We start from the raw sequence: 57,437 nt of genomic DNA, 5'->3' as shown, positions 1-57,437 counted from the left end.
TAGATTCCATTAAATCCAAGAAGCTCCGCACTATATTCTCGGTCAATCGGGAATGTTGTCCCAGCTAACGCTCCTGCTCCTAATGGTGAAATGTTAATACGCTTTAACGAATCTTCATAACGATTCACATCGCGCTCTAACATCCAAAAGTAAGCAAGAATATGATGTGCAAATGAAATTGGCTGAGCACGCTGTAAGTGCGTATAACCAGGCATAATCGTTTCAATATTATTTTCTGCTTGATGAACAAGAACCGTTTGCAATTGTTTTGTAGCTTTTATAATATGCTCTACTTTTTCTTTTAAATATAAGTGCATATCTGTTGCTACTTGATCATTACGACTTCGGCCAGTATGAAGTTTTCCTCCTACTTCACCGATTTTTTCAATTAACATCTTTTCGATATTTAAATGAATGTCTTCCGCTTCAACGGAAAAATGCAATTTATTTTGTTTCGCTTCTTCTAATAAATATTGAAGACCTATCTTTATTTTCTCTGCTTCTTCTTTCGTAACGATGCCTTGCTTTGCTAGCATCGTTACGTGTGCAATACTTCCGTTTATATCTTGATTTACTAATTGTTGATCGAAGGAGATGGATGCTCCGAACTCTTCAACCCATGCTTCCGCTTCTTCTGTAAAACGTCCGCCCCAAAGTTTGCTCACGCTTCCACCTTCTTTTGATTCACTTGGCTGTATACTTTCGTCGGTAAACCGAATAATGAAATGAATCCAACTGCTGCATCATGATTAAATTCATCCTGAGCAGTATATGTTGCTAATTTTTCATCGTATAAAGAGTACTCAGATTTACGTCCTTCTACAATTGCATGACCTTTAAATAATTTCACACGCACCATGCCTGTTACATTCTTTTGCGTTTCTTGTAAGAAAGCATTCAGCGCTTGTTTTAAAGGCGAGAACCATAAACCGTTATAAATAAGCTCTGTTATTTTTTGCTCAATCATCGGTTTAAAATGTGCTACTTCTTTTACGAGTGTTAAATCTTCAAGTTCTTTATGCGCCGTAATTAATGTCATTGCTGCTGGGCATTCGTATACTTCACGCGATTTAATACCGACAAGGCGATTTTCTACGTGATCGATACGTCCAACGCCATGTTTTCCAGCAAGTGCATTTAACGTTTTAATTAATTCTGAAAGTGGATAGGCAGTGCCATTTAAAGTAGTCGGTACGCCTGCTTCAAAGCCAATTTCTACAAATTCTGGTTTATTCGGTGTATCTTCTAATGCCAATGTCATCTCATATGCATCTTCTGGCGGCGCTGCCCATGGATCTTCTAAAATGCCACATTCATTGCTTCGTCCCCATAAATTTTGATCGATTGAAAACGGGCTATCTAAATTAATTGGAATCGGTACGTCGTTTTCTTTTGCATAGGCAATTTCTTCTTCACGTGACCATTTCCATTCACGTACAGGCGCAATCACTTCTAAGTAAGGATTTAACGCTTGAATAGAAACTTCAAAACGAACTTGATCATTTCCTTTCCCTGTACATCCGTGTGCAACTGCAGTCGCTCCTTCTTGTTCTGCAATTTCTACTAATTTCTTTGCAATAAGTGGACGAGATAACGCCGAAACAAGAGGATATTTCCCTTCGTATAACGTGTGTGCTTGCATCGCCATCAATGCATATTCGTTTGCAAATTCTTCTTGAACATCAATCATGTATGATTTAATTGCACCTACTGAAAGTGCCTTTTCTTTTACAAATGCTAAGTCTTTGCCTTCCCCTAAGTCTAAACAAAGCGCGATAATATCATAATTCTTCTCTTGTAACCATTTAATTGCAACGGAAGTATCAAGACCTCCGGAATATGCTAATACAACTTTTTTCTTCTCCATTTTGCATCCCCCTAAAGAATAAATATTCATTTTCTTTTATAATAATTCACACTTTAACACCTTTTACAAAATGTATCAAGAGCCATTTTCAAATTTTTTCAAACAATTTCGTCGAACTTCTTTCTGTTTTTTTGTACAATATAAGCAGGAAAACGGGGGTGAACTTATGGAAAAGTATTTCTTATACGATGAACATCTCGGAATTGAAATTCCGCATTTACAAGAAGACTGGGAAGATATCCCCGAAAAAATGCAGCATGCAATTTTATTAAAATGGGAACAAGTTCGCGGAAAGATTCCTGATCGTATAAAAGAACTGGAACATTATATTAATGCAAAACAGCATCATTTAAATAACGAAGAAGACTTCGAAATTTCTTGCAAACTGAATTCAGAAATTGCCGATCTCGCTTCCATCATTAATGACCTTTGGCTTTGGTATCGACTCACTCAAAATGTATCTGAGGGGAAAGCACACCAATAAAAAAAGCATGCCCCTCAATTACTTTGGGTCATGCTTTTTTGTCGTAACACGATTTACAATATATTTCTTGTGCTGTTTTTGCCAAACACACATCAAATGGACCAACTAATATACTTCTTTCTTTCGGCAACTTTACAAAAGCAACAAGCTCTTCTTCATATTGAATCTTTTTCTGACATATAACACATGTTAATTCTTTTCTTTTGAACATGTCTTTTAGCATATCTTCACTTCCCCTTTCATCTATCTATATTAATATACTCTCATAATAGTTAAGACTTGTAAAAAAATGACACATTCTGAATTGAATCATTCATATACTATGTACAAAAGGAGGCCTTAAAAACTTATGCGCGCTTTCGTTATTATCGCTTTAACTTTTTTAAGTGTGATTAGCTGGGATGCGTTTTTTAAAGATAAAAAGGATACAACTGAATAAAGCCCATTTTTTCTTACTTATTGGACAAACCGTTAAAAACTGTCCAATTCTCCAAAATAACTTAGGCTTTTCTACAAAAATATTTAAACATAACAATTTTTGTAGATTTCCTCCGTTTATTGTCGGTTTCCATCCGCATACATTTTTTGAAAGTATGATATAATAATATAAATCTTGAAGGAAGGGATTTTGATATCATGATCGCTCGAAGGAGCATGTGGCATCGTATTGACGAATCATACACGTAGCGTATTTTCCAGCTCAGATACTTTAGTCTAGCGAAAAAAATACGAGAGTGGGGAAATTATGATTGCCCGAAGGATAATTTGGCAAAAAAAAGACTCTTCTTACACATAGCGTTTTGTTTAGGACTTAATTGTTACTAGCTAAACAAAACAAAGAAGAGCAGGATTGCTAAATGAAGAATCCTACTCCACGTTTTGTTTAGTCGTTTTAAGACTTAAACTAAAACGAAAGTAGGGAGAATTGATGGACGAGAGGATTATTCGTTATTTCTTCAGCGACATATAGCGTAGTTAGTTTTTTCGTAAACTAACTGAAAGCTACATGTGAGCTCGTAGTTAGTTTACAACACAAAAAGGACTACTAACTACGGAAAGAAGGAATAACGATGAGGAACATCCAAAGTCGACAAATTATTAAAGAAGTTTTTATGGTTTTAATCGGTTCATTTATTTTAGCAGCAGCGCTATATCACATTCACTTCCAAAACCACTTAACAGAAGGTGGCTTTGTAGGTATCGCACTATTCATCCAAAATTTTTATGATATTTCACCATCTATTTCAACTGTAATGATGGATATCCCAATTATTCTACTATGCGCTTCATTGTTAGGTAGAAAAATGGTTGGCTATTCATTCTTAGGTTCAATTTCATTCGGAGTATTTTATTCTCTTATGGAAAATTATTCTCCATTTACGGTCGATTTATCAAACAATTTATTTATAGCTGCAGTAGTTGGCGGTGCGTTAGCTGGTATTGGACTCGGTTTTATATTGCGATTTGGCGGTGCAACCGGTGGAGACGATATTTTAACAATTGTATTAAGTAAAAAAACACGTTTTACAATTGGGCAAATTTTCTTCGTCTTTGACGCGATTGTTCTTGCGCTTTCATTATATTATTTAAATTGGACAGAAATTGCTTTTACTATTCTTTCGATTGCCGTACAGGCAAAAACATTGGATTTAATTTATTATCCAAAAACAGAAAAAGCAGAAGAAAAGCAGCCAGTATCTATTCCAATGTCCAAAAAGCATGCAACAAATTAAAAAAGCGAAAGGCTTCGGCCTCTCGCTTTTTTTATGCTCTTTTTTCCTTCTCGACTATGTGGCGCACTTGATAAAATCTATTTGCAAATTCAGTAACGTTTCTTGTTAAACGATAATTCACTGTAGACCCGATTGCCATTCCAATTACCGGAATACCTTGGAATAATTTACGACGAAGAGCATAAATCGAAAATGTTTTCAAAATTTGTTTTAAAATAATTTCAGTCGAAGCTGGTTGTAACACCGCTTCATCTCCTTCGTAGAAGAAGGAATCTTCTTGTTCTAGCTCTTGCAGTAAATTGTACCATGCGTATTGCTGAAGTCTTCCTGGTAGTAATGACGCATGAAATACCTTTAACGCAAGCATCATTTCATAAGGCTTGTTCACATCATGCCCAAATGACGTTGCAATAAGTTGGACAGCCTTCACATTTAACGCAATCATAACCGGAAAATCAGCTGTTAATAATAATAAACCTCCAGCACCCGTTGCTCCGCCTTGTACGAATGAATATAGGCGATGGCGTGCTGTTTGCTGCTCTGCTATGTATGTTAATTGATCAATAGATAATGCTTTTAAATCCTCTAGTTGCTCAATCGATTCATCAAATAATCTCGATGTTCCTAAAATACGATTACGCGCCTCTAACTGTGATTGTGAACTTTGAATCAATGCATGCAAATGAAAGAGCCATCCATCTGCTTTCGTAAAGAAATCTTTTCGTTTTTTCTCAGGTAGTTTCGCAATTGTATTATGTACCCATTTATCAAACAGTTTTTGAAAATCAGTCGCTTCTTGCTCAACTAATTGCGATTCCCATTCTTTTATATTGTCTAAAATGGCTTGTTCTCGCTTCGATCGCATCGTAACAACCACCTCGTTCGATTTTTTTCTATTGTAACATATTTCTGCTTATTCTTTGCAAATATGCTTGTCTATCTTTATTCACATACCATTTTTGAGTAGCATAAAATATTAACAAAAAGGATGAGATAAATCACATGAATCTATCCGATATAAAAAAAGAATATCATGCAGTATTCAGTTTAGGACAAAACTGCTGGCCTGCTTGGGCGTTATATCAATTCAAATTATCGCCATTTTTTGGCGTTATTGATTTTATGCTAAGCCCATCATTAGAAAAGGTGAATATATTATTACAAAATCGATTCGACCGTTTTTTACAGTTAGAAAACCTATCCTTCATCTCATTTTGGGATGATGATGCGAAATTAAGACTACGGGACAATCTATATGAAATCGACTCCTGCCACGACTTTAAAACAGATGTAAACACACCAACTTCTTGGCCTTCTTATACAGAAATTAAGTTAAATTATGAGCACCGAATTAATCGTTTTCTAACAACAATTGACACAGCACAATCCATATTATTTATTCGAACTGGAGGAACATACGAAGAAGCACGTTCCTTGGAACACATTTTATCTCAAATCGTTACACATACATTCTCCGTCCTATTACTCATTCCTGAAGATGTACCAACTGTTACGGAAGAAGATTGGGGATTACAAAATATTTGCGTTATAAAATGTCCTATTATGGATGTATTTCAGTACAATGAAGCATTTTGGAATGACTTATTTAATGGCATCGTAATTTGACCACATTCTTAAATACACGACACTTTTATTACGCAATACATTATAATCATCCTTATACAAAATAAAGTGACACTTTAATCAGTGAGGTTTTTGTTCATCCCCCACTGATTATCAGCCCTCACCAATCGGACTTTTACGGACAGCCCGACCCCCACCTAACTTCTTTGCTTCCGCTGAATTTTGAGGTGGGGGTCTTACTGCCCGTTAAAGCGGGATAAATAAGGAGTGATTGTATATGTATCCACGTGCAAAAGCTTTCGGTCTTGCTTTACATCACGAGCGGCTTCTCGTACAAGAATATCATACAGACGATGAAACATATTACCGGCCTCTTGGCGGTTCAATTGAAATTGGTGAAAAATCAGCACATACCGTTATTCGTGAATTTCAAGAAGAGCTTCATACAGAAGTGGAAATCACTGCTTATTTAGGTTGCTTAGAAAACATCTTTCATCTTGATGGAGAAATTGCTCATGAAATCATTCAGTTATATTCTTTACGCTTATTAGACACGTCACTATATGGAATGGAAGTACTGAATATACAAGATGAACAAACAGTATCGTATGCGAAGTGGATTCCCATTACAGCTTTTATTCAGAAGGAAAAAGTACTATATCCAGATGGAATTTTAAACTATATCCAAAAGAAAAAAGACGAAATCCTATAGGATCTCGTCTTTCTTTTCATATATTAACCGATGTTTCCAAGACGTAGTACGTCACGAGCGATCATAACTTCTTCGTCAGTTGGAATTACAATAATTTTTACTGGAGAATGTGGGAAGTTGATGAATGCTTCCTCACCGAATACGTTATTGCGTTTTGCATCGAAGTATACGCCCATGTACTCAAGGCCTTCTAATACGCGTTCACGAATAATCGCACTGTTTTCACCTACACCAGCTGTGAAGATGATTGCGTCTACACCTTTCATACGAGCAGTGTAAGAACCGATGTATTTGTGGATACGGCTTACGAATACATCAAGTGCTACTTTCGCACGGTGATCGCCTTCTTCTTCTTTCGCAATGATGTCACGTAGGTCACTAGAGTAACCAGTAAGACCTAACATACCACTCTTCTTGTTTAATACGTTAACTACTTCTTCTACTGTTTGGCCTGTTTTTTCCATGATGTATGGAATTAACGCAGGGTCAATGTTACCAGAACGTGTACCCATTGTTACACCAGCAAGTGGAGTGAAGCCCATAGAAGTATCGATAGATTTACCGCCTTCTACTGCTGCGATACTTGCACCGTTACCTAAGTGACAAGAAAGTAAGCTTAAGCTTTCAAGTGGACGACCTAATAGTTCAGCCGCACGCTCAGTTACATATTTATGAGAAGTTCCGTGGAAACCGTATTTACGGATACCGAATTTTTCATAGTACTCATATGGTAAGCTGTATAGGAATGCAGATTCCGGCATTGTTTGGTGGAATGCTGTATCGAATACTGCTACTGCTGGTACGTTTGGTAATACTTCTTGGAATGCTTTAATACCAACAACGTTTGCTGGGTTGTGAAGTGGTGCTAAATCGCTTAATTCTTCGATATCAGCTAATACTTCATCAGTAATTAGAACAGAGTCAGCAAATTTTTCGCCGCCGTGAACAACACGGTGACCGATACCGCCAATCTCATCTAGAGATTTAACGATTCCGTTTTCAGTTAATTTTTTAAGAAGCATATTAACTGCTACTGCGTGATCTGGAATGTTTGTAATTTCTTTTTGTTTTTCGCCATCTACAGTAATAGTGAAGATACTATCTTCTAAACCGATACGTTCTACTAAACCTTTTGTTAATACTGTTTCACTTGGCATTTCAAATAATTGGAATTTTAAGGAAGAGCTTCCTGCGTTAATCGCGATGATTTTTGACATCTAGTCTTTCGCCCCTTTTTCTCTTGGTAGTTGTGTGGATGTTTCCACAAACCGCTCGATTTTATCTGATCAAATTTACTAAATATGAAAACGTTTCATCATTAGTAAATTTTATACTCACGATTTTAATTTAAACATCGTACGACATATATTTCAAGTGAAAAAATTGTAACACCAAGAAAAAAAATATATTACAGATTTCAAAAAAATTCAGTTAAATCTTGTATATATTTAAAAATATGACATATCATATAAAACTGTACTACATGAATTACTAGCCCTGTTACATATACCTAGCCTTATTTATGCGTTGCAAACCAAGTATTTAATTGGTCCATAATGTCCTCCATCGCCTTCATGTTGGAGAATTTAGGTAACTCCACTAATAACGCCTGTTTTGGCATCGTTACACTAGGACCTTTCTTTTGGAGAACAAATATACTTTTTGCATTTTTCTCGTTTTTAAACATGGAAACAGGTAGCTGTAATAACCCCTGAATAAAGCATGTTTCTTTAATAAATGCATGCAATTTCGGTGCTTGATCACTTTCAAAAATGAAGTTCGGTACTAGGAAGAATAAGTATCCGCCTTCTTTCGTATGCTTCACACTTTGTTCAATAAATAGGTGGTGGGCATATGACATTCCTTCATCTGCTTTTAACTTATATTCACTTGCACCGATTTCATTTGGATAGTAACCAACCGGTAAGTCTGAAATAACTGCATCAACTGGATCGATATAAAGCGGTGCTAGTCCATCTTGATGGAAGAATTCGATTGCATGCTTTTGTAAATTCGCATTTACTAAAGCAAGTTTAATTAGCACTTCGTCCACTTCTACACCAAATCCACTCATCGTAACGTTTTCTTGAGCACTATTGAAAACTGTCGTCATCAAGTTACCTGTTCCAATTGCAGGGTCTAACACAGTAATTTCATTTTGACCCTTCATAAATTTATGGAATAAGTAGCTCATGAACATACCAACTGCATCAGGCGTCATTTCGTGATTCGCTTGTACGCCTTCCTTCATTCCTTTTAAGATGGCTAACTGAAATGCTTTACGAATTTCTTCACCTTTATATGTTTCTTCATTAAACGTACTATATTCACGATTCAGCCTTTCAATTGCTGATTCTGATAATTCCTCTTGTAAAATCGCTCCTTCAAACAAGTTATCCCCTGTTTCTACAAGCGCCTCTAAATATGTTACATCTAATTCTTTACGTAAAACTACCGCAGAAGAATCAAAAATAGAAAATAAAGTTTCTACTGTCTGACTCACGTACATTCCTCCTTCTCTCTTTTACACATAACTTATATCATACCATAATCTGATTTTTTCCCAAAAGAAAAAGCGACCTCTTTTTAAGAGCTCCCTTTTTGGTGATGTATGATGTAACGTCTTCTCTCGTATATCGATTCCATATAGCAATATATGAGAGAAGACGACCTCTTACAAAGAGGTCATCTTCGTTCACATTATTTTGCAGCTTTTGCTGCTTCTAATGCTGCTTCATAGTTTGGATGGCTTGTACCTTCGCTTACGTATTCTACGTAAACTACTTTGTCATTGCTATCTACTACGAATACTGCACGAGCAAGTAAACGAAGCTCTTTCATTACTAAGCCGTAAGCTTCACCGAATGAAAGGTCACGGTGGTCAGAAAGTGTAACAACATTTTCTAAACCGTTTGCTGCACACCAGCGTTTTTGAGCGAATGGTAAGTCAGCGCTAATCGTTAATACTTTCGCGTTTTCAATACCTGCTGCATCTTGGTTAAAACGACGTGTTTGTGCATCACATACACCTGTGTCGATTGAAGGTACAACACTAATTAATTTCACTTCACCTTTGTATGTTTCTAAACTTACTGGAGATAAGTCATTTGCTAACACTTGGAAGTTTGGCGCTTGATCGCCAACTTTAACTTCTGTTCCAACTAAAGTCATTGGGTTACCTTTAAAAGTTACGTTTGCCACTTGAAAATCCTCCCTTATTTAAACAAAATATGTACAATGTAAATGATAGTTTGTCCCTATCGATAATGCAAATAAAATCGCTTTATTTACAAAAAAATTAAAGAAGCTAATCTATTGATCAGCTTCTTTATTCGTTAAATTTGAAATTCAGGATCGTCTTCTTTTCGTTTATCCATCATTTCTTTCACTTTATCAACAGCTTGTGGCGCTAATTCAATTATTTTATCGATGACGTGTGTTTGCTTATCTAAGTGCAACACTTTTACGCCTTCTCCATTTATAACAAGAAAAGCAACAGGATTAATAGAAACTCCTCCACCGCTTCCCCCGCCAAATGGATGACGGCCTGAATGTTCTACTTTACCAAATTCACTTCCACCAGCAGCAAATCCGAAGCTAACTTTCGATACGGTAAGAATTACACTTCCATCTGCCGCTTTAATTGGATCGCCGACAATTGTATTTACATCAGTCATTTGTTTTAAATGCTGCATTGCAGTTGTCATTAAACCTTGAATTGGATGGTCCATTCTATATCCCCCCTATGCTTGAACAGATTTTTCTGTCGTACCAGATCTTTGCCTTCTCATAAACACGAGTAATTTTACCGCTGTTTTTATAGTACGGAATATACGAAAAGATGCTGTTAACTCACATCTTGATGCAAATCCTTTCCCTTGAAAAACAGGAGTAATTTCAAATTCTGGTACGTCGACAATATGCATATATTGTCCTACAACTCCAGCAGCCATTCCTTTTGTCCCCCATGCATATCCTGTGACAATTCCAGTACTAGCTGCGTCGCCTGCTCCAATTTGTGTATGCCATTTCCAACCATTGATTTTCACTCGTTTGAGAAAATCTTTAACGATAGTATGAACTTCTTGAAGCTTTTTTATCAGTTCCCCCATACTATCAAGTTGTGCCATAATTTTATTGTCTAGTCCGCCGTCCTCTTCAGCCTTTTCAATTTTTTGTCCTGTTTTCTTCTGCTGTTTCTCAATTCTTTCCAACACATCAAATGTATATCGAATCATCCATATTCTCACTTGAAGCAAACATTGCTTTTCCATTTCTGAATATAAAAATGTCACTTTAAGCTTTATTTTCGACAATAGTATAAACAAAATAAAAAGGAGAAGAATTATTATTCCAATTACGAACCACTTCATACGTATCATCCTTTCACTCCGTACCCATTATCGACAACTTTATTCATCATTAAACAGCGTTCCATAAGATTGAATATAAAAATTTTTCTAAAAATAAAAAGGTATTTTGACAATTTATATCGAAATATATTATTTGAACATATCGTCAGAGAACGGACTCTAATGATATGTAGCACGAAGCATAGAAAATTTAACTGCAGTGGAGGGATACATAATGGCAGATCGTCGCAATTTATTTTTCTTTTATGGTGATGACAAAGCAAAGCTCGTTGAAAAAATGAAACCAATCTATCGTATTTTAGAAGAGAATGGATTCACCATATTAGATCATCCAAAAAATGCAAACGCTATCGTCAGTGTTGGAGATGATGCAACTTTCTTACAAGCCGTTCGTAAAACTGGTTTTAGGGAAGATTGCTTATACGCAGGGATTTCTACGAAAGACGAAATTTCATTCTACTGCGATTTCCATATTGATCACGTTGATACAGCCCTTCAAGAAATTACAAAAAATGAAATTGAAGTGCGAAAATATCCAACAATTGAGGTAGATGTAGATGGTAGCACATCTTTCCATTGTTTAAATGAGTTCTCATTACGTTCTAGCATTATTAAAACGTTCGTTGTAGATGTTCACGTTGATGATTTATATTTCGAAACTTTTAGAGGTGACGGTTTAGTTGTTTCTACCCCAACAGGAAGTACAGCTTACAATAAATCGTTACGTGGTGCAGTTGTTGACCCGCTTATCCCTTGCTTCCAAGTAAGTGAATTGGCATCTTTAAATAACAACACATATCGTACACTTGGTTCACCGTTCATTTTAAATCACGAACGTACATTAACTTTAAAACTAAGACCAGACGGTAACGATTATCCTGTTATCGGCATGGATAACGAAGCGCTTAGCATTAAACAAGTGGAAAAAGCTGTTGTACGCTTAAGCGATAAACAAATTAAAACAGTTAAATTAAAAAACAACTCTTTCTGGGAAAAAGTACAGAGAACGTTTTTATAGTATTAAAATAACCGCAGAATTATGGTAGTACATAATTCTGCGGTTATTTATTTACCCCGATTGACGCGAGCAACAATCTCTTGCTATCCGGCCGATATTCTTGTTAGTTTTTGTCGGTAAGTCGATATATTCTAATAATCGCTGATATATTTGGAGTTACGGTCGATATATTCCGATAATCGCTCATATATTTTTACGCACCTTTTCTATAGACGACTTTGCCATCTATTACGGTCATCTCTACTTGTACTTCTTTTATTTCCTCTGCCTCTATTTCAAAAATATCGCGGTCTAATATTGTAAAGTCTGCCTCATATCCTTTTGTAATTTGCCCGCGCTTCGCTTCTTTTCCGATTGCATAAGCACTTCCTGTCGTAAATAACGAGACAGCCTCATATACCGTTAATCTTTCCTCTGGCATATAGCATACACCGTCAATAAAACTTCTACGTGTGACAGCACTATATATGCCTAGAAACGGATTTACTTGCTCGATCGGAGCATCAGATCCCCCGTTACAGTGTAATCCCGCTTCCAGTAACGTCTTCCAAGCATACGCATAACGAAGACGGTGCTCGCCTAGTTTTTCAATGACTGATGGAAAATCTGATGAAACAAAGACTGGTTGTATATCAATAATGGCTTGCAAGTTTTTCATTCTTTCAATCAACTCTTCACGAGCTAGCTGACAATGAATAATACGGTCGCGTAATCCTTTTGCTGGCGGATACAATTCAAGCGCATCAATGACATATTCAAGCGATAAGTCACCGATAGTATGAATCGCAACTGGCATATGTAAGTCTCGTGCTTTCTTCACTAATTCCGCAAGTTCTTCACGTGAGAAAATGGCAACTCCATTTGTTTCTCTCGCATCTTCATACGGTTCACTTAATAAAGCTGTTCTTCCGCCAAAAGAACCGTCAGAAAAAATTTTCATTGCCCCAAACTCAATATAATGCTCATTTTCATATTCTTTTCGTTCATGTGCTACTTCATGGTGAACGAGTAAATGTGCTTTAAATGGCATTTCTTTTATAACATGAGAAAACGCATTATGCGTTTTTCTAAATCCACCGTAATAATTTAAATCTTCCGTATGCCCGCCAACGAGTCCATATTGCCAGCAGTCTTTAATTGCTGTTTGCAAAGCTCTTTGTAAGTAGGCTTCATCAATTTCAGGCTGGACATGTTTGATTAACTCTTGGCCTTGTTCATATAAAAGTCCTGTTAATTTATTGAACGAGTCCCGTCCAACTTTCCCGCCTTTTGGATCTTCTGCCTTTTCTGTTATGTTCGCTTCTTGCAGTATGTATGAATTCACCCATGTAACATGGCGACAAACGCGCTTTAATAAAATGGGATATTCTCTTGAAATTGCATCTAAATCTTTTGCGTGAACATCTTTCATATCTTTAAAGTTATTTTCATTCCAGCCCTCTCCGATAATCCAAGAACCTTTCGGCGCTTCTTCTACTCGCTTCCGAACGAGAGTCAGCACTTCGCTATAAGATGTGCAATTTGATAAATCTAAACGAAGTAATCTCTCCCCGTGACCAATAAGATGCATATGGCTATCAACGAGGCCTGGAATCATCGTTTTGCCTTTTAAATCGTGCAATGTAACCACAGCATATCGGTTTTCTAACTCTTCTTTACTTCCACCATCAACAATCGTACCGTTTTCAACGTACACAGCGTCCACTTTTTCCTTTTCTTCCCTCATCGTGTAAATGTTGCCGCCATACCAAATTTCCCCCATATATTTCATCTCCTTTATTTTTTATTGTATAAAAAAAAGCACCATTTCAAAACATGGTGCTTTTCTAAACATTACTTTTGTTCAGTAGTAGACGTTGTAACTTGCCATTCAATATTAAATTTATCTTTTACTTGTCCGTATGCTGGGCTCCAGAACGTTTCTTGAAGGGGCATAATAACTTCTCCACCTTCTTGTAACTTATCGAATACTTCTTTCGCTTTTTCTGCGTTACTAATTTGAATTGCGATTGTTACTTGAGATCCAATTGCATGCCCTTGACCTGGGAATGTATCGGAAATCATAAGATCCGTACTACCAACCTTTAAAGTAGCGTGTAAAACGCGCTCTTTCGCTTCAGCTGGAACCGGGTATTCTGGATTTTCAGGCATATCACCAAAAGTTTGCATGACTTCCACTTTTGCATCTAACGCCTCTTTATAAAACTGTACAGCTTCTTGCCCACTACCATCTAAAACTAAGTACGGATTAATACCTAAAATCATACGGACACCTCTTTTTTTAATTTATAAAATCGAACTTGTGTTCGTTTTTATATTATCATTGTTTGCCATTTCATTCAACTATTTCCTTCACTGTTTTCAAATTTATTTTGACGGAATCTCCATCTCTTGTTTTCTAAGTTCAATACGGCGGATTTTTCCAGAAATCGTTTTTGGTAGTTCATCTACAAATTCAATTTTGCGAGGGTATTTATATGGTGCAGTAAGTTCTTTGACGTGTTGTTGGAGTATTGGAATTAATGTTTCTTCGTTCTTTTCTATATTCTCTCTTAATACGATAAATGCCTTCACGACACTTCCGCGAATTTCATCAGGACTTGCGACAACCGCACATTCTCTTACGTAAGGGTGCTTTACGAGCGCATCTTCTACTTCAAACGGCCCGATTGTATAACCAGAGCTAATAATAATATCATCACCACGCCCTTCAAACCAGAAATAGCCGTCTTCATCTTTTTTCGCTTTATCACCTGTAATATAATAATCACCGCGGAATTGCATCGCTGTACGCTCATCGTCTTTGTAATATTGTTTAAAGAGGGCCGGCGTTTCAATGTGAACTGCAATATCACCAACCTCTCCTACCTGTACCGGAACGCCTTCTTCATCTACAATATCAACGTGGTTACCTGGCGTCGGTTTCCCCATTGATCCTGGTCTAATATCCATTCCTTTCATTACACCAACAAGCAATGTATTTTCCGTTTGCCCATAGCCGTCTCTTACTGTAATATGAAAGTGCTTTTGGAACGTTTCAATGACTTCTCTATTTAACGGCTCACCTGCGGATACAGCGCTATGTAACGCCTCTAAATTGTACTGTCTTAAATCTTCTACCTTTGCCATTAATCTATACTCAGTCGGTGTACAACAGAGCACATTCACCTTATTATCGTCTAATAAGTTCAGGTACGTTTTCGGTTCAAACTTACCGTGGTATACAAATCCTGTTGCTCCCGAGCCTAGAGTTGCTAAAAACGGGCTCCAAATCCACTTCTGCCAGCCTGGACTAGCCGTTGCCCACACCACATCGTTCTCTTCAATTCCGAGCCAATTTGGAGCGCTCGTACGTAAATGAGCGTATGCCCACGCATGTGTATGAACAACACCTTTTGGATTGCCTGTCGTTCCTGACGTGTAAGATAAAAAGACCATATCTTCTTTATCTGTCTTCGCCATTTCTAACATGTCACTCTCTGTTTCTAACGCTGTTTTTAAATTAATCCATCCATCTACTGACTGCTCGCTCAGAACGAATTTTTGAAGAGATTCCATCGCTTCTATATCATCAAACTGTCCAATGTACGGCTCATAACTTACGATTGCTTTTACTTCCCCGTGCCCAATGCGGTATTCAATATCCTTTTTGCGCAACATTTCCGAACTCGGAATTACGACAAATCCTGCTTTAATCGCAGCGATATACGTCATGTACGCTTCAATTAAACGCGGCATCATAATGAGGAGCTTGTCCCCTTTTTGTAGACCACTCTTTATAAAAGCGTTTCCAATTTTATTTGCACCTTTCATTAACTCAGCGTATGTAACTTCTCGTCGATTCCCTTTATCATCTTGCCAAATTAAAGCAAGTTTCTCTTTATCACCTGTATATTTCTCTATTTCAGAAACTAAATTATAAGACGGCGGTGCCAACAATTCCTCTCTCTTCATAAACATCCTCCTTTTTCTTTATGCCTCCCTTATATAATAAAGAATTTTCTGTTAATTTTGAACCCTCATCTTTTGACAAATTTTTCAGTTCTGTCGAATATATCGAACACAACTTAGAATATATTAACAAAAAAATTAAATATATCAATTTGCCGACAAATGGCGCCACAACATAAAAAAGAAAGAGCGGGAGAGCCCACTCTTTCTAAGCCATCTTATATGAGATTATTTTTGGAAACCGCCTAATTGTTGCTCAGCTAGTGAAACTAGACGTTTAGTGATTTCACCACCAACAGAACCGTTAGCGCGAGCTGTTGCATCAGCTCCAAGTTGAACACCAAACTCTTGAGCGATTTCGTATTTCATTTGGTCTAATGCTGATTCAGCACCAGGAACCGCTAATTTATTTGTGCTACGTGACATGTTATATCACCTCCTTGTGAGTATAGAGTGTGATAAATAACATGACTTCATACACGGTTTATATATGGTAATTTATGGTTTTAGAAAAGTTCTTCAAACTTTTCTTCTTCCGCCACTACTTCAACTGTTTGTAATACCATTGTTTCTTTGTTCGCTACAGCTTCTTCGATTAATGGTGTGAAATCGTATTTCGCCTCAAAACGATTCGCTTTTTCACGCTTCGGCTTCGTCGCTGGGCTTGCTGGTGTGAATACTGTACAGCAGTCTTCGTATGGACGAATTGAAATATCATATGTGCCAATTTCTTCAGCGATTTTAATAATTTCTAATTTGTCCATCGTAATAAGCGGACGAATAACCGGATAGTTTGTCACTTCGTTAATCGTATGCATACTATCTAACGTTTGGCTTGCTACTTGTCCAAGACTTTCACCAGTCGTGATCGCAAGTGCGTTACGCTCCTCTGCGATACGCTCTGTAATACGCATCATCATACGGCGCATAACTGTCATTGAATAGCTAGATGGGATTTCTTTATTAATCGTTTTTTGCACTTCTGTAAATGGAACAAGGTGAAGTGTTACACGTTTACAGTATTTCGTTAACTCTTGTGCTAAATCGATTACTTTTTGTTTTGCGCGCTCACTTGTGAAAGGTGGGCTATGGAAGTGAACTGCTTCCACAGATACGCCGCGTTTCATCGTTAAGTACGCTGCTACTGGGCTATCGATACCACCAGAAAGAAGTACCATTACTTTTCCGCCAACACCAACTGGTAAACCGCCAGCTCCCATACGCTCATCGCACATAATATAGCTATAACCACTGCGAATTTCTACACGTACATTTACATCTGGATTATGAACATCTACAGTAATATCTTCTGTATTTTCTAGAATGTGTCCACCAATCTCAGGTAATAATTCCATCGTTCTCATTGGGAAATGCTTATAAGAACGGTGTACAGTAATTTTAAATGTTTTCACATCGCCTTTTACTTGTAAGAAAGCTGCTAATGCACCTTTTTTAATGTCTTCTAATTCTGATGGTACTTTCATCGCTAAGTTAAACTTATGAATACCAAATACATCTTTTAATCTTTCAGATACCGCTTCATGATCTTCGCCATTTAATTGGATGTACATACGGTCATGCGTTGCATCGATTTTAATATTTGGGAATTTTTTCAGTTTGAACTTCACGTTATCTTTTAATGTGCTTACAAATTTAGAACGGTTCTTACCTTTAGTCGTCATCTCTCCATAACGAACTAAAATATATTCATATGTCATCATATTCCTTTACCTCATCACTTCATATAATTTTGGCATCGTCTCTTTCACAATACCTTCAAATTGCTTTACTTCTTCCATCGTGTTTTCTGGCGCCAAACTAATGCGAATAGCACTTGCAGCAGCGGCATGTGGTACTCCCATTGACACTAACACTCTGCTCACTTCATTTGCTTTTGAAGAACAAGCAGATTTCGTTGATACATATACACCGTGCTCTTCTAAAGCATGAACGACCACTTCTGGTTTTAAACCTACAAATGATACATTTAAAATGTGCGGTGCTGCGTATGCAAGCGACGTATTAATCGTTACATCTTCCATCTCTTTAAAGAAACGAACAAGCTCTGCTTGTAAACTTTGCAAATGAGCTACCTTTTCTTTCACTTGTTCCATCGTCATGCGAAGTGCTTTCACCATCGCTACAATGCCAGGTAAGTTCTCTGTACCAGAGCGATACTTCAGCTCTTGTTGACCACCTGATAAAATTGGATCTAACCTTACGCCATCACGTACGTAAAGAAGACCTGTTCCTTTTACACTGTGGAATTTATGTCCAGATATTGAGCAAAGATCAATATGAGAAGCGTATAAATTAAGCGGTACTTTTCCTATCCCTTGTACATGATCCACATGGAATCTTATTTTCGGATAATTCGATAATAACGTTCCAATTTCACCAACGGGCTGAATTGCTCCAGTCTCGTTGTTCACGTGAATAATTGACACAAGAATCGTATCTTCACGAAGCGCTCGTTTTACATCCTCTACCGATACAACACCATGCTCATTAACCGGTAAATATGTTACATCAAAACCGAGATCTTCTAATTGTTTATATGCTTCAAACACAGACGCGTGTTCAATATTTGTTGTAATGATATGTTTACCGCGCGAACGATTCCTCATCGCTATTCCTTTAATCGCAAGGTTATTCCCTTCCGTTCCACCTGATGTGAAAATAATTTCAGAAGGTTTAACGTGAAGAAGCTGCGCTGCAATTGTTCTTGATTGTGTTAATAGACGCTCTGCCTCTCCTCCAAGCGAATGAATAGAAGAAGGATTCCCAAAATATTTCCCCGCAACCGTTACGTACGATTGAAGAGCTTCTGGATATGGCTTTGTCGTCGCACTATTATCAAAATAGATCATCGTTCTTCCCCTTTCAGCGCTGTCACATCATATAATCATATCACAAATACGTGTCATTACGCTAAGACTACGCAAAGGTTCCGTTATATTTTAAAACGAATCACCTTACTGTATTCCGCTATTCATTATAGCAACATCGCCTGCAAAATTACACAAAAAAACAAACCCTTATGAAAGGGTTTGTTCATTGTCTACATATTCAGCTATTTTTTGAACAACGCCAGGCTCAAGTTGCTCTAGTACAGAAGCTGCTTGTTCTAAAGCTGCATCGTATTGATATTCACGGAATAATTTCTCCGCATAATTTAAGCTCTCTGCAAGGTTTTCATCATGACTGCGGTAACGATTACCGTATTGAATTAATTTTTCAACTAAATACGCTTGTCCAATTAACTCTTCTGTCATTTCAGCAACACCATTAACAGTTGTGTAAGCTTCTTCTAAACTGCTATTTACAGCATTCATATTTAACGGCTTCACTTCTAATTGCTCATATACAGCTTGCATTGCCATTTGTCCTCTTTTTAAATCTTCCATAATGCTCTCTGGAAGACCTGGCAAATTCGACTTTTGCATAAAGCGTTTCGTTTCGAAAATAGTATTTCGCATTTCTTGTAACTTCTCACGTGCTTCAAATTCTTCTTTGCGCATCGTTTGCAGCATTTCTTTATATTCTGCATGAAGTACTTTTAATGTTTCACATTGCTCATAAATCTCTTCTAGTTCCTCACGAATAATAGAGAAGGCAATATCTTGTTCCGCAACCCGTAATTGCAACATTTCAAAACGTTTCATTAAAATGTGCATTTGCTTTTCAATTACTTTTTGAGACTCAATGTCCTTATCTTGTAACTGATAGCTTTGTTTCACGAGCTGTGTTTCTGCTTTTGTTTCAATCGTTTCAATGCGAATTTCTTCTAAGTCTTCATAAACAGAAAGTGTTTTTTGCTCCACATAATGTCTCGCATGTACTTCTTGTTCTAGTTGATCATAGAAGCTATCTAAACTTGTTTTTAAGTTTTCTACTTTTTCAGCCGCTTCTGTTATGTGAAGCTCCTGTATATCCATTAAACATATTTGTAGTTGTTTCTTCATATCGCGAACTTCTTTAGGGATTTCCAAATACTCTAATACATAACCTTGTCTTACCATATCATTATGTCCGTGTAATAAATCTTCCAGCTGAACCGGTAACGTCGCTTGACACTCTACCAATAAATCTGGAATTTGGTGAATAATGATTTCTAAATCTGCTAAACCTTCTTCCAAACTAATAACAATTTCTCTCGCTTTTAAATAGTCACCATTATTTGTTGCTTCTTCAAAGGTTTTAAATTTCTCAGATTCAGCGTCTAGCATCTCTTCGATTTTCTGCTCTGCTGCTCCATACATATGTCTATGAGCAAGAACACTCTTCTTCATACTACGATATGTATCACGTAACCCTTCGATTTCCGAGCTATTTTTTTCATGGCTTTCTAACAATTGCTGTAATTCATTTAAAATGTCTGTAATACGATTATCAGCGTCATCTAAACCACTTATGGATTCATTCATCGCATGCTTTGCTTTTCGGAAGGAGAATTGCGAGGCGAATTTTCGCGCTTGCGCTAAATCTTTTTCAGCTTTCGGAATGGTTGTTGATACAATTTCATCCCATTCTTCACGCCATTTACCAAACAGTTCTTCTGTTTGACCCGTCATATTTAAATCTTTCACCCGTTTTAGTTCATCTGCCACAGGTTTATCTTTTATCTCTTGTTTCCACTGCTCAAGTGCTTCAATATCTTTATATGAACGATTTCTTATCACAAGCTCTATCATGAGCAGCACTAGAATAGAGCTTACTACAATGATAACGATCGTCAGGATAGAATCCATGCAAAAAAGCCTCCTAGTTATATCTCTTTTTTTGTCCGTTCCGTTTATGAAATGGAAGGCATTATGTATAAAAAGGGAATTCCCCTATATTTAACAACTAACAATGTACTAATCATACCATGTAATGGTTTGTTTTTGACCTAGTTTTTTTTAAAATTTCATGTTTCTTTCAATGTAGTTGTAATCTTTCTCAATATTCTGTTTGGATTACCTCTCATCATCAAATGAATGCAATACAAGGCCTTCTTCCATATGAGATGCGAAATAAATTTTGCGCAAAAGTGGCGGTGCAATAGAAATCGCATGCACATTTCCTTGCCTTACCGCTTGCTCTACTGCTATTTCTGGAAGTAACGTAATGCCAAGTCCAGCACTGACCATCGCAAGCATCGGTTCTGCATAAGAAGTTTCAAATGCAATAATCGGTTTCGCACCTATCCCTTGAAACATATTCGTAATCATTTTCCTTACATCGCAGATTTCTGGGTATACGATTAACTTTTCATTTTGCAAATCTTCCATTCGGATTACTGTTTTCTCTTTATAAAGATGATCATTTGAAACGACACACACAATTTTTTCTTCTCTTATTTCTTTTATACACGTAGCACCTTCTACTACTGAATCGATGAACATCGCTTCAATCTTCCGTTCTTTAAAAAGTCCTATCAGTACTTTCGTATGCTCAATTTTCCATTCTACTTCGAACCCGTCATCTAATATATCTTTACATTTTGATATATAATGTGCTGCTAAACTTGGCAATATCCCTATAGAAATGTTCCGCTTCTCTTGAAACTTCTTCATTTCGGCTTTCACTTCATGTATGTGTCCCAAAATCGGTAACATTCTTGTTATGAATAACTCTCCAGCACTTGTTAATTCGACTCCTTGCGCGGAACGTTTTAATAAAGTAACCTCTAAATCCGCTTCTAACCTTTGAATTTGTTTACTAAGCGCCGGCTGAGAAATATGTAAAATCTTACTCGCCTTTGATAAACTTCGCGTATTCTTCACTTCAATAAACGATCGTACTGCCTCTAAATCCATCGTACACACCTCTAACAAAAAGTTATAACTGTCATAAAAAATCGATATTTCCTTCTATAAACAATTACTCTTTATACTTATTTCATCAACTTACTATAACGAAATGTAAAGGGGAAAGATACTCTTGAACAAAAAACAAATGCTACTCGGATCCCTCCTATGCTTACTTGCCGTAACGGCTTGGGGATTTATGTTTCCTGTCATGGCAAACGCCTTACAGTTTATCGATCCGTTCTTCTTCACAACGATTCGCTATGGATCAGCAGCTATTATTTTTCTTATTCTGCTATTACTTACCGAAGGGACAAAGTCACTCCGCTTAGAAAAGAAAACACTTTCGTTACTCTTTTACGGAACAGTCGGTTTCGCCGGATATGGTTTTCTCGTTTTCTACGGACAACAACTTGCCGGACCGTCTGGAGCCATCCATGCCGCGATGATTCAGTCTCTTATGCCACTCATCGCTTTATTATTGCAGTGGCTAACAAAAAACAAACGTCCACAAAACTACACTTTTCTTTGTATGTTCGTTGCACTTATCGGTGTTATGCTTGTCATTTCAAAAGGAAATATTCACTTATTATTTGGAGCTGCCAGTCACCTTTCAACAAATATACTTATGCTGTGCGGCGTTACTTGCTGGGTCATTTATACAAACGGTGGTGCTAGTTTTCAATCTTGGTCGCCACTTAGGTATACGACGTTAACTTGTTTATTTGGCTCAATTTCACTCATCACTATCGTCACTTTTTTAACTTATACAAACGTCGTTACTGTACCTTCACTATCGACAATTATGAACGTTCGTTTTGAACTCTTATATATGTCTATTATTGCAGGCGTTATCGCAGTATTTTGCTGGAACGCAGGAAATCGCTATATTTCATCTATTAATGGCATATTATTTATGAATTTAGTTCCTGTACTTGCACTTATCGGTTCCATCTTTCGAGGTTATACAGTCGACAAAATTGAAATTGTGGGCGCCTCATTAACAATTATCGCGCTATTATGCAACAATTTATGGCAAAGAAAAGAAAGCACAAAAATCCCCACCTCAGTTCGTTAGGTGGGGATTTCTCACATATGAACAGCTCTTGGCCATTCATAATACATATTCATTATACATAATGTTTGTTCCATCCATTGTTCAATTTCTTTCGTGTACATTTCTAAGAAAAAGGTCTCAGATGGAAAAGAATGTAGTACTTCTGATATATATTGCGGATATAAAAACGGCATATTTATCATGCCTTTTAATTGCGTCATAAACATTGTAAAAGATACCTTCTTAAACTCTTGTTTCATTTGTCCTTGCCTAATTACTTGCTCTATATAATATCTTTCTTTAGAAAAATAAACGGTCATCACTTCGCGAATTAATGTCGTATCAAGCGACAGCTCTCGGTAAAAGAAACGTGTCAGCTCCCTATTATCAAATTGATATCGTAAAATCCCGCGCACCATTTGCACCATCACATCTTTAGCCGACAAATATTCTCTCTGTTCAAAGGACGTTTCAATCACATGAATATACCCTTCTAAAAAATTAGTAATAAGCTGCTCTAATAGGCCTTGCTTTCCAGCAAAATAATATGAAATATTCGCTACATTCACATCCGCTCGCTTTGCAATGTCTCGCACCGACGTTCCATCATAACCTTTCGTGTTAAACAACGATATTGCCGCATCAATTACTTTTTGTTTCGTCTGTTTCATGCGCTCACTTCCTCTCACTGAACAGCTATAGTGTAAATTTCTTGACTTTTAAGACAAATTCCTTTAATTTTCTATCGACAAAGTCATGTGAAATACATCGTATTTTGCTAATGTTTTACACATCTCGATAAAAAAGGAGCTGTTTCCATGTTTACTAAAGAAAGTTATGCAGGATCTCTTGAAGAGCAATATGAGACAGTAATAAAACAACTGGATGCATTATTAACTGGCGAATCAAACGTAGTCGCAAACTTATCAAATGCGTCCGCATTATTAAACCAATTTCTAGATTGCGTTAATTGGGTTGGCTTTTATGTAACAGAAGGAAATCAGCTTGTTCTTGGACCATTCCAAGGAATGCCTGCTTGCGTGCGCATTCCATTTGGACGTGGCGTTTGCGGCGTTGCAGCTGAAACGAAAACAACGCAGCTTGTAGCAGACGTTCATCAATTCCCAGGACACATCGCTTGCGACAGTGCTTCGAATTCAGAAATCGTTGTACCGATTATTAAGGATGGGAATGTCATCGGTGTACTTGATATTGATAGTCCTGAGAAAAATCGTTTCGACGAAGTAGATCAGCGCTATTTAGAAAAGTTTGTGGAAACACTCCTAAAACATATGTAACAAAAAAGAGCTAGTTATCGATTAAGTACATCACGTACAAAACCGATAGCTAGCTCTTTTTTTATTGATTACTAACAGTAGATATTTTCTTTAACGCTTGCTCTAAATCAGAAACGATATCCTCCCACGATTCTAAACCGACAGATAAACGTATTAAATTATCATAAATGCCCATTTCTTGTCTTAACGCAGCTGGAATCGCGGCGTGCGTCATCGTTGCCGGGTGCTGAATTAACGTTTCTGTATCTCCTAAACTTACCGCAATTGTAATAAAGTGAAGGTCATTAATAAACGCCTGCGTCTCTTCTTTCCCGCCTTTAATTGAAAAAGATATAACGCCGCCCCCACGTTTCATTTGGCGAGATGCTAACTCTCCTTCTGGATACCAAACACCTTCTACCGCATCATGATTTTTTAGGAACGATACAATTTTTTCTGCATTATCACAATGACGATCCATTCTTACTGCTAGTGTCTTTAATCCGCGTAACAATAACCATGCGTCAAACGGTGCCATAATACCGCCGATATCTTTTCGCATCGGGCGGATTTTTTCAGCTAACGCTTTCGTTTTACAAATTGTTACACCCGCCACAACATCACCGTGACCACCAATATATTTTGTCGCACTATGAACAACCGCGTCACAGCCAAGTTCAAGCGGTCTTTGTAAATAAGGTGAACAAAACGTATTATCAACAATAACAAGTAACCCATTTCGCTTCGCAACCCGAATCACTTGTTTTAAATCAATTAATTTCATTGTCGGATTAATCGGTGTTTCAACGAAAATAAGCTTTGTATTCGGGCGAATTTTATTTTCAATATCAGCCTCTGTCTCCATATCACAAAACGAATGCGTAATCATAAATTTTTCTTCTAACACTTCTAAAAAACCGTACGTGCAGCCGTATAATCCATTTGAACAAATAATATGATCTCCAGCTTTTAGAAAACCAATTAACGTTGCGGAAATAGCTGCCATACCGGATCCGAAAGCAAGCGCTTCTTCTCCTCCTTCTAACACCGCCATACGTTCTTCGAATAATTTCACAGTCGGATTTCCAAGTCTTGAGTAAATATAAGATGAATCCACTCCCGCAAAACTCGCCTCTCCTTGCTGCGCAGTCTCAAATGTAAATGTAGACGTTTGAAATAAAGGCGGTGTTAAACTTCCTTTATGTTCCTCTGATGTATAACCGTGATGAATTAACGCTGTCTCCATATGCTTCTTTTTCATAAAAACATCCCCTTTTATGTTTTTATTGCCGCATATTCATCATTAAAAATTTGATGAACGTTTTATTTCATTTTATGTAAGCGTTTTATTTGTGTTTCTATCTCTTCTTTTATATCGTTTTAAATTCCTTCTTGTTCATTTCCAAAATTTATATGCATAAAACAAAAACGTACTCGCTTGACGAAACTCTGGGTAAAAGATATAATAGCGTTTGTGTAAAATAAAAAGGCAGCCTTGTAATGTGAGTTTATCGTTTGTATTTTGTTCCTCTACGGAGGTGTATCTCGTAACTCCCTGCTGCTGGAGCGAAGGTACATGAAAACAAAATGCCCGTAAATATCGATTACGTCTGTTTTTATTTTACGTAAATAAAAACATTTTAAAGGAGGAGTCAACTATGGCTCGTTATACAGGTCCAGCTTGGAAACTGTCTCGTCGTCTTGGAATCTCTCTAAGCGGCACAGGAAAAGAATTAGAAAAACGCCCTTACGCACCAGGTCCTCACGGTCCTAACCAACGTAAGAAACTTTCAGAATACGGTTTACAATTACAAGAGAAACAAAAACTTCGTCACATGTACGGCATGACTGAGCGTCAATTCCGTCGCACATTTGACCAAGCAGGTAAAATGCCTGGTAAGCACGGCGAAAACTTCATGATCCTTCTTGAAGCTCGTCTTGACAACTTAGTTTACCGTATGGGCTTAGCTCGCACTCGTCGTGCAGCTCGCCAATTAGTAAACCACGGTCACATCATGGTTGATGGCGCTCGCGTAGATATCCCATCTTACCGTGTAAAACCTGGTCAAACTATCAGCGTTCGCGAAAAATCTAACAACCTTGTTGTTGTTAAAGAAGCGATCGAAGTTAACAACTTCGTACCAGAATACTTAACTTTCGATGCTGACAAATTAGAAGCTACTTACACTCGTCACGCTGAGCGTGCTGAGTTACCAGCTGAAATCAACGAAGCATTAATCGTAGAGTTCTACTCTCGTTAATGACAAAAAGCCAATCCTGTGGATTGGCTTTTTTCGTTTATATATAAAATAAAGTTATTTATTTTCCTCTTTCTGAACATATACATAAGCATCTTTCTGCTCTTTATGTATATCCACCTTCGAATTCTCTGCAAGCTGACCCGCATTTAGCAAAGAAAAAATAATGAGCGCTTCTAGTGACATTTTGTTTTACCACTCCTTTCTAGTTGTTATACATTTATCATACCGCTTACATGTGATTTCCGTATGAACTCGAAAAGGAGATTACAACAAAATGGTTACAAGTATATGAATGCACGCTATAATAACCATAAAATAGGAGGTTGATTCATTTTGACAATAAACCAAATGGTTCAGTTAGGCAGTGCATGTATGTTATTTATTACTTCCGCGCTTATTAATTGGTATCAGGGAAGTAATTTAATAGATGATCCTGATGAATGGAAATATAGCGCTAAGTTTACGAATTACTTCAAAGGCACCGTTTCAAATTACGAAGATATTTATCAAATCGACTTCTTTATATATGCAGCAAAATTTTATCCAACAGCATTTATCGTTATGCTTATTAGCTTACTTTATATGATCGTATTAATTCTTCATATTCTATTTACAAGAACTCGTGAGGTAATCTAAATTCATACATAAAAACCCCGAATCATAAACTTTTCAGCCTACAATTCGGGGTACTATTTGTTTATATTCGTTTCGGATTAGTAACGAATTAAGAAATATTTCTTCTTACCGCGGCGAATGATTGTGAATTTACCTTCGATGCGGTCTTTTTCTGTTACAACGTAGTCTAATGCTTGTGTACGCTCACCGTTTACGTAGATTGCGCCGTTCGTTACATCTTCACGTGCTTGACGTTTTGATGGAGAGATTTTGCTTTCTACAAGTAAGTCGATTAATACTGTATCTTCTGCAGTACGTTCTACAGATGGTACGTCTTTGAATCCTTGCTCGATTTCGCTTGCAGTCAATTCTGCTACAGAACCGCTGAATAATGCAGCTGAAATTTTAATCGCTTGCTCTAATGCTTCTTCGCCGTGAACAAGTTTTGTCATTTCTGCACCTAATGCTTTTTGTGCTGCACGTTTTTCTGGTGCTTCAGCTACTTGCTTTTCAAGCTCAAGAATTTCTTCATGAGATAAGAATGTGAAGTATTTTAAGTATTTAACAACGTCGCGGTCATCTGTGTTAATCCAGAATTGGTAGAACTCGTAAGGAGTTGTTTTCTCTGGGTCTAACCAAATTGCGCCGCCTTCTGTTTTACCAAACTTCGTACCGTCAGATTTCGTAACTAGTGGAATTGTTAAACCGAATGCTTTTGCATCTTCTTCTGATTTACGGATTAATTCAAGACCAGCTGTAATGTTACCCCATTGGTCACTACCACCGATTTGTAGGCGGCAATTATGGTGTTGGTATAAGTTTAAGAAATCGTATGATTGTAAAATCATGTAACTAAACTCAGTAAATGAAATACCAGTCTCTAAACGAGATGCTACTGTATCTTTCGCTAACATATAGTTTAAACCGAAGTTTTTACCAATATCGCGTAAGAATGAAATGACATCTAAGTTACCAAGCCAGTCATAGTTGTTAGCCATTGTTGCTGGGTTTTCCACGTTTTCGAACTCTAAGAAGTTTGAAAGTTGGTTTTTAATGCTTTCTGTGTAGTAAGCAACTGTATCTTTCGTATTTAATGTACGCTCTGCTTTTTTACCACTTGGATCACCGATCATACCAGTACCACCGCCAACAAGTGCGATTGGTTGGTGACCAGCTAATTGGAAACGACGTAACATTAATACTGGTAACATATGACCAATGTGTAAGCTATCCGCTGTCGGGTCGAAACCACAGTATAATTTAACGCTTTCTTTTTCTAATAATTGCTCAAGGCCCTCAGCATCTGTTTGCTGATTAATTAGACCGCGAAATTCAAGATCTTGTAAAATACCCATATCCTACATACTCTCCTTTAAGTTCATTACTGGCGTGAAGGTTGAAAACATAAAAAAATCGCCCCTTCAAATAAGGGACGATTTTGATTATCGCGTTACCACCCTAGTTGCAGACCAAAAAAGCCTACCACCTTATTTACATAACGGCTTAGCACCGTCTTTTCCCTTTTGAATACAATTCAATCGAAAAAAGATGCTCTAGGGGCGTAATTCGCGATCATCTATGTGCTGATTTTCACCGGCCATCAGCTCTCTAAAACAGGGAAATGATCACTACTTCTCCCTTTCCACGCTCAATTATTCATATACTTTTCTTTATACCATCATTTATATAGGCGTGTCAAATAGAGGTCGGATTTCTCCTCTTGCCAATCCTTTACAACGTCATAAAGAGTATCGTAATAAGAGAAAGAACTGGAACACCAACTAATAATGATACGTGAAACACAACTGATAAATCATTCCCAATCGTAGCCTCCACAGGATCTTTCGCCGGAGAACCAAGAAATCCGATTAATCGATCGAAGCGACTTACCGTTTTTGGAAAGTCTGGTATTTCTACATGATCACTATCTAAATGTTGCTTTAACTTATATTCACTCTTAAAGGGATTTTCGCTCAATTTCATCCACCTCCAGCAATTGTTTCAATTTCTTTATCCCATTATGGAGTCTTGATTTCACCGTTCCGACTGGAATATCTAATACCTCTGCAATCTCTTTTTGCTGCATATCATGATAATAAGAAAGGATCAGGACCGCTCTTTGCTCTTCAGGAACTTTCAAAATCGCGTCCCTTACTGTGAGCCGATCTTCGTGAGAAAATTCTTTTTCCGGAATCGGCACTAAAAACGGCAAAAGCGTACGCCACTTTTTTCTTCTATTTAATTTATTAATCATAAGGCGATAACCGATTTGAAATAAATACGTTTTTATTTTTCCTTTTTCAAGTTCATACATATGTTTCTTTCGTTCTAACGTCAAAAACGTATCTTGTACAAGGTCGATACTTAATTGTTCATCTCGATTAAATCGATATAAAAATGTGTATAGCGCTGGTTTGATTAAAACATATAGTTTTTCCCCAGCCTGCTTATCTCCAATTTGATACGCAAGCATGAGCTCCTCCTCAATCCCAATCTGCGCCATGATTTTTGATCTCCTTTATTCCTTTTAATGTTAATGAAATACGGGAAATTAAATAACAACTTGCGACAATAATCCATACTTGCGATTGATTCGTAAAAAATTGAACATACGGATTTTGTATCGTATGACCACTTGAAACTAAAAAGTTTAATACTTGCACACATATACATGCATACACTGCAAGACAAACCGAAATCGTATCAAATACATTCCAGCGAAAATACACTTTTGTTTTTGTAAAATCAATTTTATATCCATTTTTCCGTACTATATGTTTTCTATCAAATGGAATAATGATTGAAAACATAACACTCATCATAACTCCAGCTGTGAACATTGAAACTTTAAATCCAATTGGCATTGGCAAAAACATTCCACAAGAAAATACAACTATAATTCCGATTAAAGCAAAAGTAAAAAGTAATTTATTAGGCATATAAAAGCCTCCCTCATCTATTCTTTCATAAATGTATACAGACGAGGAAGGCACTTCGTTCAAATATTATTTTATTTTTTTATAATCTTTGCAGGATTTCCGCCAACTACTACATGATCTGGCACATCTTTTCATACAACTGGATCAGTCGGTATATATATTTCTCCTAGTATCATTTTTTCTTTTTCTGTTTTCATTTTCTTCCCTCTTTATATGTAGGTTAAAGAGGGAAGAAAAAAGAAAGGTCTGAACACTATTTCGTTCAGACCTTTCTCTCTTAATCTTCCATCGTTGATAAGTCACCTGTTGGTAAGTTTAACTCCCACGCTTTTAATACGCGGCGCATAATTTTACCACTTCTCGTTTTCGGTAATTTGTCTCTAAATTCAATTTGCCTTGGCGCTGCATGAGCTGCTAGACCTTTCTTTACAAATTGACGAATTTCTTCTTTTAATTCTTCAGATGGCTCGTATCCTGCTCGAAGCGCGATAAATGCTTTAATGATTTCGCCGCGCACCGGATCAGGAATACCAATTACACCAGCTTCTGCAACAGCAGCATGCTCGATTAATTTGCTTTCTACTTCAAATGGTCCAACGCGCTCACCTGACGTCATAATTACATCGTCAATACGTCCTTGGAACCAGAAGTATCCATCCTCGTCCATATAGGCAGAGTCACCTGATACGTACCAATCGCCCGGCATAAAGTAAGACTCATACTTTTGCTTGTTATTCCAAATTCCACGCATCATCGCTGGCCAACCTTTGCCAATTGCTAAGTTCCCCATTGTGTATGGAGGCACTTCATTTCCTTCATTATCAACAATCGCTGCTTTCACACCTGGAATTGGTTTCCCCATTGAACCTGGACGGATTTCCATACAAGGGTAATTACAAATAACTTGTCCACCTGTTTCTGTCATCCACCACGTATCATGAATACGAAGTCCAAATGCGTTCATACCCCAGCGAATTACTTCTGGATTTAACGGTTCACCAACGCTTAACACGTGGCGCACTTGTGATAAATCATATTTTTTAATTGCATCTTGTCCAGCACCCATTAACATACGGAAAGCTGTTGGTGCGCTATACCAAACTGTTACACCGTAATCTTGCAGTGCTTCATACCAAGCTTCTGGACTAAATCGTCCGCCTAAAATAACATTTGATGCTCCGACTAACCACGGCGCGAAAATACCGTAAGCAGTTCCAGTTACCCAGCCTGGGTCAGCTGTGCACCAGTATACATCATCTTCTTTTAAATCTAATACCCATTTCGCCGTTTGGTAGTGCTGAACCATTGCGTTTTGTGCATGAAGCACACCTTTTGGTTTGCCAGTAGAACCAGACGTGTAATGTAGAATCAAACCGTCTTCACGGCCTAACCATTCGATATGTAATTCTTTTGAAGCTTGTTCGAATAAAGGATTGAACGCTACCGTTTTACCGCCTTCTTCTACATGATCTCCAACAAGGAAGACTGTTTTTAAAGCTGGTAAATCATTTAATGGTACGCGCTCTAACAATTCAGGCGTTGTAATTAACACCTTTGCTTCGCTATCTTCTAAACGATCGCGAACTGCTCCTTCCATAAACGCTTCAAATAGCGGTCCAACGATTGCCCCTAATTTCACTGCACCAAGAAGGGCAAAATATAACTCTGGGGAACGCGGCATAAAAATAAAAACGCGATCGCCTTTTTCTACATCGCCATAATTTTTCAGGACGTTTCCTGCTTTATTAGAAAAATCCTTCATTTCCTTAAATGTATATTTCTCTTTTCGCGATCCATCTTGATAATAAAGGGCTACTTTATTCTTTCGATCGGATTTCGCATGCTTATCAATTGCCTCATACGCCATATTTACTCGGCCTGTTTCATTCCAAGTAAAGTTTTTATTAACCTCTTCCCAGTTAAAATTCGCGTATGCCTCATCATAATTCGGCAAATTATTTTCTCCTTTAATGACAGGAAGCGTTTCTACTTTCATACTTTACATCCCCCTCCTATGTATTCTATTATCTATTATAAAGACATTATTTAAAATTTTCAGTATATTTGTTGATTTTTAGACAAATTTTTAATGACAAAATTCGATTCACATCGCATATATTATAAAGTACGATATGAATAGATTCACAAACCCTCAAGGTGGTGAGCAATACATTGATCCATAAAAAAATATATAATGCTAGAAACTTAAAAACAGCGAAAGGCACTTTAATTATTGAAGGTCCTGTCTCTACACATAACTTAGAAATGTATGAATTTCATCCAGATTTAGTTGCGTTTCGTCCTGCCGAGCAGCAATATAAAGCAATTGTCGAAATTTCTAAATTACCAGAAGCTCGTCTCATTATCGCTAGACATGACCAAACGATTGTTGGATATGTTACATACTTGTATCCTGATCCACTTGAACGATGGTCAGAAGGAAAAATGGAAAACCTAATTGAGCTTGGAGCAATTGAAGTGGTCCCAGCCTTCCGCGGGAGTTCTGTCGGAAAGAACTTACTAGAGGTTTCTATGATGGACGATTATATGGAAGATTACATTATATTGACGACTGAATATTATTGGCACTGGGATTTGAAACAAACAGGCTTAAATGTTTGGGAATATCGAAAAGTAATGGAAAAGATGATGAATGCCGGCGGGTTACAATGGATGGCTACAGATGATCCTGAAATTTGCTCGCATCCCGCTAACTGTTTAATGGTCCGCATCGGCAAACGCGTTGATACGGATTCTATTCAAGCATTTGATCGTCTACGTTTTCACAATCGTTTTATGTATTAAATAAAGGGGGCAACTGGAATGATTGTAGAAGAAATTATGAATCAAGATGTGTTGACACTACACCCAAACGATACAATCGAAACAGCAATCCGAACGATACGCACGAAAGGCATTCGGCACATTCCAATTGTCGATCAAAATAATCATGTCGTAGGCATTATTTCTGATCGGGATGTAAGAGATGCAAGTCCGTCTATTTTAGATGAACAAGTTTCACTCGATATGCTGAAGCAACCACTTGAACTTATTATGAAACACCCTGTTATGACTTGCCATCCTCTCGATTTCGTTGAGGAAATTGCTACTTTATTTTTTGAAAATAAAATTGGCTGTCTCCCTGTTACAAAGGCTGGAAAGTTAGTTGGAATCATTTCTGAATCTACTGTACTGCACACGTTAGTGAAATTAACAGGAGCTCATCAACCGAGTTCACAAATTGAAATTCAAGTAAAAAATGAACCTGGTATTCTCGGAAAAGTCGTTGCTATTTTTAGTGAGTTACAAATAAATATCGTGAGCGTTCTCGTCTACCCAGCAAAAGATGAGAATGATAAAGTACTCGTTTTCCGCATCCAAACGATGAATCCGCTAAAAGTGATTGATGCACTTGAGGCAGAAGGCTACCGCGTATTATGGCCGAACATTATGGGGATGCAAGCATGAGTAGCGCGTTTATTTATTCGGATGACTTTCGGGGCTATTCATTTAGCCCTGATCATCCTTTTAACCAACTGCGCGTCACACTTACGTATGATTTATTACAAAAGGGCGGTTTCATCTCTCCTTCTCAAATCATCTCACCACGGATGGCTACAGATGAAGAGATTGCCTACATTCATACAGAGGAGTACATAAATGCGGTAAAACGTGCTGGAGAAGGAAAGTTAGAAAAATCAATTGCGATGACATATGGACTCGGAACAGAAGATACACCGATGTTTCCAAATATGCACGAAGCAAGTGCATTACTCGTTGGCGGTACGTTAACAGCTGTTGACGCTGTTCTTTCTGGAAAAGTAAAGCACGCGCTTAATTTAGGTGGCGGCTTACATCACGGCTTCCGCGGCAAGGCATCTGGCTTTTGTATTTATAACGACAGTTCCATCGCAATGAAATATATTCAGAAGAAATACGGTTTACGCGTTTTATATATTGATACAGATGCTCATCACGGTGATGGTGTACAGTGGTCTTTTTATGACGATCCTAACGTATGCACCATTTCACTACATGAAACGGGGCGATATTTATTCCCTGGAACTGGCGCTGTAAATGAACGCGGACAAGGTAATGGCTATAGTTATTCTTTTAACGTTCCACTCGATGCTTTTACAGAAGACGAATCGTTTTTAGATTCCTATCGAACTGTCGTAAAAGAAGTTGCCGCATACTTTAAACCGGATATTATTTTAACGCAAAATGGCGCTGACGCACATTACTACGATCCACTTACACACCTTTGCGCAACGATGAATATTTACCGCGAGATACCGAAGCTCGCTCGCGAAATCGCTAACGAATATTGCGAAGGTCGCTGGATTGCTGTCGGCGGTGGTGGCTATGACCATTGGCGCGTCGTCCCAAGAGCGTGGGCACTCATTTGGCTCGAAATGAATAACATCCAAAACATCTCAGGTTATCTCCCTCCAGAATGGATTGACGCTTGGAAAGGACAAGCAGAAACAGAACTTCCCCTCACATGGGAAGATCCAGACAACATGTATAAACCTATCCCCCGCAAACCAGAAATTGAAGAAAAGAACGCATTAACTGTAGCGAAATCCCTTGAAATTATTCGGAATAATATGAAAAAATCTTTGTACTAAACGAAAAGGAGGCTCGTTTTTGAATAGCCTCCTTTTATTTATTGTCGATTTCTGTCGGTAAGTCGATATATTCTAATAATCGCTGATATATTTTTATGTACTAACGGACTTTATGGGAAAAGGTCGTAATATTATGTGGAAACAACAAATGATCCATACGAAACGTGGTACATTTGAACTTTTTACAAAAGGAAATGGCGAACCGCTTTGCATTACACATCACTATTCACAATTTAATGAAACTGGTGATTACTTTGCGGATGTTTTCACTGCTACGCATCGTGTATTGCTCATTAATTTACGAGACGCTGGTAACTCAGCAAAAGCCCAGGTAGAAAACGAATTAAGTATGATTGAAACAATTCACGACTTAGAAGCAATACGAGAAACTTTACAACTTCCAACATGGCATTTCGCTGGTCATTCAACAGGAGGTATGCTTGGACTTCTATACGCAATCACATATCCCAAATCCTTACAATCACTAGTCGTCGTTGGAGCCGCAGCAAGTAATTATACTGAAACACCATTTTGTATTTATCATCCGGAACATCCTCAGTTTCATTATATGCAACAGCTCATCGAAAATTTAAAAAGCCCTCACCTTACAAGTGAAGAACGGAAAGAGCTATCTACTAAGAGAACAAAATTATCATTATATAAACCGGAAAACTACAATTCTTATTTTTGTAAACCAATCCAAAAAACTATGTCCGCTAGCCGTATGAATGCTTTCACCAATGAATATCTTTCATTTGACTTAAGAAAGGATTTACCTTCCATCCAAACAAAGACCCTTATTATATGCGGAAGACATGATGTACAGTGCCCAATTCAGTATTCTATCGAGATGCATGAGGGCATACGTAATTCTATTTTTATGATATTTGAAGAGAGTAATCATTATCCCTTTTTGGAAGAAGCTGCTCAGTTTACTTCTACTACTCGAACATTTTATAAATTGTTACATTAGTACCGTTATTATTAAGGAAAGCTCATAGTCTCTATAAGACTATGAGCTTTTTTCAAAAGAAGTATTTCAACTAGTAACAATTAAAAGAAGAACACACAAAACCACTAAACCTAAATCAATAAATACTGCCTTTTTATCTCCTTCTTTTAAACTTATTAGAAAACTAGAAACTATTTTAATTGCAAAAAAGACCATCATAAATAACCAACCAAAATGATCATTTGTATAATCTTCATCATAAAACATTTGTATTGCACCAATAATTAATAAGATAAGTATAATATTAGTCCCGATTTTTAAAGCCTTGTTTGATTTATTATCTTTTAATATATCCCCCAAAATGTAGCACGCCCTCTCACACTCTCCTATGTTTTTATCTCTCTTTATATTTTAACATAAATTACCTATTCTCCCCTTTTGATCACATACAAAAAAACCTGCCAAAACTTTGACAGGTTCCCTACACATTAAAACGATAACCAGCCCCCCATACTGTTTCAATATATTGCGGGTGAGCAGGATCTCTTTCAATTTTTTCACGTAACTTTCTAATATGAACGACAACAGTTGCTAAATCACCAGCGGAGTCTAATCCCCAAATGCGTTCAAATAGCTGTTCTTTATTTAATACTTGATTTGGGTTTGTGACAAAGAATGTTAATAAATCAAATTCCTTCGTTGTAAACGCAACTTCTTCATTGTTTATAAAAACTTTCCTCGCCCTTTGATCAATAGAGATTCCGTGAATATATAGCGTATCGCGTTGCTTACTTACATTTCCTAATAATCTTTCATAACGAGAAATATGTGCTTTTACTCTTGCGACTAATTCACTCGGGCTAAACGGTTTCGTTATATAATCATCCGCCCCTAAGCCGAGTCCGCGAATTTTATCTATATCTTCTTTTTTTGCTGAAACAAGTAAAATCGGAATATCTTTTATAGCTCGAATTTGCTTACAAATTTCAAATCCATTCATTTTCGGAAGCATAATATCTAAAATAATTAAATCGTAGTCTTCTTGCAGAGCCATTTGTAAACCTGTTTCTCCAGAGTGTTCTACATCAACTTGAAAATCATTAATTTCTAAATAATCTCGCTGTAATTCTGCAATGCTTACTTCATCTTCTATTAGTAAAATTCTTTTCAATTTACTCACCACATTCCTCTACTTTTTCCAATGAGAAGAAAATGCTTGTGCCTTCCCCAAGCTCGCTTTCCGCCCAAATTTCTCCGCCATGTTCTTCAACAATTTGCTTCGCTATTGCTAAACCAAGTCCACTTCCACCTGTACTCGAATTTCTCGATTGCTCTGCACGATAAAAACGTTCAAAAATATAAGGAAGTGTACCAGATTCTATACCTGATCCGTTGTCCATTACTTTCACAATCACTTTATTGTTATCAATCGATACTGTTACAGTAATTTTCTTTTCTTCTTTATCCATGTATTTCACACTATTATGAATTAAATTTGATATCACTCTATTTATCTTTTCGCAATCAGCCTTTACATAAAGTGGTGATGCATGTAATTGTAAGTTAACTTCTATACCTTCTTTACTTAAATCCATCTGCATCTCTTCTATTAATTCTTGCATAAACATATTTAATTCAACCGTTTCAAACTGAAAGGGAACTCGATTCAAATCAAGCTTTGAGAATAAAAATAATTCATCAATGAGTGTATCCATATGTCTTGCTTTCGTATGGATAGTCGTTAAGTACTTATCCATTTTTTCTGGCGTATTTGCTACTCCGTCTTTTATTCCTTCTACATATCCAATAATAGATGTAATCGGTGTTTTTAAATCGTGAGAGATGTTTGAAATGAGCTCTTTTCGATTTTCTTCATACTGCGTTTGCATCTCTATCGATTCTTTTAATTTCTTCCTCATTTCCTCAAATCCTTGATTCAATTGCCCAATTTCATCGTGCGATGTAACTGGTATTTGAAAATTTAAATTTCCTTCTTTAATTTTTTCAGTCGCATCTTTCAATACAAAGATTGGTTTTATAACACTTCTTGAAACGAGGTAACTTAATAATCCAATAAGTAAAATAGCTAACAGTAAAAGTGATACGAACAAAATCGGAAATAACTTTTGTGTAAGATCTACAAATGAACTTTGCTTCTTTAATACAAATATACTCCCCTCTTCTTCCTGAGGAAAATAAAAATCAAACTTTACATATCGATAAAATGTATCGCCGAGTTCCGTTGTACCACGACTATTAATATTTGCAGATTCAAATTTCGGAAGGGCTACCTTTAAAGCCCCACTTTCAAATACTTTTGTAGCATAAGAAATGGTTTCTCCCTTTCTTACAACAATTTTCACCCCTTCTTTTTCAAGTGATGAAACGAACGATTCATCTAATAGTTGCGATTGATGTTTCTTTGCTGCCGTCTTTAACTCAATATACGCATTCTCTTCTTCTGACGTAAGCGGCTTTTGAATATAGGAGCTTTTATAGAAATTTTTCACTGCTTCCAAATCACCTGTTATCGAAAAAACGATTAAAAATCCCGCGATTAATATAAGCGTAATGGAAACGAGAATGACAGCGATATAAGAAAATAAAAACCTTGTTTTAATAGACATATGTTACATCCTCACTTTACCCCGCTATTTGCCGGGCAGTAAGATCCCCACCTCAAAATTTAGAGAAAGCAAAGAAGTTAAGTGGGGGTCGGGCTGCCCATAAAAGCCCGATTGGTGTGGGCTAATAATCAGGGGGGGATGAACCCCCCCCCACTGATTAAAGTTTCACTTTATCAAACCTTATTACTCATAAGCATAAAAATATATGTTCAAATACTCAAGCGATTTTATAGTAATTTTAGCGTCAGTTTATAAAAATTTAATGTTCTTCTTTTACAGTTGAAATGAGGAGGTTGAAATTCCATGTTCAAAAAAACAGTAAGCATGATATGTTGCGTAATTTTTTTACAAGGTTGCTCGCAAGAACAAGAAGTTAAAAAGGAGATGATAAACATGGAGACAGCGCTACTAACAGCTACTGAGAAACAAGGAACGAATACTGTTATATCGTTACTCAAAAAAGGGGCTGACATAAATATAACAGACAATAAAGGACGCACCCCTCTTATGATTGCTACATATAAAAATGATGTAAAAACCGCAAAAGTACTTATCGAAGCTGGTGCTGACGTAAATATCCAAGATGATATGAAAAACAATCCCTTTCTATACGCCGGTGCAGAAGGTTACTTGGATATTTTAAAACTAACGATTGATGCCGGCGCAGATCCAACACTTACGAATCGTTACGGCGGAACAGCCCTTATCCCTGCCTCAGAACATGGTTATATTGATGTTATAAAAGAACTCCTCACGCGAACAAATATCGATGTAAACCATGTCAATAATCTCGGGTGGACAGCTTTAATGGAAGCCATCGTACTAAACAACGGAGATGAAACACAACAACAAGTTATCCGCCTTCTTATTGAGCACGGTGCAGATGTAAACATTCCAGATAATGATGGTGTTACTCCGCTAGAGCATGCTCGTGCTCATCACTTTGAAGAGATAGAGAAGATTTTGCTAGAAGGACATAAGTAAAACGCTAATTTTTGCCTTCCTCCCCCGCCCTATGCTACATTTAAGCCGTTATATTAATATTAATAGGGTAACTAACTGTTACGATTTATTTAACCAATTATAACGAAAGTTAATTAAATATATCAGTAAGCCCTGCTAGTCAAGTGATTGGCTAGTAGTGAGGGTTAACTGCGGGCAATCCCTAAAGCTGATTGAACTACAACGTGGCTAGAAATGGCGAGCGTGAATGTTGCGAAAGCAGAAAAAATCAATCAGATCGTGCAAGGTTAAATCCTAAACACTAGTACAATGGGTCTTCCGCCTTGAATCATCTAAGTCAAAAGTGATAAGATGAACGTTCAACGACTATCTCGTATAACTGACGAGAGTACACCACAAGCCTATGGTGGTGGAAAAATCCTCTATCTCTAAAGAGATAAACATATAGTCTGCGCTCATGTGAAAACATGAGAAGTTCATAAGAGAACTGGCTAAGGAATTGCGCCCTTAGTTGAACGAGATACATTTAATTAAATCTATCAAACCTCATTGAATTTATAGAACGTATGTGCTAATGTGAGTTTAATGAGGTAAGAATAATAATGAAATTTTTACGAGTTAGTCAAGTATCAGAATTAACAGGTTTGCATCCGAGTAGTCTCAGAAGAATGCTGGTGGAACACGCTACGATTCAGAAGAACAAATCTTTCATTAAAGGAGTTACATTCTGATGATATTGGCGAAGAAAGTCAGACTGATTCCAACGCCTGAACAAGAACAAGTGCTTAGAAACCATGCTGGAGCTGCAAGATTCGCTTATAACTATTGTAAAAGAATGAGTGATAGATATTATAAGCTATTTGGAAAATCTGTTTCACAGTTAGCTTTACAGAAACGATTTACAAAGATCAAGAAGCGAAAGAGATATGAGTGGTTAAAAGACATTAATGCACAAGTTCCTAAACAGGCTTCAAAAGATTTTGATACGGCGAGAAAACATTCGTTCAAAAAGTACAAAAATGGTTCTCACACTTCTTATAAATCCAAAAAAGATGTAATCCAAGGATTTTATGCCAATTATGAAAGACTGCTTATAGGAAAGAAAGTCGTTCATATTCAGTCTATTGGAGAAGTGAAAACAAGCCAACAACTACCAAGAAATAAAAAACCATCCAATCCAAGAGTTACCTTTGATGGTCGTCACTGGTGGATTAGTGTAGGATTCCAAGAAGACTTTGAATCACAAGAACTAACGAATGAATCGATTGGTGTGGATGTTGGTTTAAAAGAACTTTTTGTAGCTTCTAATGGTATGAAAGAACGAAATATAAACAAAGATGCCAAGGTTAAAAAACTTTTGAAAAGGAAAAAGTTAGCGCAAAGAGATATGTCTAGGAGATTTAAAAAAGGTGTAAAAATTCAATCTGCCGGATATGAAAAAGCGAAAGCGGAGCACCTGCGGTTATCTAGGAAAATTACGAATATCCGAAATAACCATATCCATCAAGCAACAGCTAAATTGGTGAAAACCAAACCAATGAGGATTGTAGTGGAAGACTTATCTATTTCAAACCTGTTAAAAAACAAAAAACTATCGAAGGCACTTTCCTTTCAAAAATTAAACTTCTTCTTTCAATGTTTATCATACAAGTGCGAGAAGTACGGCATTGCGTATGTAAAAGCTGATAAATGGTTCGCCTCAAGCAAGATTTGTTCATGTTGCGGAGTAAAATACGACCATTCAGTTCAACCAGAAGGACAGTGGAGTTTAAAAATACGTGAGTGGCGTTGTGCTTCATGCAATAGCTATCACGATAGGGATGTAAATGCGTCGATAAATTTATCAAGATGGGTAAAATAAATGCTTGATAATAGGAGGTAACGATACTGCCTCGTGTGGAGTGTTATACCCCTCGTCCCTTTGGGGCTGCGAGAACACGATGAAGCACTAACTTGTATAAATTTGATTAAATTGTATAGATTTAGTTAAGTTTATCGTATCGGTGGGAATACATATGAATAAGCCTAACATTGGGATGATTGGACTTGGAAGTATTGCACAAAAAGCTTATCTTCCAACACTTACTAAAGAAACAGATTGGAATTTTGTAGGAGCGTTTACACCTAACGCGGAGAAAAGGAAACAAGTTTGCCAGCAATACCGCATTCAAGACTTCCATTCTATTGAAACGTTAGCTTCGGAATGCGATGCAATCTTCGTTCATAGTTCAACTGCTACTCATTATGAAATCGTTTCTGAACTTCTGAAAAAAGGAATCGACGTTTATGTTGATAAGCCGCTAGCTGCTACAGTAGAACAAGCTGAGAAGCTAGTCGAGTTGAGCGAAAAATATAACCGAAAGTTAATGGTCGGATTTAATCGCCGCTTCGTTCCTATGTATGTTGCAGCAAAAGAGCAAGCACATCATATTTCATGGATTCGAATTGAAAAGCATCGTACAAATAAAGTCGGGCCCTATACGTACGACTTTACGGTGTTAGATGATTACTTACATATTGTAGATACTGCTCGTTGGTTAGCTAACGATGAGCTTAACGTCGTTCATAATATGATGCAAATCAATGAAAAGAATGAACTTCTTTACGGACATCATACATATACAACTGCAAATGGACTGTTACTTTCTACCGCAATGCACCGCCATGCCGGTACAAATTTAGAACAAATTGAACTTGTAACGGCGGGAAAAATCATTCGTGTAAAAAACATGAACACATTTGAAGTTGAACAGGAAAACTCTGTTTCACAAAGTGGTTCCCCCTCATGGGAAACAACGTTAAAACAACGCGGTTTTGAAGATGCTGTTCATCATTTTATTGACTGTGTACACGGAGACACAAAGCCGTTAGTAGATGGATTAGAAGGATTAAAAACGCAGCAAATGCTCCAATCTCTGCTGAATAATGTAAACAAAAATTAAAACGGATACATTTTTCAGAATTTACTTTCATTCCCATCCCCCCTTTATTTCTCACGCAAATTTCTATAGAATATGTTGATAGGAATTATAAATTTCATAATGAATCGTGGAAAGGATGGGATTAACACATGTGGAACGAGTTTAAAAAGTTCGCTTTCAAAGGGAATGTCGTTGATTTAGCTGTCGGGGTTGTAATCGGTGCTGCATTCGGTAAAATCGTTAGTTCTTTAGTAAAAGATGTTATTACACCATTACTTGGTATGGTATTAGGTGGCGTTGACTTTACAGATTTAAAACTTACATTCGGTAAGTCATCTATTATGTACGGTAACTTCATCCAAACTATTTTTGATTTCTTAATTATTGCAGCAGCTATCTTTATGTTTGTTAAAGTATTCAACAAACTAACATCTAAAAAAGAAGAAGAAAAGACAGAAGAAATTCCAGAACCAACAAAAGAAGAAGAACTTCTTAGCGAAATTCGCGACTTATTAAAACAACAAAATTCTTCTAAAGATAGAGCATAATTGAACGGATAAAAAGGCATGTCCCGAGAGGGACATGCCTTTTCTATATGCTATAACGTTTCCGAATTCATATGAATAAATAAGATAATACCAGCAACCATAAGTACCATAATACTACTTGCAAATAGTGTAATACCGATAAACATTAAACTTGTGCTCATATCCACTGATACACTTTCAATAAAAATAGAAATTACATACGTGATAAGGGCAATTCCTGCAAGAATACTTCCTGGAACAAATCGCTTGAAACCATTTTGTTTTAACGTCATATATGCAAAAATAGCAGTCATACAAAGCGTAATTATCCAAAGAACGATCATCTCTTCTCCCCCCTCACAAGCCTTTTCTTTCTATTATACATGACATTGCCCTATAATAGTTATTTTTCCACTTATGTGACATATAACAAGGAATCATACAATCTATATAGAAGTCTTCCAGATACGCTATAGTACTTGGGAGGGTTTCAATTGGAAGATGATGTTGTAGGATACTTTAAACAAGTAGAGCGATATGATTATATTATAATTGACTTAGACAAAAAGTTTTTTTACATGGAAGTTGTACAACTAAAAACAAATATAACTTCGCTAAAAATATCACTTAACTTAGATAAAGATGAAACTATTATTGCTGGCAATGTGAAACAATATAATCCTTCTAGGTTAGAACAATTCATACAAAACTTTAAACACATTGCACAAACATGTCTTGAACATAATTTACGAAGTCCTGATGAACTTTTTGCATTTTGGAAAGGAAATTGACTACCAGAAAAAAATGGATATTTTTCATATATATTGATATAATTACCATATATAAATATTCTTTATAAGGGAGTGTTCATAATGATTTGGATTTCACTAATCGTATTAGCCTATTTCATCATTCTCGTCCCAATACAGTATAACTACATTAAAATACTCAAAGAAAAACAGAAGAAAATGAATATGTCACAAAACGAACTATATGACAACATGTCTTATGAAGAATCCCAAATACATTACCATTACCAAAGTAACGTATTTACAATACCTGCTTCACTTGTCGCAAGTATTATTTATAGAGTGAAACATGCAGCATAATATGTACGCTGTAAAATTATTGTTTGAATCTGTTCATTCTGGTGAGCCTGATCCTACGAAAATAGATGAGCATTATGAAGAAAATCACGATACACTTTTTGAAGAAAGTATTATTCTTGTTAAGGCACACAGTTTGGAAGAGGCCCATGCACTAGGTGAACAAATCGCTATACAGTCTGAGCACACGTACGATAATATGTACGGTGAGCAAGTAACGTGGGCGTTTCGAAAACTATTACATGTGTTTGAATTAGACGATACACCATTTGAAACTGGAAAAGAATTATACGCAAGATTTTTACACGTTAAGAAAAATGAAACGGTGGATACTGTAGTAAAAGCATACTATCCTGAATACGAATAAAAGCTCACAGCAATCGCTGTGAGCTTTTTTATACTTACTTCGTTGAATCTCTAAATTGGATACGGTGAGGTAAGATAACAGTGTGATCTTCCACTTTTTCTTTGTTCATATACTTTGTTAATAGACGCATTGCTACTGCACCGATATCATACATCGGTTGTACAACTGTTGAAAGTTGTGGACGAACCATTAATGCAAGGCGTGTATTATCGAAACCAAGTACTTCTACATCAGTTGGTACATTTAATCCAGTGTCTTGTGCTGCGTGGATTACACCTAGTGCCATTTCGTCAGAAGATACGAAGATCGCTGTTGGCTTTTCATCAAGGCTCCAAAGCTTTTCGAATGCTTCGATACCTGAGTCATATGTGTAATCTCCATCGATTACAAGATTTTCATCATATGAAATACCTGCTTCTTCTAGAGCTTTTCTATAACCTTGTAACTTCTTCGCACTCCCCGCTTTATCAATGAAAGGACCAGAGACGAAACCGATACGCTTATGTCCTTGTTCAATAAAGTGCTTCATTGCGTCGTAAGCTGCTTGTGTATAATCAATGTTTACTGATGGCGTTTCATTTTGCTCATCAAATGACGCTGCTAATACGATTGGTACTGGAGACTTTTTAAATTCTTCAGCGTGAATATCTGTAATATCTTCACCCATGAAAACAATTCCGTCCACTTGTTTTCCAAGCATCGTATTTAATAAATGGAACTCTTTCTCTTTGTTTTGGTCAGAGTTACTTAAAATGATGTTATATTTGTACATTGTTGCGATATCTTCAATTCCACGAGCAAGTTCTGCATAAAACGTATTTGAGATATCAGGAATAATAACACCTACTGTAGTTGTCTTTTTACTTGCTAGTCCACGTGCTACCGCATTTGGGCGGTATCCTAAACGATCAATTGCTTCTAATACTTTCTTTCTTGTTGTAGGCTTTACATTTGGATTACCGTTCACAACGCGTGATACGGTAGCCATTGAAACGTTCGCTTCGCGCGCTACATCATATATTGTTACGTTCATCTCATCGCACACTCCTTCTATTTTTGCTATCTATTTTTATGTATCGGTTACTTGAATGAAAAAAAGACATCAACTCTATTTGCAGATGCCACCAATCGTCCCGAGTTCTTCCTTTTACTAATGATACGATAAAAACGCAGGCTCATACAATATTTTCCCGCAAAAGTTTCGAAAAAATTCGCTTCTTTTCTCGTATTTTCGTATTTTTTATGAAAAAAAGGGCATTTTTTGTAAAAATATAGATGTTTCATAAGTAGAAACCTTATTTTAAGCAGTACGATAGTACATGAAATTTATATCAGCGATTTTCCAAATATATCGACCGCAACTCGAAATATATCAGCAGTTTTCCAAATATATCGACTTACCAACAAAAATCGACAATGCTAGGCATTTGATGCGCTGGATCTGTAAGTACTCTACAATTGGCAATAGAAGATCCCATCCCCCTGTAGAATGCGTTACATCGACAATGCAAGGGGTAAAATAGGTTTCTTTATTTGAGATTAGTACAGCGGAAATATGGAGCGTATTACGTGACGCCCTGTCCCATCGTCCCCTTTCATTTACAGTAAAAAAAGACAGTTTAAACACTGTCTTTTTTTATAAGAAGGAAACAAACGGTTTATCGCTGTTTTTCTCTTTTATAACAATTGCCTCAATTTTATTCTCGGACTTTATCTGCAATTGTACTTTTGCATCTTTCGGTAATTGGTCTAACATACTTTGAGCGGCGAGTTGAGTAAGAGCCATTAATTCTGTTTTACCGTTATATTTAATAACAATATCCATATTTAATGTATCCATTTGATTTTTCTTATAAGAAACTTTAGCATTTACTGGGATAAAGTCTCCAGGAGAAAAACCTTTCATTGCCTCAGCAAATTTATTTATTTTTTCATTATCTTCTCCATGTGCTTGTGTAAATTCATCGGAAGGATATGAATACGCTTTTTCTTCAATTGCATTCCAATTTCCAAGGTTCGTATCATTCTTTTGAACGGTAGCACTAGCAATATACGTGCCATTTTTTAAAGAACTTGTACTTTCTTGCTTAAAGATAGCAAACGTAATTGGGGATTTATTATACTTGTCATTTTTATGAATAGCTTCAATAAGTTGCTTAGCAACTTCAGTCCCCTTAGACATTGCCTCTTCATTGGATACACTTGAAGACATAGCTAACCCAATTACAACGCCAGATAAACTTAATTCATTTGAATTCTGTTTCCCAAAATAGTCTTGTTCTATAATATTTGTCAAAACGGGTGCTTCTACTTTTGCGACTAGTTCATCAACTAACTTCTCAGGAATATACTGATTTAATTGAAGCACATGGTTTTCTGTATCAAATTGCTCTTTTGCAATATTCATTAAACCATTTTCATACTCTGCTAAATCTAATTTAGAATTTGTTTTTACATTAGCTGTATTTATAACCTTTTGTTCTTTTAAAGGAATTACAGTTCTATAATAATCTTTAGAAACAGCAGTTCTCGGAATCATGCTTTTTTCTTTCGTATCTTTCTGTATAACTTCATCCTTCTTACTAATCGTATCATTACTACAAGCTCCTAGTAATAAACTTACGACTGCGAAGGATAATGCCATTTTCTTCATTACTTAAAACCTACTTTCAACAATCTAGTTATTTAGTTTGAACTATTAACAGTTTACCATTAAATATATTTCAACAAAAACAAAAAAAAGAAGCAAGCACCTTTCGCTTGCTTCTTTTTACTTAATATTCTCTTCTAAAACATCTTTTTTAATGTTCCAATGAGACGTATTCCATACTACCATCCCATCTTTTATGTATAACACTTGCGGAGATTCATGTTTCATGCTGTACTGTTCTGCAACACGATTCGAAACATCTCTCGCATCTTGTACGTATAAGTAGTACGCTGGTACCGCTCTTTCTTCACTACAATAAGCTTGAAATTCTGTATAAGCACCATGACTAATAGGACATGTCGTACTATGTTTAAAAAGAACATAAGGCTCGTTTTTTTCTACTAGTACTTCAAGCTCTTCAATTGTTTCAAGTTTTGTCATATTCATTACGATTCACCTCTCATACGAAGTCTAGAGCGCTTCTCTTTCTTTTCAGCTTTTTTCTCAAGTCTTTCTAATTTACGCTCTTCTTTTTCAACCTTTTTCTCTTGTCTTGTCGCACGATAATGATTGTATACTTCAATTGCTGCGCTACTCCACTGTACAACTTGCGCTACTTTATCTGCATTATTTTCAATTTCGTCCGTAACAGACTCTGATACATTACGAAGTTTCGTATTTAAAGAATGGATTGTCGTTCCAATTCCATCTACACCCGACACTACTTTATTTAATGATTGTGACTTCTGTTGAATGTCATCAGCTAACGCATTTGTTTTATGTAATAATTGCTCCGTCTCTACGCTAATTCCTTGCATTTGCTTTTCTAAACCTTCTAACGTGCTTGCAACGTTTTCTAACGTCTTCTGAACCGATAACAACGTTCTGCATACATACACTACTAATACAGCGAAAGCAACCGCGATAATAGCTGCACTTACATATAAAAGAACTTGCATTTCATCACTTCCTTTATCTTTTTCATACTTTCCCCTATTATACAATCATTTTCCGTTTCGTTCTAATCCCTATCTTTTCATTAGAATTTTCATACTTATTCGTTAACTTTAACATAAATCATTCAACAAATTCCACTAAGTAGGTTACAATAGGAGAGGATACATAATTAGTAGGGAGGCTTTACATATGAAAGATCCACGCATTGAAAAGTTAGCATACAATTTAATTAACTACTCTATTCGCTTACAAAAAGGCGAAAAAGTATTAATTGAAAACTTTGGCTTACAAAAAGAACTTGTAACTGCACTTGTTAAAGAAGCATATGCAGCTGGTGGTTTCCCATTCGTTTCTTTAAAAGATTATCAAGTAGATCGCTCTTTATTAATGGGTGCTACTGAAGAACATTTTGAACAAATCGCTGCATATGAAGCAAGCGTAATGAAAGATATGGACGCTTATATCGGTCTTCGCTCTGGCGATAACATTAACGAACAAGCTGACGTGCCAAGTGAAAGAATGCAAATTCATGGTCAAACAGTTGGTAAGAAAGTTCATAGAGACATTCGCGTTCCAAAAACACGCTGGGTTGTTCTTCGCTACCCAAATGCTTCTATGGCGCAGCTTGCTAAAATGAGCACAGAAGCTTTCGAAGACTTCTACTTCGAAGTTTGTAACTTAGACTACGGTAAAATGGATAAGGCGATGGATAGCCTTGTTACATTAATGAATAAAACAGATAAAGTGCGCCTAACTGGACCTGGAACTGACTTAACATTCTCTATTAAAGACATTCCAGCAATTAAATGCTCAGGTCATTTAAACATTCCAGACGGTGAAGTATACTCTGCACCAGTTCGTGATTCTGTTAACGGTACAGTTTCTTACAACACGCCATCTCCTTACAACGGTTATACATTTGAAAATGTACAACTTAAGTTCGAGAACGGACAAATCGTTGAAGCAACTGCAAACGATACAGAGCGCATTAACAAAATCTTCGATACAGACGAAGGCGCACGCTACGTTGGTGAGTTCGCAATTGGCGTAAACCCATACATCTTACATCCAATGGGAGATATCCTATTCGATGAAAAAATCGATGGCAGCTTCCACTTCACTCCTGGACAAGCTTACGACGATGCTTGGAACGGTAACAACTCGAACATTCACTGGGATTTAGTATGCATCCAACGCCCTGAATACGGCGGCGGCGAAATTTACTTCGACGACGTACTAATCCGTAAAGACGGACGCTTCGTTGTACCTGAATTAGAAGCTTTAAATCCAGAGAACTTAAAATAATAAAAACGCTCGGAATTTTTCCGAGCGTTTTTTTAATATTTTAATAAGTCTTTCGCCACATCTTCTGGCACTTTAAAACTCATTTTCTTATTTTTCATTTCAACTTCAACATAAGGGACATCTTTATATACTGTCATCGTACCAATTTCATGTAACTCCTTTTTATCTTTACTCGACTCCGATAATTTTGTTGTATCCTCTTGGTACATTTTAAATGTTTTCCCTTGCGGAGTATCTAAAGGAGCCGACTGCATTTCCCACTTATCCATTTTCATGACTTCAAACAGCTTTTGAATTTCTTTCTTATCGGTAATTACTTTCTTCTCACTGGAATCAGTAAGTGATTCAATTTCAACTTTTTGCGCCTTTTCTAAGTTCATATCTACTTTTTCCTTCTTCATACTACATCCTAGTAAAAGAACGGATGCGGTTAGCAGAAGTACAAATAACATAAGGACTTTTTTCATTACTAATCCTCCTAACTACATAGACCTACTTTTCTCGCTTTTTGTTTGCTGAAAGTGAAAATAATACAAAAGTACCACTGCAATAGTACCTATTAATATTGGCACATATAATGGCAAATCCCATTTCATATATACTCTAGTGCAACCAACAAGCACAAATAATATTTCTAAACAAAACAAAGGTTTTACATATTTCATTTCTTCCCTACCATTTCTATTTTCACATGCGGATTCTCTTTCTCAATAAGTGCCAAAAATTCAGTCATATGTTGCGGCATCGCAACCATATGTACTTTGTATGCATTTGTCGTAATTTCAAGGTATTTTCCAACTTGACGAATGATTCTTATCTCTTTCAATACGATATCGTCATTTAAAATACCGTACTTTAATACACCATCTTCTACTTTATGCTTTTTAATAAATACTTCCCAAACGAGTGGGACATTAACAAGGAAGCATAAACTCATCCCAATTAACGCTGTCATCCACTGCTCTTTATTTGCGACAATCATGACGAGTGGATACACAAACATAAAAGCTAACGTGAGACAAACGAAAATGACTACTGACTTACTTCTTTGAATCGGAAAGTTCATACACGTACCCCCTAACCTAAATTATACCACTTTTTCCATTTTAGTTCATAAAAAAAGGCCATTTCTACATGACCTTCTTAAACAATATATCTATAAAATTTCTTATCCACCTGCAACACTGGAAAACTTTTTGGCAACTCATCTATACTCACACTTTCAAAACCATTCTTTTCATAAAAGCGATGCGCCGCTAAAAATTTCACTGTCGTTCCTAAGTAAATATCCTTCAGCTTTTTATTCTCAGCCCACGAAATTGCTGTTTGGAGCAACTTATGTGATGCACCCCACTCTTTTCCCCGAAATTCTTTTTTTACGAACATTTTTCTTAACGCTACTTGATGATTCCCAATATCTAATAAAGCTACTGTTCCAACTACTTTACCATCATAAATTGCTACCCAAAAGTTGCCATGATTCCTTTGATAAAATGTTTCTATTTCAAGCAGGTCCGGCTGCTCTTCTTTCATAATGGGGACATTGTACTCTTTTTGCTGAATATGAACGATAAGATCTACTACTTCATCTTGAAACGTACTTTCATACGGAATAATGCGTATCTTCTCGTTCATCGAATCTCCTTCCACTCTGAAGCTAATAAACTATATACAGCGATATCATGGAAGTGATCGTATAGCCATTCTTCATCTCTTAAAATACCATCTAACTTAAATCCTAAACGTTCTGGAATAGCGCGACTTTTCATATTTTCAACACCGCATCTAATTTCCATTTTATTTAATTTTAAATTCTCAAATGCATAGTGAAGTACAGCCTTCACGCTACGCGTCATAATACCTTTCCCGCCAGCATCTTCTGCAAGATAATATCCAAGACTCGCCGCTTTCTTCCCCCAGCTCACTGGATGAATACCTACCATCCCAACGAGCTTTCCTTTATAACGTATACCACTTTCAAAACCGTCTCCCTCTGCAAACTTCTTTAACCACATCGGACAAATCTCATTATAAGCATCAGCAGATTTCGTCCCATCTACCCAAGGAAGCCATCTTCTTAAATGATTACGGTTTTGATTTATTAATTGATATAGTTCCTCTTTATGATGCTTTTCTAATAATTGTAGTTCAATTTCGTCGTCTACTCGGAGTGTGAACATGTTTTTTAGCTCCCTTTTTTATTTTTCTTATTATTCTAACATTTATAAACAAAAAATGTTAAATATTCACACTTTCTTTTGATTTTATTTGTATAAAACCTGATGAACACAATACTCCCGTAATAACCAATATCATCCCTATACATTGTGCGGGTGCTATATTTACTCCCTCTACAAAAGAAATAATCATTGTAACTACAGGCACTAGATTAAAAAATAAAGATGTCCTTGCTGCACCAATTTGAGCAATTCCATTATTCCACCATAAGTAACCAAGCACACTCATTCCAATTGCCATAAAGAGAATCGCGCCCCAAGCAAATAGAGGAATTTCCAAAACTGGCACTATACTTTTTTGCGTAGAAGATATCATAATAAAGGCAAGAGCACCAATAGTCATCGTATATGTTGTAGTTTGTATTGGACTGCCAGTTTTAATAAACTTTCTGCCTAGTACACCGTATAACGCCCAGCAAATATTCCCTAATAAAATATAAAAATCCCCTTTTGAAAATGATAAATTTTGTAGTGCGGTAAACGAGCCTTGTGTAAGCACAAAAACAACACCAAGTAGTGCAAGTAACATTCCAATACCTTGGCGCTTCACTATTTTCTCTCGTAAAATGACACTTGCTAATAACATCGTAACAAGCGGATTTGTTGCCATAATAAGTGCACCATTAATAGCTTCTGTATGTTTCATTCCTAAAAAGAAAAAGAAGTTAAAGCCGAATACACCAACAATACCTAAAAAAAGGTAATAGACCCTATTCTGCCTCCATACCTCCACCTCAAAATCTTTTCGTATTTTTAACAGACATAACATCACAAATGCAGCAATCCCAAAACGCCATGCCGCTATATGAATCGCTTCGAAATACTGCACCGCATATTTCGAAGCGTTAAATGTCCCACCAGTAAATATTGCAAATCCTAATAACTGCGCATATACTTTATTTTTCATTGTCGGCCTCCCAGTCTTTTCCTTCTAGAAAACCGTAATAAACTTCTAACTTTTCTTCTGTTAGCTGGACAACTTTTCGCAATTGTTCTTGCTGTTCTTTTAACCTTTCTAAATGAGTTGTTAAAATTGAAATTCTCTTTTTTACTTTCGCTGGCACTTCCTCTTTCCTCTGCCTAATTTCCTCTATAATGCATCCATCACTTGCAAACTCAGCCATCTCTTCTAATGACATTCCAGTTTGTTTTAATGAACATAAAAATTTTAATAGGCGCACATCACCTTCTGTATATTGACGAATCCCGCTATTTCGCGTTGGTGGTGGTAATAATCCTAATTTCTCATAGTAACGCAAAGTATGAATACCCATCCCTGTTAATTCTGCTACTTCACCGATTTTATACATGTTTTCTCCCCCTTGTTTTTACATATTCATCTTACAACCTAGAGTTAGCTCTAGGTCAATACGTAAATAAAAATCAAACACAACAAAAGAGACGCACAGCTAAGCTATGCGTCTTTTTTATTACTTCTCTGCAACTTGAACTTCTTTTACGTAAGCTGCTTCGAATTTTTGGATGTCTCCTGCGCCCATGAAAATGAGAACGCCGTTTTTATGTTTCTTTAATACATCCGTTGTTGTATCTGTAATTAATTCTGCACCGTCAATACGCTTTTGCAGATCTTCGATTGTTAATTCACCTTTGTTTTCGCGCGCTGATCCGAAAATATCACATAAGTATACTTGATCAGCTTTGCTTAGGCTTTCAGCGAACTCATCTAAGAACTTTTCTGTACGTGAGAATGTGTGTGGCTGGAATACAGCGACAATTTCACGCTCTGGATGTTTTTGACGAGCAGCTTCAATCGTTGCATTAATTTCTGTCGGATGGTGTGCGTAGTCATCAATAATAACTTGCTCTCCCATCGGCTTCTCATTAAAGCGACGTTTTACGCCTTCAAAAGTTGTTAACTGATGCTTAACTGCTTCTACATCAACATTTTCATAATGGCAAAGCGCGATTACTGCTAATGCATTTAATACGCTGTGATTGCCGTATCCTGTAATTTTGAACGTATCATAGTACGTATTACGAACGAATACATCGAAAATAGTACCATCTGTTCTCTTTTGAATGTTACGTGCTTGGAAATCATTATCTTCTCCAAATCCATAGAAAATAACAGGTACTTTCGCTTGAATTTTTTGAAGTTCTTCATCATCTCCACATGCAATAATGCCTTTTTTCACTTGCAATGCCATCTCTTGGAATGCACTGAATACATCATTGATATCTGTGAAATAATCTGGATGATCAAAATCAATGTTTGTCATAATCGCATAGTCTGGATTGTAAGACAAGAAATGACGACGATACTCACAAGCTTCAAATACAAAATACTTACTATTTTCTACCCCATGCCCTGTTCCATCTCCAATAAGGTAAGATGTAGGGTGTGCACCTTGCATTACATGGGCTAACAAACCAGTTGTTGATGTTTTTCCATGTGCACCAGTTACAGCAACACTTGTGTATTGGTTCATAAGGTCACCTAAGAAGTGATGGTAACGATGTACTGGGATGTTTAATTCTTTTGCTGCTACGATTTCTTCATGCGTATCAGGAAATGCATTTCCTGCAATAATCACTTGTCCTTCTTTTACATTACTTTTATCAAAAGGAAGAATCGAGATACTACGCTTTTCCAACGCTGTTTGTGTAAAGAAACGCTTTTCATAATCAGACCCTTGAACAGTATGCTTCATGTCATGAAGAATTTGCGCTAATGAACTCATTCCTGTTCCTTTAATTCCTACAAAATGGTAAACTGTCATCTTAAAGAACCTCCAACATTTCGAACTAATACAACGGCCTATCTATAAGACAGTATATGAATCTTTTCTTATTTTGGTAATCATCATACATTTTTGATGTAGTGAAGTTATTCTTCCCTTCACTTATCAGGATAAACTCGTACGTACTTCTTTTTTATGTCCATAACAAATCCATTATAGCAAAAAAGAAGCCGCTATACTATGATAACAGAAAAACTGATAGGGTCAATCACCTATCAGTTTTTCTCTCTCTTACATATCTTCTCTTTTTTCTAATTGAACACGTTCTAGACGTGGGTTTGGACGATATTTACGACCAGCTTTCGCTTCCGGTTTTCCATTTAATTCTACGTTATCACCAGTAAAGCCAATATTCATTTTTAATAAGCTACTTCCTACTCCGTATATATCAACAGGTACGTTTTGAGCTTCAAATTCACGAATACGTTTCTCATCAAATCCACCAGTTACAACGATGTCTACATGCTGGAATCCTTCTTCATCAAGTGCTTTACGAAGTGCGAATACAAGCGATGGGTTTACACCACGTGGATCGAATGTTCCAAGTACTTCTGGGTGGCGAATGAAGTATTGATCAATCATCGTGCGAGACGTATCTACACGTACACCTTTTAATGTTGATCCAAATTCACGTGCTACGCGAAGTGCATCTGTAATGACATCATTGTTGTAATCAATTAATACAACTAATTCATCTTCTGGGAATTTTTTATGATATGCTTTTGCCGCTTCCACAACATCACCATTAAACATTTGAATTAATGCGTGAGGCATTGTCCCCATACCACTTTTGCCCCACCATTCATTCATCGCATGCGTCGCTTGTGCGCTCATACCACCGATGTATGCTGCATAACCGTCACCAGCTTGTTGTGTATAATGATCATCACGGTCTCCCATGAAAATAACTGGTTTTTCTTTATCTACGCTACGCGCAGCTTGGACAACGTTATATACGTTTGTTGCAACCGATGTACGACGAGCTAAAATCCCATCAATAACACCTTCTAAAAATCCGAAATTTTCATAAGGACCATGAATTGTTAACACTGTTTCAAATGGACTAATTTTATCGCCATCTTTTAAAGAGTTAATCTCAAGTTCCTCAGGATTTTTAGCGAATGTTTGTAGCAATGCAATAACTTCATCTGTTCCGCAAAGAACTGCATTTTCCTTTTGGAAAAATTGCATCGTTACAACACTTTTCGGGCGAAATTCTTCGATGATTTCTCTAGTCTTTAAAAAGTAAACGGCAGAGAACCAACCTTCTCCAACGCGTTCGTCAAATTTAAATGTTTTATTTGTTAGTCTATTTATTTCACCTTTTAATTTTAATTCAATTTCTTTCATGTCGCTTTACTCCCTACTTTACTATCCAACATTTTCTCTTAGTATACAGCAAAACCGTTTACTATACATTTGTTTCCTGCATAGCGGCAAATTCATCCTCAGAAATAAGGACGTCTCTTGGCTTCGTTCCTCTACCTTCAGAAATAATTCCTTGCGATTCCATCTCTTCAATGAGACGTGCCGCGCGATTATAACCGATGCGGAATTTTCGCTGTACAGAAGATGTGGACGCTCCCCCTTGTTCTACAACAAATTGACATGCATCAAGGAACAATTCGTCTTCCGACTCGGCTTGTTCTGTTTTCGCTAATAAATCCTCTTGCTTAAATAAGTAATTCGGCTTCATTTGCTTTTTCACATGATCAACTGTCTTTTCAATCTCATCATCCGATACATATACACCTTGTACACGAACTGGCTTAGATGTACCGTTCCCTAAGAATAACATATCACCACGGCCAAGTAATTTCTCCGCGCCCCCAATATCAATAATCGTACGCGAATCAACTTGAGATGATACAGTAAACGCAATACGCGTTGGAATGTTCGACTTAATTAAACCTGTAATAACATCTACAGATGGACGCTGCGTCGCTACTAATAAATGAATACCACAAGCACGTGCTTTTTGCGCAATACGACAAATCGCTTCCTCAACATCACCAGGTGCTACCATCATTAAGTCGGCTAGCTCGTCAATGACAATAACGATATAAGGTAATGTCTCTCCCGGAATTTCTCGCTCACTTACAATCGTATTGTAACGAGTTAAATCACGAGCTCCTGCGTGCGCAAATAATTCATAACGGCGCTCCATTTCTTCAACTGCCCATTTTAATGCAGCTGTCGCTGCTTTTACATCCGTAATAACAGGTGCTACAAGATGTGGAACAGAATTGTATGGTGCAAGCTCAACCATCTTCGGATCGATTAACATTAACTTCACTTCATGTGGTTTCGCTTTATATAAAATGCTCGTTAAAATGGCGTTAATACACACACTTTTACCTGACCCTGTTGCACCCGCAATAAGTCCGTGTGGCATTTTTCGAATATCCGTTACAATTGGATCACCTGAAATATCAAGTCCAAGCGCAACTGTAAGCGGTGATTCACTCTTTGTAAACACAGGACTTCTTAAAATTTCACGAAGAAATACTGGCTTACTTTCTTTATTGGGAACTTCGATTCCAATCGCACTCTTCCCTGGAATCGGCGCTTCAATACGAATATCTTTCGCAGCTAAACTTAGCTTAATATCATCACTTAAGTTTGTAATTTTATTTACTTTTACACCTGGGTCTGGCTGTACTTCAAAACGAGTTACTGCTGGACCTTGCGATACATTAATAACATGTGCGCCAACGTGGAAATTATTAAACGTTGTATCTAATAATTCTTTCTGTTCTTCCAACCATTCCGTATTATCTAACGCTGCTTGCTGCGGAATCGATAGTAATGTTAATGATGGAATCGTATACGTCGGTGGCGTTTGCAATACATTGCGCACATCATTCTCTCTTTGATTTACAACATATGCTTTCTCTTCTACTTCCGTACTTGAAATTGGCTTTTGTACTTGCTCTGCCACTACTTGTTGTACTGGCTGCACTTGTGGCTCCACTACTTGCTGCATTGGCTTTTCTTCCACTTGTGGTTCCACTACTACTTGTTGCATTGGTCTTTCTTCCACTTGTGGTTCTACCACTACTTGCTGCATTGGTTTTTCTTCCACTTGTGGTTCTACTACCACTTGCTGCACTGGTTTTTCTTCCACTTGTGGTTCCACTACTACTTGTTGCATTGGTTTTTCTTCCACTTGTGGTTCCACTACTACTTGTTGCATTGGTTTTTCTTCCACTTGTGGCTGTTCTTCTACTTGATGTACAGGCTTATTCTCTACTCGTTCACTCATAGAAGGTTGCATTGCATTCGTTCTAGACGCATGTCTTTCCATTAATCGCGCTCTATCTTGTTTCAACATAACAACATTAAATGGTACGTGACGCTTTTTCTCACGTTTTGGTTCTTCTTTTTGTACAACTGGTTGTTCTTCTACAATCGGTGTTTCTTCTGCAGCTGGTTGTTCTTCTACGACCGATGTTTCTTCTGCAACTGGTTGTTCTTCTACGACCGGTGCTTCTTCTGCAACTGGTTGTTCTTCTGCAATCGGTGCTTCTTCTACAACTGGCTGTTCTTCTACGACCGGTGCTTCTTCTGCAACTGGCTGTTCTTCTGCAATCGGTGCTTCTTCTACAACTGATTGTTCTTCTACGACCGGTGCTTCTTCTGCAACTGGCTGTTCTTCTGCAATCGGTGCTTCCTCTGCAACTGGTTGTTCTTCTGCAATAGGTGCTTCTTCTACAACTGATTGTTCTTCTACAACTGATTGTTCTTCTACGACCGGTGCTTCTTCTGC

General features: G+C 37.0%; 64 protein-coding genes, 1 pseudogene and 1 other annotated feature (1 of these 66 running past the window's edge). Of the genes and pseudogenes, 21 read left to right on the top strand and 44 right to left on the bottom strand.

The features are described from left to right. Nucleotides 1-665 carry the beginning of an argininosuccinate lyase gene (argH, locus tag MR147_RS16385; protein ID WP_074606508.1) on the bottom strand. It extends 724 nt beyond the left edge of the window, so 665 of the gene's 1,389 nt are visible here — the first part of the coding sequence; the start codon lies at nt 663-665; its stop codon lies off the left edge, out of view. Then, nucleotides 662-1,867 carry an argininosuccinate synthase gene (locus MR147_RS16380; RefSeq protein ID WP_000412314.1) on the bottom strand — a complete coding sequence of 402 codons (1,206 nt, stop codon included), beginning with the start codon at nt 1,865-1,867 and terminating at the stop codon, nt 662-664. Before MR147_RS16380 ends, argH begins: the two co-directional genes overlap by 4 nt. Nucleotides 1,868-2,033: 166 nt before the next feature. Between MR147_RS16380 and MR147_RS16375 the strand changes: the two genes are divergently transcribed. Then, the gene (locus MR147_RS16375) at nt 2,034-2,351 is read left to right on the top strand and encodes a hypothetical protein (protein ID WP_000417212.1); all 318 of its coding nucleotides are present in this window, start codon (nt 2,034-2,036) and stop codon (nt 2,349-2,351) included. Nucleotides 2,352-2,379: 28 nt separating this feature from the next. Here MR147_RS16375 and MR147_RS16370 read toward each other — a convergent pair whose 3' ends face one another. Continuing rightward, the gene (locus tag MR147_RS16370; protein ID WP_074606504.1) at nt 2,380-2,574 is read right to left on the bottom strand and encodes a hypothetical protein; all 195 of its coding nucleotides are present in this window, start codon (nt 2,572-2,574) and stop codon (nt 2,380-2,382) included. Nucleotides 2,575-3,421: 847 nt separating this feature from the next. On the opposite strand from MR147_RS16370, the gene MR147_RS16365 reads away from it, so the two are divergent. Then, on the top strand, nt 3,422-4,084 hold the full coding sequence (locus MR147_RS16365; RefSeq protein ID WP_001244531.1) for a YitT family protein: 663 nt from the start codon (nt 3,422-3,424) through the stop codon (nt 4,082-4,084). A 31-nt stretch (nt 4,085-4,115) separates the two neighbouring features. On the opposite strand, the gene MR147_RS16360 is transcribed toward MR147_RS16365, so the two are convergent. Beyond that, nucleotides 4,116-4,949, bottom strand: coding sequence for an EcsC family protein (locus MR147_RS16360; RefSeq protein WP_001256869.1), 834 nt, complete (start codon nt 4,947-4,949; stop codon nt 4,116-4,118). A gap of 137 nt (nt 4,950-5,086) precedes the next feature. Here MR147_RS16360 and MR147_RS16355 point away from each other — a divergent pair, with 137 nt between their 5' ends. Together MR147_RS16355 and MR147_RS16350 are read left to right on the top strand one after the other, a co-directional pair. Further along, the gene (locus tag MR147_RS16355; RefSeq protein WP_242304564.1) at nt 5,087-5,710 is read left to right on the top strand and encodes a DUF1796 family putative cysteine peptidase; all 624 of its coding nucleotides are present in this window, start codon (nt 5,087-5,089) and stop codon (nt 5,708-5,710) included. A 235-nt stretch (nt 5,711-5,945) separates the two neighbouring features. Next, the gene (locus MR147_RS16350) at nt 5,946-6,380 is read left to right on the top strand and encodes an NUDIX hydrolase (protein ID WP_242304563.1); all 435 of its coding nucleotides are present in this window, start codon (nt 5,946-5,948) and stop codon (nt 6,378-6,380) included. Between the two features lie 23 nt (nt 6,381-6,403). Here MR147_RS16350 and ackA read toward each other — a convergent pair whose 3' ends face one another. The 5 genes from ackA to MR147_RS16325 form a co-directional block, all read right to left on the bottom strand. Next, complete coding sequence (ackA, locus tag MR147_RS16345; RefSeq protein WP_000034576.1) at nt 6,404-7,597, bottom strand: acetate kinase; 1,194 nt, start codon at nt 7,595-7,597, stop codon at nt 6,404-6,406. Between the two features lie 299 nt (nt 7,598-7,896). Further along, complete coding sequence (locus MR147_RS16340) at nt 7,897-8,883, bottom strand: class I SAM-dependent methyltransferase (protein ID WP_242304562.1); 987 nt, start codon at nt 8,881-8,883, stop codon at nt 7,897-7,899. Between the two features lie 197 nt (nt 8,884-9,080). Further along, on the bottom strand, nt 9,081-9,581 hold the full coding sequence (gene tpx, locus MR147_RS16335; protein WP_000024528.1) for a thiol peroxidase: 501 nt from the start codon (nt 9,579-9,581) through the stop codon (nt 9,081-9,083). A 134-nt stretch (nt 9,582-9,715) separates the two neighbouring features. Continuing rightward, on the bottom strand, nt 9,716-10,111 hold the full coding sequence (gene ytfJ / locus MR147_RS16330) for a GerW family sporulation protein (RefSeq protein WP_000350005.1): 396 nt from the start codon (nt 10,109-10,111) through the stop codon (nt 9,716-9,718). A gap of 12 nt (nt 10,112-10,123) precedes the next feature. After that, a complete protein-coding gene (locus MR147_RS16325) occupies nt 10,124-10,762 on the bottom strand; it encodes a DUF2953 domain-containing protein (protein ID WP_074606498.1) in 639 nt (212 codons plus the stop codon). Nucleotides 10,763-10,967: 205 nt separating this feature from the next. Here MR147_RS16325 and MR147_RS16320 point away from each other — a divergent pair, with 205 nt between their 5' ends. Next, nucleotides 10,968-11,771, top strand: a complete 804-nt coding sequence (locus MR147_RS16320) for an NAD kinase (RefSeq protein WP_000785168.1) — start codon at nt 10,968-10,970, stop codon at nt 11,769-11,771. Nucleotides 11,772-11,964: 193 nt separating this feature from the next. Here the strand turns inward: MR147_RS16320 and MR147_RS16315 are convergent, their stop codons facing one another. The 8 genes from MR147_RS16315 to MR147_RS16280 all read right to left on the bottom strand — a co-directional run bounded on the left by MR147_RS16315 (nt 11,965) and on the right by MR147_RS16280 (nt 21,523). After that, nucleotides 11,965-13,533, bottom strand: a complete 1,569-nt coding sequence (locus MR147_RS16315) for an amidohydrolase (RefSeq protein ID WP_242304561.1) — start codon at nt 13,531-13,533, stop codon at nt 11,965-11,967. 71 nt (nt 13,534-13,604) lie between these two features. Then, nucleotides 13,605-14,036, bottom strand: coding sequence for a VOC family protein (locus tag MR147_RS16310; RefSeq protein WP_046198175.1), 432 nt, complete (start codon nt 14,034-14,036; stop codon nt 13,605-13,607). 102 nt (nt 14,037-14,138) lie between these two features. Next, nucleotides 14,139-15,725 (bottom strand): acyl-CoA synthetase MbcS, encoded by a 1,587-nt coding sequence (gene mbcS / locus MR147_RS16305; protein WP_046198176.1) that lies wholly within the window; start codon nt 15,723-15,725, stop codon nt 14,139-14,141. Nucleotides 15,726-15,950: 225 nt separating this feature from the next. After that, a complete protein-coding gene (locus MR147_RS16300; protein ID WP_000091639.1) occupies nt 15,951-16,148 on the bottom strand; it encodes an alpha/beta-type small acid-soluble spore protein in 198 nt (65 codons plus the stop codon). An 80-nt stretch (nt 16,149-16,228) separates the two neighbouring features. Continuing rightward, nucleotides 16,229-17,443 carry a tRNA uracil 4-sulfurtransferase ThiI gene (gene thiI / locus MR147_RS16295; RefSeq protein WP_000989285.1) on the bottom strand — a complete coding sequence of 405 codons (1,215 nt, stop codon included), beginning with the start codon at nt 17,441-17,443 and terminating at the stop codon, nt 16,229-16,231. A 6-nt stretch (nt 17,444-17,449) separates the two neighbouring features. Continuing rightward, the gene (locus MR147_RS16290; protein WP_000638971.1) at nt 17,450-18,592 is read right to left on the bottom strand and encodes a cysteine desulfurase family protein; all 1,143 of its coding nucleotides are present in this window, start codon (nt 18,590-18,592) and stop codon (nt 17,450-17,452) included. Nucleotides 18,593-18,760: 168 nt separating this feature from the next. Further along, nucleotides 18,761-20,473, bottom strand: a complete 1,713-nt coding sequence (gene ezrA, locus MR147_RS16285; RefSeq protein ID WP_000377297.1) for a septation ring formation regulator EzrA — start codon at nt 20,471-20,473, stop codon at nt 18,761-18,763. 207 nt (nt 20,474-20,680) lie between these two features. Next, nucleotides 20,681-21,523 carry a LysR family transcriptional regulator gene (locus tag MR147_RS16280; RefSeq protein ID WP_242304560.1) on the bottom strand — a complete coding sequence of 281 codons (843 nt, stop codon included), beginning with the start codon at nt 21,521-21,523 and terminating at the stop codon, nt 20,681-20,683. A 124-nt stretch (nt 21,524-21,647) separates the two neighbouring features. Here MR147_RS16280 and MR147_RS16275 point away from each other — a divergent pair, with 124 nt between their 5' ends. Beyond that, complete coding sequence (locus MR147_RS16275; protein ID WP_242304559.1) at nt 21,648-22,592, top strand: DMT family transporter; 945 nt, start codon at nt 21,648-21,650, stop codon at nt 22,590-22,592. 11 nt (nt 22,593-22,603) lie between these two features. On the opposite strand, the gene refZ is transcribed toward MR147_RS16275, so the two are convergent. After that, nucleotides 22,604-23,242 carry a forespore capture DNA-binding protein RefZ gene (gene refZ / locus MR147_RS16270; protein WP_242304557.1) on the bottom strand — a complete coding sequence of 213 codons (639 nt, stop codon included), beginning with the start codon at nt 23,240-23,242 and terminating at the stop codon, nt 22,604-22,606. Nucleotides 23,243-23,389: 147 nt separating this feature from the next. On the opposite strand from refZ, the gene MR147_RS16265 reads away from it, so the two are divergent. Then, a complete protein-coding gene (locus tag MR147_RS16265; RefSeq protein WP_242304555.1) occupies nt 23,390-23,869 on the top strand; it encodes a GAF domain-containing protein in 480 nt (159 codons plus the stop codon). Between the two features lie 61 nt (nt 23,870-23,930). Here the strand turns inward: MR147_RS16265 and megL are convergent, their stop codons facing one another. Further along, nucleotides 23,931-25,109, bottom strand: a complete 1,179-nt coding sequence (megL, locus tag MR147_RS16260) for a methionine gamma-lyase (RefSeq protein WP_242304554.1) — start codon at nt 25,107-25,109, stop codon at nt 23,931-23,933. A gap of 397 nt (nt 25,110-25,506) precedes the next feature. Between megL and rpsD the strand changes: the two genes are divergently transcribed. Next, nucleotides 25,507-26,109 carry a 30S ribosomal protein S4 gene (gene rpsD, locus MR147_RS16255; RefSeq protein WP_000135311.1) on the top strand — a complete coding sequence of 201 codons (603 nt, stop codon included), beginning with the start codon at nt 25,507-25,509 and terminating at the stop codon, nt 26,107-26,109. Nucleotides 26,110-26,163: 54 nt separating this feature from the next. Here rpsD and MR147_RS16250 read toward each other — a convergent pair whose 3' ends face one another. Next, complete coding sequence (locus MR147_RS16250; RefSeq protein WP_000050940.1) at nt 26,164-26,292, bottom strand: hypothetical protein; 129 nt, start codon at nt 26,290-26,292, stop codon at nt 26,164-26,166. Nucleotides 26,293-26,442: 150 nt separating this feature from the next. Here MR147_RS16250 and MR147_RS16245 point away from each other — a divergent pair, with 150 nt between their 5' ends. Further along, nucleotides 26,443-26,745: a YjdJ family protein gene (locus MR147_RS16245; protein WP_074564663.1), complete on the top strand. Its 303-nt coding sequence runs from the start codon at nt 26,443-26,445 to the stop codon at nt 26,743-26,745. A gap of 77 nt (nt 26,746-26,822) precedes the next feature. On the opposite strand, the gene tyrS is transcribed toward MR147_RS16245, so the two are convergent. From tyrS to acsA, 5 genes are all read right to left on the bottom strand, one after another. Next, nucleotides 26,823-28,079 carry a tyrosine--tRNA ligase gene (gene tyrS / locus MR147_RS16240; protein ID WP_000512096.1) on the bottom strand — a complete coding sequence of 419 codons (1,257 nt, stop codon included), beginning with the start codon at nt 28,077-28,079 and terminating at the stop codon, nt 26,823-26,825. Between the two features lie 70 nt (nt 28,080-28,149). Beyond that, nucleotides 28,150-28,378: a binding site (T-box leader), on the bottom strand. 77 nt (nt 28,379-28,455) lie between these two features. Continuing rightward, complete coding sequence (locus MR147_RS16235; RefSeq protein ID WP_074606487.1) at nt 28,456-28,701, bottom strand: hypothetical protein; 246 nt, start codon at nt 28,699-28,701, stop codon at nt 28,456-28,458. After that, a complete protein-coding gene (locus tag MR147_RS16230) occupies nt 28,682-29,227 on the bottom strand; it encodes an RNA polymerase sigma factor (RefSeq protein WP_074606485.1) in 546 nt (181 codons plus the stop codon). The genes MR147_RS16235 and MR147_RS16230 overlap by 20 nt, the downstream gene beginning before the upstream one ends. Beyond that, nucleotides 29,208-29,663 (bottom strand): hypothetical protein, encoded by a 456-nt coding sequence (locus MR147_RS16225; RefSeq protein WP_074606483.1) that lies wholly within the window; start codon nt 29,661-29,663, stop codon nt 29,208-29,210. The genes MR147_RS16230 and MR147_RS16225 overlap by 20 nt, the downstream gene beginning before the upstream one ends. 277 nt (nt 29,664-29,940) lie before the next feature. Further along, nucleotides 29,941-31,659 (bottom strand): acetate--CoA ligase, encoded by a 1,719-nt coding sequence (gene acsA, locus MR147_RS16215; protein ID WP_000862042.1) that lies wholly within the window; start codon nt 31,657-31,659, stop codon nt 29,941-29,943. 176 nt (nt 31,660-31,835) lie between these two features. Between acsA and acuA the strand changes: the two genes are divergently transcribed. The 4 genes from acuA (at nt 31,836) to MR147_RS16195 (ending at nt 35,267) form a co-directional block, all read left to right on the top strand. Then, nucleotides 31,836-32,468 carry an acetoin utilization protein acetyltransferase AcuA gene (acuA, locus tag MR147_RS16210; RefSeq protein WP_000581400.1) on the top strand — a complete coding sequence of 211 codons (633 nt, stop codon included), beginning with the start codon at nt 31,836-31,838 and terminating at the stop codon, nt 32,466-32,468. An 18-nt stretch (nt 32,469-32,486) separates the two neighbouring features. Further along, a complete protein-coding gene (locus MR147_RS16205) occupies nt 32,487-33,131 on the top strand; it encodes an acetoin utilization AcuB family protein (RefSeq protein WP_242304552.1) in 645 nt (214 codons plus the stop codon). Beyond that, on the top strand, nt 33,128-34,294 hold the full coding sequence (gene acuC, locus MR147_RS16200) for an acetoin utilization protein AcuC (RefSeq protein WP_000092796.1): 1,167 nt from the start codon (nt 33,128-33,130) through the stop codon (nt 34,292-34,294). The genes MR147_RS16205 and acuC overlap by 4 nt, the downstream gene beginning before the upstream one ends. Nucleotides 34,295-34,406: 112 nt before the next feature. Then, on the top strand, nt 34,407-35,267 hold the full coding sequence (locus MR147_RS16195) for an alpha/beta fold hydrolase (RefSeq protein ID WP_242304551.1): 861 nt from the start codon (nt 34,407-34,409) through the stop codon (nt 35,265-35,267). Between the two features lie 66 nt (nt 35,268-35,333). Here MR147_RS16195 and MR147_RS16190 read toward each other — a convergent pair whose 3' ends face one another. The 3 genes from MR147_RS16190 to MR147_RS16180 all read right to left on the bottom strand — a co-directional run bounded on the left by MR147_RS16190 (nt 35,334) and on the right by MR147_RS16180 (nt 37,873). Further along, nucleotides 35,334-35,606 carry a hypothetical protein gene (locus MR147_RS16190; RefSeq protein ID WP_000502324.1) on the bottom strand — a complete coding sequence of 91 codons (273 nt, stop codon included), beginning with the start codon at nt 35,604-35,606 and terminating at the stop codon, nt 35,334-35,336. A 121-nt stretch (nt 35,607-35,727) separates the two neighbouring features. Continuing rightward, entirely contained in the window at nt 35,728-36,417 is a 690-nt protein-coding gene (locus tag MR147_RS16185; RefSeq protein WP_001993852.1) for a response regulator transcription factor, read from the bottom strand. A 1-nt stretch (nt 36,418) separates the two neighbouring features. Continuing rightward, complete coding sequence (locus MR147_RS16180) at nt 36,419-37,873, bottom strand: sensor histidine kinase (RefSeq protein WP_242304550.1); 1,455 nt, start codon at nt 37,871-37,873, stop codon at nt 36,419-36,421. Between the two features lie 303 nt (nt 37,874-38,176). On the opposite strand from MR147_RS16180, the gene MR147_RS16175 reads away from it, so the two are divergent. From MR147_RS16175 to mscL, 4 genes are all read left to right on the top strand, one after another. Then, nucleotides 38,177-38,857: an ankyrin repeat domain-containing protein gene (locus MR147_RS16175; RefSeq protein WP_242304548.1), complete on the top strand. Its 681-nt coding sequence runs from the start codon at nt 38,177-38,179 to the stop codon at nt 38,855-38,857. Between the two features lie 709 nt (nt 38,858-39,566). Beyond that, on the top strand, nt 39,567-40,697 hold the full coding sequence (locus MR147_RS16170; RefSeq protein ID WP_242304546.1) for an RNA-guided endonuclease InsQ/TnpB family protein: 1,131 nt from the start codon (nt 39,567-39,569) through the stop codon (nt 40,695-40,697). A gap of 154 nt (nt 40,698-40,851) precedes the next feature. Further along, entirely contained in the window at nt 40,852-41,778 is a 927-nt protein-coding gene (locus MR147_RS16165) for a Gfo/Idh/MocA family protein (protein WP_242304544.1), read from the top strand. Nucleotides 41,779-41,906: 128 nt separating this feature from the next. Further along, nucleotides 41,907-42,305 carry a large-conductance mechanosensitive channel protein MscL gene (gene mscL / locus MR147_RS16160; RefSeq protein WP_074606472.1) on the top strand — a complete coding sequence of 133 codons (399 nt, stop codon included), beginning with the start codon at nt 41,907-41,909 and terminating at the stop codon, nt 42,303-42,305. 50 nt (nt 42,306-42,355) lie between these two features. Here mscL and MR147_RS16155 read toward each other — a convergent pair whose 3' ends face one another. Continuing rightward, nucleotides 42,356-42,628: a DUF3917 domain-containing protein gene (locus tag MR147_RS16155; protein WP_242304542.1), complete on the bottom strand. Its 273-nt coding sequence runs from the start codon at nt 42,626-42,628 to the stop codon at nt 42,356-42,358. Between the two features lie 150 nt (nt 42,629-42,778). Here MR147_RS16155 and dhp61 point away from each other — a divergent pair, with 150 nt between their 5' ends. From dhp61 to MR147_RS16140, 3 genes are all read left to right on the top strand, one after another. Then, the gene (dhp61, locus tag MR147_RS16150; RefSeq protein ID WP_242304540.1) at nt 42,779-43,075 is read left to right on the top strand and encodes a protein Dhp61; all 297 of its coding nucleotides are present in this window, start codon (nt 42,779-42,781) and stop codon (nt 43,073-43,075) included. Between the two features lie 81 nt (nt 43,076-43,156). Continuing rightward, nucleotides 43,157-43,393 carry a DUF3949 domain-containing protein gene (locus tag MR147_RS16145; protein ID WP_000637881.1) on the top strand — a complete coding sequence of 79 codons (237 nt, stop codon included), beginning with the start codon at nt 43,157-43,159 and terminating at the stop codon, nt 43,391-43,393. A gap of 1 nt (nt 43,394) precedes the next feature. Then, nucleotides 43,395-43,757: a DUF4288 domain-containing protein gene (locus MR147_RS16140; protein WP_139302708.1), complete on the top strand. Its 363-nt coding sequence runs from the start codon at nt 43,395-43,397 to the stop codon at nt 43,755-43,757. A gap of 34 nt (nt 43,758-43,791) precedes the next feature. Here MR147_RS16140 and ccpA read toward each other — a convergent pair whose 3' ends face one another. From ccpA to MR147_RS16115, 5 genes and pseudogenes are all read right to left on the bottom strand, one after another. Beyond that, nucleotides 43,792-44,790, bottom strand: a complete 999-nt coding sequence (ccpA, locus tag MR147_RS16135; RefSeq protein ID WP_001103286.1) for a catabolite control protein A — start codon at nt 44,788-44,790, stop codon at nt 43,792-43,794. A gap of 426 nt (nt 44,791-45,216) precedes the next feature. Next, nucleotides 45,217-45,354: pseudogene (locus tag MR147_RS16130) on the bottom strand (bifunctional 3-deoxy-7-phosphoheptulonate synthase/chorismate mutase); the annotation flags it as partial. A gap of 39 nt (nt 45,355-45,393) precedes the next feature. Then, nucleotides 45,394-46,410 (bottom strand): CamS family sex pheromone protein, encoded by a 1,017-nt coding sequence (locus MR147_RS16125; RefSeq protein ID WP_000738019.1) that lies wholly within the window; start codon nt 46,408-46,410, stop codon nt 45,394-45,396. A gap of 117 nt (nt 46,411-46,527) precedes the next feature. Beyond that, on the bottom strand, nt 46,528-46,854 hold the full coding sequence (gene ytxJ, locus MR147_RS16120; protein ID WP_074606466.1) for a bacillithiol system redox-active protein YtxJ: 327 nt from the start codon (nt 46,852-46,854) through the stop codon (nt 46,528-46,530). Further along, the gene (locus MR147_RS16115) at nt 46,854-47,366 is read right to left on the bottom strand and encodes a DUF948 domain-containing protein (RefSeq protein WP_001197726.1); all 513 of its coding nucleotides are present in this window, start codon (nt 47,364-47,366) and stop codon (nt 46,854-46,856) included. The genes ytxJ and MR147_RS16115 overlap by 1 nt, the downstream gene beginning before the upstream one ends. 187 nt (nt 47,367-47,553) lie before the next feature. On the opposite strand from MR147_RS16115, the gene MR147_RS16110 reads away from it, so the two are divergent. Further along, complete coding sequence (locus MR147_RS16110; protein ID WP_242304538.1) at nt 47,554-48,669, top strand: aminopeptidase; 1,116 nt, start codon at nt 47,554-47,556, stop codon at nt 48,667-48,669. 32 nt (nt 48,670-48,701) lie between these two features. Here MR147_RS16110 and MR147_RS16105 read toward each other — a convergent pair whose 3' ends face one another. The 10 genes from MR147_RS16105 to MR147_RS16060 form a co-directional block, all read right to left on the bottom strand. Continuing rightward, the gene (locus MR147_RS16105) at nt 48,702-49,136 is read right to left on the bottom strand and encodes a hypothetical protein (protein WP_074606464.1); all 435 of its coding nucleotides are present in this window, start codon (nt 49,134-49,136) and stop codon (nt 48,702-48,704) included. Nucleotides 49,137-49,151: 15 nt separating this feature from the next. Beyond that, on the bottom strand, nt 49,152-49,334 hold the full coding sequence (locus MR147_RS16100; protein ID WP_242304536.1) for a hypothetical protein: 183 nt from the start codon (nt 49,332-49,334) through the stop codon (nt 49,152-49,154). Beyond that, nucleotides 49,331-49,735: a PH domain-containing protein gene (locus MR147_RS16095; protein ID WP_242304534.1), complete on the bottom strand. Its 405-nt coding sequence runs from the start codon at nt 49,733-49,735 to the stop codon at nt 49,331-49,333. The genes MR147_RS16100 and MR147_RS16095 overlap by 4 nt, the downstream gene beginning before the upstream one ends. A 77-nt stretch (nt 49,736-49,812) precedes the next feature. Next, nucleotides 49,813-50,304 (bottom strand): GNAT family N-acetyltransferase, encoded by a 492-nt coding sequence (locus MR147_RS16090; protein ID WP_061132037.1) that lies wholly within the window; start codon nt 50,302-50,304, stop codon nt 49,813-49,815. Then, nucleotides 50,301-50,849 carry a GNAT family N-acetyltransferase gene (locus MR147_RS16085; RefSeq protein ID WP_242304532.1) on the bottom strand — a complete coding sequence of 183 codons (549 nt, stop codon included), beginning with the start codon at nt 50,847-50,849 and terminating at the stop codon, nt 50,301-50,303. Before MR147_RS16085 ends, MR147_RS16090 begins: the two co-directional genes overlap by 4 nt. A 58-nt stretch (nt 50,850-50,907) precedes the next feature. Further along, on the bottom strand, nt 50,908-51,813 hold the full coding sequence (locus MR147_RS16080) for a DMT family transporter (protein WP_242304530.1): 906 nt from the start codon (nt 51,811-51,813) through the stop codon (nt 50,908-50,910). After that, nucleotides 51,803-52,216 carry a MerR family transcriptional regulator gene (locus MR147_RS16075; protein WP_242304528.1) on the bottom strand — a complete coding sequence of 138 codons (414 nt, stop codon included), beginning with the start codon at nt 52,214-52,216 and terminating at the stop codon, nt 51,803-51,805. Before MR147_RS16075 ends, MR147_RS16080 begins: the two co-directional genes overlap by 11 nt. Before the next feature lie 120 nt (nt 52,217-52,336). Continuing rightward, a complete protein-coding gene (murC, locus tag MR147_RS16070; RefSeq protein ID WP_000219470.1) occupies nt 52,337-53,647 on the bottom strand; it encodes a UDP-N-acetylmuramate--L-alanine ligase in 1,311 nt (436 codons plus the stop codon). Nucleotides 53,648-53,899: 252 nt separating this feature from the next. Continuing rightward, entirely contained in the window at nt 53,900-55,018 is a 1,119-nt protein-coding gene (locus MR147_RS16065) for a nicotinate phosphoribosyltransferase (RefSeq protein ID WP_000658369.1), read from the bottom strand. A 61-nt stretch (nt 55,019-55,079) separates the two neighbouring features. Further along, a partial coding sequence (locus MR147_RS16060; protein ID WP_277930784.1) for a DNA translocase FtsK occupies nt 55,080-57,437 on the bottom strand: 2,358 nt, incomplete at its 5' end.

This window comes from Bacillus cereus group sp. BfR-BA-01350, assembly GCF_022663775.1.
Classification (GTDB): domain Bacteria; phylum Bacillota; class Bacilli; order Bacillales; family Bacillaceae_G; genus Bacillus_A; species Bacillus_A paranthracis.
Note: the sequence above shows the minus strand (reverse complement) of the source record. Positions and strands in the feature narration are given on the sequence as shown.

Excerpts from the sequence above, each read along its gene's own strand:
- MR147_RS16265 (WP_242304555.1), top strand. The coding sequence starts at position 23,390 with ATGTTTACTAAAGAAAGTTATGCAGGATCTCTTGAAGAGCAATATGAG.
- acsA (WP_000862042.1), bottom strand. The coding sequence starts at position 31,659 with ATGAAAGTAGAAACGCTTCCTGTCATTAAAGGAGAAAATAATTTGCCG.
- MR147_RS16230 (WP_074606485.1), bottom strand. The coding sequence starts at position 29,227 with ATGGCGCAGATTGGGATTGAGGAGGAGCTCATGCTTGCGTATCAAATT.
- megL (WP_242304554.1), bottom strand. The coding sequence starts at position 25,109 with ATGAAAAAGAAGCATATGGAGACAGCGTTAATTCATCACGGTTATACA.
- MR147_RS16065 (WP_000658369.1), bottom strand. The coding sequence starts at position 55,018 with ATGAAAGAAATTGAATTAAAATTAAAAGGTGAAATAAATAGACTAACA.
- refZ (WP_242304557.1), bottom strand. The coding sequence starts at position 23,242 with ATGAAACAGACGAAACAAAAAGTAATTGATGCGGCAATATCGTTGTTT.
- MR147_RS16310 (WP_046198175.1), bottom strand. The coding sequence starts at position 14,036 with ATGATTTTAGGTATTAATCCGTACTTAGTTTTAGATGGTAGTGGGCAA.
- MR147_RS16195 (WP_242304551.1), top strand. The coding sequence starts at position 34,407 with ATGGGAAAAGGTCGTAATATTATGTGGAAACAACAAATGATCCATACG.
- MR147_RS16075 (WP_242304528.1), bottom strand. The coding sequence starts at position 52,216 with ATGTATAAAATCGGTGAAGTAGCAGAATTAACAGGGATGGGTATTCAT.
- MR147_RS16145 (WP_000637881.1), top strand. The coding sequence starts at position 43,157 with ATGATTTGGATTTCACTAATCGTATTAGCCTATTTCATCATTCTCGTC.
- MR147_RS16090 (WP_061132037.1), bottom strand. The coding sequence starts at position 50,304 with ATGAACGAGAAGATACGCATTATTCCGTATGAAAGTACGTTTCAAGAT.
- MR147_RS16080 (WP_242304530.1), bottom strand. The coding sequence starts at position 51,813 with ATGAAAAATAAAGTATATGCGCAGTTATTAGGATTTGCAATATTTACT.
- tyrS (WP_000512096.1), bottom strand. The coding sequence starts at position 28,079 with ATGGGTATTTTACAAGATCTTGAATTTCGCGGTCTAATTAATCAGCAA.
- MR147_RS16355 (WP_242304564.1), top strand. The coding sequence starts at position 5,087 with ATGAATCTATCCGATATAAAAAAAGAATATCATGCAGTATTCAGTTTA.
- MR147_RS16315 (WP_242304561.1), bottom strand. The coding sequence starts at position 13,533 with ATGGGGGAAATTTGGTATGGCGGCAACATTTACACGATGAGGGAAGAA.
- MR147_RS16225 (WP_074606483.1), bottom strand. The coding sequence starts at position 29,663 with ATGCCTAATAAATTACTTTTTACTTTTGCTTTAATCGGAATTATAGTT.
- MR147_RS16375 (WP_000417212.1), top strand. The coding sequence starts at position 2,034 with ATGGAAAAGTATTTCTTATACGATGAACATCTCGGAATTGAAATTCCG.
- MR147_RS16140 (WP_139302708.1), top strand. The coding sequence starts at position 43,395 with ATGTACGCTGTAAAATTATTGTTTGAATCTGTTCATTCTGGTGAGCCT.
- ccpA (WP_001103286.1), bottom strand. The coding sequence starts at position 44,790 with ATGAACGTAACAATATATGATGTAGCGCGCGAAGCGAACGTTTCAATG.
- MR147_RS16165 (WP_242304544.1), top strand. The coding sequence starts at position 40,852 with ATGAATAAGCCTAACATTGGGATGATTGGACTTGGAAGTATTGCACAA.
- MR147_RS16100 (WP_242304536.1), bottom strand. The coding sequence starts at position 49,334 with ATGAAATATGTAAAACCTTTGTTTTGTTTAGAAATATTATTTGTGCTT.
- MR147_RS16125 (WP_000738019.1), bottom strand. The coding sequence starts at position 46,410 with ATGAAGAAAATGGCATTATCCTTCGCAGTCGTAAGTTTATTACTAGGA.
- MR147_RS16280 (WP_242304560.1), bottom strand. The coding sequence starts at position 21,523 with ATGGATTTAGAGGCAGTACGATCGTTTATTGAAGTGAAGAATACGCGA.
- MR147_RS16370 (WP_074606504.1), bottom strand. The coding sequence starts at position 2,574 with ATGCTAAAAGACATGTTCAAAAGAAAAGAATTAACATGTGTTATATGT.
- MR147_RS16290 (WP_000638971.1), bottom strand. The coding sequence starts at position 18,592 with ATGATCTATTTTGATAATAGTGCGACGACAAAGCCATATCCAGAAGCT.
- MR147_RS16365 (WP_001244531.1), top strand. The coding sequence starts at position 3,422 with ATGAGGAACATCCAAAGTCGACAAATTATTAAAGAAGTTTTTATGGTT.
- MR147_RS16320 (WP_000785168.1), top strand. The coding sequence starts at position 10,968 with ATGGCAGATCGTCGCAATTTATTTTTCTTTTATGGTGATGACAAAGCA.
- rpsD (WP_000135311.1), top strand. The coding sequence starts at position 25,507 with ATGGCTCGTTATACAGGTCCAGCTTGGAAACTGTCTCGTCGTCTTGGA.
- MR147_RS16380 (WP_000412314.1), bottom strand. The coding sequence starts at position 1,867 with ATGGAGAAGAAAAAAGTTGTATTAGCATATTCCGGAGGTCTTGATACT.
- MR147_RS16085 (WP_242304532.1), bottom strand. The coding sequence starts at position 50,849 with ATGTTCACACTCCGAGTAGACGACGAAATTGAACTACAATTATTAGAA.
- MR147_RS16095 (WP_242304534.1), bottom strand. The coding sequence starts at position 49,735 with ATGAACTTTCCGATTCAAAGAAGTAAGTCAGTAGTCATTTTCGTTTGT.
- MR147_RS16205 (WP_242304552.1), top strand. The coding sequence starts at position 32,487 with ATGATTGTAGAAGAAATTATGAATCAAGATGTGTTGACACTACACCCA.
- MR147_RS16300 (WP_000091639.1), bottom strand. The coding sequence starts at position 16,148 with ATGTCACGTAGCACAAATAAATTAGCGGTTCCTGGTGCTGAATCAGCA.
- MR147_RS16250 (WP_000050940.1), bottom strand. The coding sequence starts at position 26,292 with ATGTCACTAGAAGCGCTCATTATTTTTTCTTTGCTAAATGCGGGTCAG.
- ytxJ (WP_074606466.1), bottom strand. The coding sequence starts at position 46,854 with ATGAATATGACAAAACTTGAAACAATTGAAGAGCTTGAAGTACTAGTA.
- ytfJ (WP_000350005.1), bottom strand. The coding sequence starts at position 10,111 with ATGGACCATCCAATTCAAGGTTTAATGACAACTGCAATGCAGCATTTA.
- mbcS (WP_046198176.1), bottom strand. The coding sequence starts at position 15,725 with ATGAAGAGAGAGGAATTGTTGGCACCGCCGTCTTATAATTTAGTTTCT.
- MR147_RS16175 (WP_242304548.1), top strand. The coding sequence starts at position 38,177 with ATGTTCAAAAAAACAGTAAGCATGATATGTTGCGTAATTTTTTTACAA.
- MR147_RS16110 (WP_242304538.1), top strand. The coding sequence starts at position 47,554 with ATGAAAGATCCACGCATTGAAAAGTTAGCATACAATTTAATTAACTAC.
- MR147_RS16105 (WP_074606464.1), bottom strand. The coding sequence starts at position 49,136 with ATGAAAAAAGTCCTTATGTTATTTGTACTTCTGCTAACCGCATCCGTT.
- MR147_RS16115 (WP_001197726.1), bottom strand. The coding sequence starts at position 47,366 with ATGCAAGTTCTTTTATATGTAAGTGCAGCTATTATCGCGGTTGCTTTC.
- MR147_RS16350 (WP_242304563.1), top strand. The coding sequence starts at position 5,946 with ATGTATCCACGTGCAAAAGCTTTCGGTCTTGCTTTACATCACGAGCGG.
- MR147_RS16180 (WP_242304550.1), bottom strand. The coding sequence starts at position 37,873 with ATGTCTATTAAAACAAGGTTTTTATTTTCTTATATCGCTGTCATTCTC.
- MR147_RS16325 (WP_074606498.1), bottom strand. The coding sequence starts at position 10,762 with ATGATACGTATGAAGTGGTTCGTAATTGGAATAATAATTCTTCTCCTT.
- MR147_RS16155 (WP_242304542.1), bottom strand. The coding sequence starts at position 42,628 with ATGATCGTTCTTTGGATAATTACGCTTTGTATGACTGCTATTTTTGCA.
- mscL (WP_074606472.1), top strand. The coding sequence starts at position 41,907 with ATGTGGAACGAGTTTAAAAAGTTCGCTTTCAAAGGGAATGTCGTTGAT.
- thiI (WP_000989285.1), bottom strand. The coding sequence starts at position 17,443 with ATGATGACATATGAATATATTTTAGTTCGTTATGGAGAGATGACGACT.
- ackA (WP_000034576.1), bottom strand. The coding sequence starts at position 7,597 with ATGTCAAAAATCATCGCGATTAACGCAGGAAGCTCTTCCTTAAAATTC.
- MR147_RS16360 (WP_001256869.1), bottom strand. The coding sequence starts at position 4,949 with ATGCGATCGAAGCGAGAACAAGCCATTTTAGACAATATAAAAGAATGG.
- murC (WP_000219470.1), bottom strand. The coding sequence starts at position 53,647 with ATGACAGTTTACCATTTTGTAGGAATTAAAGGAACAGGAATGAGTTCA.
- MR147_RS16170 (WP_242304546.1), top strand. The coding sequence starts at position 39,567 with ATGATATTGGCGAAGAAAGTCAGACTGATTCCAACGCCTGAACAAGAA.
- ezrA (WP_000377297.1), bottom strand. The coding sequence starts at position 20,473 with ATGGATTCTATCCTGACGATCGTTATCATTGTAGTAAGCTCTATTCTA.
- acuC (WP_000092796.1), top strand. The coding sequence starts at position 33,128 with ATGAGTAGCGCGTTTATTTATTCGGATGACTTTCGGGGCTATTCATTT.